Source organism: Myxococcus sp. AM011, from assembly GCF_013372595.1.
GTDB lineage: Bacteria > Myxococcota > Myxococcia > Myxococcales > Myxococcaceae > Myxococcus > Myxococcus eversor.
Genome location: NZ_JABXEM010000016.1, coordinates 1 through 57,671, shown reverse-complemented (window position 1 = coordinate 57,671; position 57,671 = coordinate 1). Strand labels below are relative to the sequence as shown.

Here is a 57,671-nt window from a genome sequence, read left to right as displayed (position 1 = left end):
CCGATGCTGGAGCCTTCCGTATCAATCACATACGTCCCCGTGGCGGGCGCCACCCAGAAGAACACCTTCTCGGGTGCGTCCGACGGGTAGTCACAGGTATCGACCTCGTGACGGATGCGGCTGGGGCCAGACGTGTTCGTCGCGGTCCAGATGGGGAGCGGATCCGTCAGGTCGACACCCTCGACGCCCTGGCAGTTGGCGCGCTCCGTCGTCCCCGAGGCGGATTGGCAGTCCGGGTCCAACGGATAGTCCTCAAGCCCATCCCCGTCGTTGTCAGCGCCATCGGAGCACACGGGCAACACCGGCGGGTCCTCCTCGGACTCCCCCTGGCGCGAGTCACACCCCGGCTCGTCGGGGTAGTCGACACGCCCGTCCCCGTCGTCATCCCGCCCGTTGCCGCACGCGAACGGCAGCTCCACCGTCAGCGTGAAGTCGACCGTGGCCCAGGCCTCGACGACGACCACCACTCGCTCGTTGGCCGCGAGGGTCGCGACGCCCATCGCGCCTCCCGGGTCGTTCCGGGACCTGCACGAGGTGAGGACTTCGCCTCTGCATGACTCCTCGCGCAGCGACAGGAACGGGCGGGCGTCATTGACGGCACTGTCCACCCGGAACCGATACGTCCCCGAGATGGGCGCCACGAAGTCATACGCCCGCGCCTGGGTATACCGGTCGTCATTCGTACACCCCGCCGACGCGGCGATATCCGTGACACGCGTCGTTCCCTGGATGACCACCGGCCCCAGCGGCAGCCCCTGCGTCGAGAGCAGCTCTCCGCAAACAACCTCGTCGTCATCCGCGGCGCTCAGACAGGACGGGTCGCCCGACGAGGCCGTGGAGAAGTCGATCAGTCCATCCCTCTGGCCCACGGGCTCGCTGTCCATCTGGTCGCCGCAAGCAGGCGCCGGGATGGGGTCCTCCTCGAAGTCGTCCAGTGGATCGGAACACCCGGGGTCGGTGGGGAAGCCATTCTTCCCATCGGCGTCCGAATCCATCCCGTCACCGCAGCGAGCGTCGCGGCATTGGAACTCGGTGGTGGACACCCCTCCGCCGGCCAGGTCTTTGGGACGACAGAGCTGGAGCTCAGAGCACTGGAACCAGGGCTGTAACGGATCACACGCCGCGTCGTCATCGAGGAGGCCATGCACATGGAGATGGGCCGTCCCTGTCCCTTCCGCGATGGCGTAGACGACCGCGGCCTCGTCCACGCGCGCGCTCGTGAAGACCTCCGACGACTCCGCAGGCTTCACGCCACACGTGATGGCCCGGTCATCGTCGGCGCACGAGTTTCTCAGGGACAGGCCGCTGAGCTGCGTCTCCGCCCCTACGATGATCAGTCCGGGCCCCGGCATGCGGATGCCGACCACCCGGTCCACGTGGTGCGCTGTCGAGCAGGTCAGACGATGGTCATCCGCCGCCCCACCGAAGTCGAGCGGGAGTACGGCCGTCTGGTCCAGGCCGACACTGGCTTCCTGTGTCAGGTCGATGGGTGCCGTGCAGCTCTCGCCATCTCCGTCCTCAGAGACTCCCGCGGCACTGCCACAGCCCGGGTCCTCGGGCCAGTCCACGAGCCCATCTCCGTCATTGTCCTGGTCGTCCGAGCACGTGGGCTCGGAGGAGGGGTCCATCTCGTCGTCGTCCTCGGGAGACTCGCAGCCCGGATCGCTCGGGTAGTCATGGACGATATCCCCATCGTCGTTGTTCTTCCCGTCACCACACTGGTTCCCCTGGCAACGGAACACCGGTGAGCCATCCAGCGACTGCTCGCCTTCCTCTTCGCTGCACACGCCGTGACCGCAGACGAAGTTCGAGTCGCCGGGCGTGCACTTCGCGCCAATTCCCAGGCGCGCCCGCTCCAGCAGGATTCCCTGGGTGCCACCCAGGGACGGGATGTACACCTTCGCGTTCTTCGACATCGGCCCGGTCGTCATGCTCTGGACCGAACCCGGCTGGCACATCGCCTGGCCTTCGATCGGCGTGCATCCGTCGGGTCCAGCCATGTCCTGGACGAAGATGAAGAACGGCAAGTTCCAGCTCCCCGTCGAGGTCAGCGTGAGACTTTCCACCGGGCCGTCGAACGGCAGGGAATGCCATGAGCCTTCCCAACTTGGGTTCGCCACGCCACACGGCCGTTCGACAGGTGTTGCTTGCGAACGGAGCACCGGTCGGAAGTTGACGCCCTGAGGAATGGGGACCGCGGCCGTACAGGCAGCGCCCGCGTTCGCCGCATGCACGGGCAGCGTCAGTGGCGCCGAGGTGGCCGACGCGTTGAGCATGTCGACCGCGGACGCAGTGAACACCGCCGGCTCCTCCGCTGCGGGCGTGAACGAAGCTGCTTTTTGGTAGCCGAGGTACACGCTCACCGACACGGGCCCCTCGCTCAGCAGGAGCGAGCTCCCAGCGAACACCTTCAGCGACTGGAGCTGGCGCTCGTCGAAGAAGGTCGCAACCACCGTGGTGGGGATCCCCACGACCGCATAGCTGTTGCGCGCGGAGAGCGAGAACCAGGGCGCGCGGTTCGCCACGACCGGCTCCTCATGAGTCTGAGTGACGCTCCTGCCACGAATGTCGGTGCCAACAGCGGATAGCCTGAGCGTGCCCTCCGTGAGCGTGAGAGGAGCCAGCGTGATACTGCAGATCCCCAACTCCGGGCAGTCTCTGGAGGCGGGAACGACGTCTCCATTCGGGAGCGTCGCGACCACCGACAACGTCGACATGCCCAAGTCATCCTCTGCGGAGATCTGGTAGCCGATCGAATGCCCGGCGGCCAACGGCAGGTTCGTCGGCCACGAGACTGTCCCGAAGGAGAACCAAGGGTCCGCGTTCTCGTCGATCCTCACCTCCGTATAGAGCCGCGCCTCGTGCCCCATCTGGTCGATGGCGAGCGCCATCACCACCACGGTGTTCTTTCCCTCCAGGCGTGGGTCCGTCAGGAGCGGCAGGAAGAAGGAGGTCTCCAGCGCGCCGTCCAGGCCGCCGCCGATGAACTCCGGGGTCCCTCCTCCCTCGATTTGCGTGGGGCTCACATACGTCGCGCCGTAGATGACCCAGGCACTCACCGTGTCCAGATCCCCATCGACGTCCGTCGCGTTGACCTGGACGTTGGCTTCGGTCCCCTCGACGCGAGCGTATTCCGCCGAGAAGTGATCGATGGTCGGGATGGCGACGGGCGCCAGCAGGACGTAGCTCCGCACTCCCGAATCGAGCCGCTGCCCCAGGGTGTCTTCGACGACGACCCGCAGCGTCACCACGTCACCCGTCTGCTTCCCGGAGAGGTCCAACGTGAAGTCGAGCGTATTGCGCGCCCCCTCATCCGAGGAGAAGTTGCTCGCGACGACTTCGCCATCGACATACAGCCGGAGGGTCGACGGCCCGTCATCCATCGCCGACAGCTGAAGCACGTTCTTCGCCGGGCTCGCGAACAAGCGACGGGGCATTCCCTGCAAATCCGAGGGAGGACTCGCCGAGCCAAGCACATGGATTGTCACCGACCCGCGCGCCGGCTGGCCCAACGCGTCGACCACGTCGACGTAGAGTTTCCGGTCGTCCACCAGATGGGTGGGGAGCCGGACCGAGCCGGAATAATACCCGTCCGTGCCCACCTTCGGCGTCAGCACCCCCAGGAACACGTCCTCCAGGCTCGCGGTCACCGTGTAGGGCGGAGTGCCGCCCGACACCTGCGCGGTGACCGGAATGGCCTGTCCCACGGCGAGCCGGGCGTACCAGTCCGGCGCGTACACTGACACCCACGGTTCTCCCTGAGCAGGCGGAGCCGCCACGCGGATGATTCGCTCTTCGGACAGGCCCTCCACGCCCTGGACCGCTCGGGCGCGAACCTGGAGCCGCAGCTCCGAGCCCGGCAGCGCGGTCTCCGGCACCCACCACTGTCCGGAGGCGGCGCCTGGCTCGAGGTGCGCGAAGGGCACCCCATCCACCAGCAGCAGCGCATCGTCCACGCGGGCCCCCGACACTCGCGCGTCGAACGGCACCAGCGTGCCCGGCGCCACCACGAGCGGCGCCGCGGAGAGCTGCAGCGTCGCGGTCGGAGCCGCGAGCGACGGAGGTGCCGTGAACACCGTCACGCCCGTGAAGCCTTGCGCGACGACAACGTGGTCTCCCGCCAGCACCGCATCCCTCGCGTCCGGAGCGGCCAACGTGGCCTTCAGCGCCGGAGTGGTGGTCGCGACATCCCAGAGCTGCACGCCCTGCTCCGTGGTGACCAGCGCCAGATGCCCCGCCAACCGGATGCGCCGCACGGGCCCCGGCGTCGACACCGTGCTCCGCGCCACCAGGTTCCCCACGCTGTCCAGCGCGTAGATCCGGAAGCCGGCGTCATTGCCCGCGAGCAACAGCTCCCCGCCCAGCGCCACGGCGTTCGTCGGCTCGCTCGCGATGCTGTCCCGCCGCAGGATGTCACCGGCGCGGTCCAGCTCCATCCACGTGAAGCCCGCGGGGCCTCGCGCGATGACGGCCCGGCGCTCATCTCCCGCGATGTCGAGCGTCGGCCCCTGCAGGTCCAACTTCTTGACGGACAGCACGTCCGGCAGGCTGGCCGTCGCTACGACCCCCGCGCTCACCGTCCACAGCCGTCCGGACGTCGCATGGAACCGCTCCACGCTCCCGACGCCAGAGGACAGCCTGGAGCCACGCGTGCTGTCCACGACGAAGGCCCCCGAGGTGTTCGCATCCGTCAACACGGACATCGCCGTTCCATTGAGCAGGAAGGTGTCCCCGCCCACACGCTCGATCTGACGCACGGCCTTCAGCGCGGAGACCGACTGCGACTGCGCGGGCCGCGACGGAATCGCGAGGTCCACCAGCGACGCCCCACCCAGCCCCGCCGCCACGACGACGCCGCGTCGCGCCGGAGACAGGCCCACCACCGCATCCGTCGTGGGCCAGGTGCCCATGACCGGGGGAGTCGTCCCATCGGACGTTCCTTCCGACAGCACCTTCAGCACCAGCCCCGACTCGGTCGCCGCCAGCAGCACGCCACCCGACACGCGCAACGCCCGCGCCGACAATGACTCCTGCGCGAGCACTCGCGGCGCGTACGGTTCACGCACGTCCACGGTGCGCAGCACCCCATCGTCGCCCGCGACGTAGGCCCGGCCGCGACTGACGGCCAGCGCCCGCGTCCCGGTTCCTAGCACCGCCTCGCCCTGTGCCACCAGGCTCGACGTGCCCACCGCCACCACCTGCACACCTCGCGTCATTCCCGCCACCAGCGTCGCGCCATCCACGTCAACCAACCGGACGTTGTCCAGGAGGTCCGTGAAGGTCTGTGAGGTAGGCACCGCCACCGGGCGCGCGTAGAGGCGCTTGAGCGACGCGTAGAACATCCGCTCACCCGTCACCGCCAGCAGCGGCGTCGTCACATACGGGACCGAGCGGCTCGCGTAGGAGTCCAACCGGGGCGCCGCGCGCTGGGTCAGGATGACTTCATCGATCCATGGCTGGCCCTGTTCCGCCACGAAGGCCCGGCTCGCCGCCTTGAGCGACATGACCGACGTGGTCTGCGTCGCTCCCACGAGGCGCGGCTGCTCCGGTCGCGAGACATCCACGACCTTCAAGCCGCCCTCCACCATCGCCACCAGGACATGACGTCCCTGGACGGCCAGCGACAGCGGAGTGCCCTCGAGCCGCACCATCCCCAACGGCGACACAGTCACCGTCGTCGCGTCACGCACCATCCGGCCCACGGCGACGCCCTTCGGAGTCGCCGCGAAGACCAGCTCACCGAGCAGCGCGACATCCACCGCTCCCGCGAAGTCCCCGGCGACGACGACCGAGCCGTCGGACATCGTGGGCGCCACCACCTCGCGCACCCTGAAGTCCGCGGAGCCACCGTCGCTGACGTTGCCCTGGAGGTCCTTCGCCCAGCCCTCCACGCGGAGCACCGTGCCCACCGGCGTGCCCACCGGCACCGTGTAGCTGAGCAGCGGTCCTCCCGTGGCCACCAGTGCGTCACCCAGCTTCACACGCAGCCCCTGCTCCACCACCGGCAGCGAGCCGTCCGTCGCCGTCAACTTCGCGGTCACCATCGAACCCGCCGCCACCACCGTGCCCGCGGGAGTCACGTCCAGCGCGGCAATCGACGGGAGCGTCTCGTCCGGAACCACCAGCACCTGGGTGTGCGCCACGGACTCGCGACCGTCGCCGTCGACCAGTCGCGCCGTCACCCACGCTTGGATGCTGCCCGCGCCCGCCGCCAGCAACGGCATCCTCGGAGTGGCCACCGTGGCCGGCGAGGCGAGGAGCAACTGCTCCGCCACCGTCCCCTGGCTCGGCCCCACGGCGAAGCTCACCGTGTAGCGCTCGGGCACGTCGCCCTGGAACGCCACCGTCATCGACACCGGCTGACCTTCCGAGGCCTGGGCGACAGCGGGCGTAATCGTGAACGGCGTGCCAGCCGGCTTATCATTCGTGAAGACGAGCACGGACCTGGGCGTGGAGATTGCCGTCTCGCTACCGTCCGTCGCGGTCGCCACCAACGTGACGCCATGTCCCGTTCCGGTGCCCACCAGGGGAACCGACAGCACCGCCGACAGGGCCGGCGACGTCACGGTGACGCTCCGGAGCACCGCCGCGCCGTCCATCAGCGACACCGTCACAGACGTCACCCGCGCCGGATCCACGAACCGGGGGACCACGGTCATGCGCGCGCCTTCCAGCACCTGCGCGGGCGCCTCCAGGCTCACGAACTCCGGGCCGGACGTCGCGGCCACCAGGGACACCACATCCTCCGCCTTCTCGGAGTTGCCAGCCTGGTCGTGCACCCACAGCTCCAGGTGCGCGCTCGTCCCCGTCAGCGGCAGGTCCACCGCGTCCGGCAAGCGGCCGTCGAGCACCTCCACCGTCCGGCCGTTCACCTTCAGCTCGGACACGTAGCCATTGAACGGGTCCACCTCGTCGCTCACCCCAGTGGTCAGCGCGAGCCGGCTTCCCGCCACACCCGTCCCGGGCGCGACCAGCGACACGACAGGCTCGCCAGGTCCACGGCCCAGCGGCAGCCGCGCCACGCTTCGCGCGTCCGCGGTCAGGATATCTCCGGCCGTGATGACCGCCGCTCCCGTCAGGGTGGGGTAGCGCCCCACTGCCACGGGATAGGCACCGCCCGACACGAGCTCCGAGCGGACGTCATGCACCCGAAGTCCCTGGGCGCTTCCCACGACGAGCCACGGCCCGAACACGGAGGCGGACTGTGCCGGGGCATCCAGCACGGCACCCTCCGGCGTTCCAATCCGCGTCAGGTCGCCCCCCGTCTCCTCGAAGCAACGCAGGGAGGTTCCGCCCAGCACGCAGGCCCTGTCCTCCCCCGCCGCCACGACCAGGTCCGCGTCCGCCATGGGCGCCGATGCCTTCACCTTGGGTGCATGCGGCGCGGACACGTCCACCGACGTCAGGCTCGACTCGCCCAACACCAGCGTGCGCGTCCCGCTCACGGAGATTCCCTTCACGGGCTCGCCGGGCAGACGTCCCGCGAGCTGACCCGAGGCCGTATACACCTCGACACCCTCATCCGTTCCCACCATCAGCAGCGCACCGCGCACCGCCGCCATCGCCGTGGGCACGCGCCGCACGTTGACCGTCGTCACCGTCAGGTCCGGCAACGACAGCAGCTCGACCACGCCTGCGCCTCCGCGACGCACCGCCACCGCGAGCCGGTCCTCCACGAAGGCCAGCCCCACCCCGCGCCCCTTCACCCGGCGCGTGCCGATGACGGCGAGCGTGGAGCGATCTCGCAGCTCCACCACGGCCTCTCCCACGGAGTCCTCGCGCAGCACCGCCCACGCGTCGCTCCTCGCGGCCACGGCCACCACCGGCAACGAGGGCTCTGGATTCACGCGCTCCTCCTCCCGCGCGAACACCGCCAGCGCACCCGTCTTCACGCTCGCCAACCGCTGCGAGCCCGTCTCCAGGGCCTCCACCCGGGCCACCACCGGCGCGCCTTCCGGACCGCGAGGCAGCTTGTAGCGCCCCTCCGTCCCGGAGAACGCAACGCCCTCCACCGTGAGCGAAGGCACGGGCGTCATCGCCCCGGCCTCGGCCTCCACCTGGAGCTGCGAGCCCCCCAGCCACATCGGCCCCACCGGCCGCGTCGCGACCTGGATGACCGGTGCGGGCTGCGAGTCATTCTGCACCAGGAAGCCCTGGACCAGAGGCTCGCTCTGGATTCCATCCACGTCCGTCGCCACCGCGCGCACCGCCACGCGATACGGCTTGTCGTTGACCAGCACGGGCACCCGGAAGCGATGGCTCCAGGGCTCGTGCGTCAGCGTCACGGACTGCAGGTCCAGCTCCAGCCGGACGGACGCGACACCCGCCGGCGCGCTCACGTCCACCACCACTTCGACCTCGTTGCCTTCCCGCAAGGTGCTGCCCACGCCCGGCGAGCGCAGACTCACCACCGGCTTCGTCGCGCTCGACGCGGCGCCCAGCACGGTGAGCGCCACCGTCGACTCCGCGTCGTTGCCTCGCGCATCCACGGCGTACAGCCGCAGCTTCACCTGCGTGTCCTCGGAGACGGACGGCGCCACCCAGCGCACCGGTCCGGGGACTCCCGCGAACGTGGCGATCTCCTTTGGCGCGGTCGTCCCCACCAACTGGTGGATCGTGGTGCGCGTGACGCGGTTGTCATCGGCCACGCTCGCGCGCAGCTCCAGGCTCGCGCCCGAGGGAATCTTGGCGCCCGGGGTCGGCAGCAGCCAGGCCACCGTCGGGTCCTGCACGTCACGCTCCACCATCACCTGCAGCAGCGCGGGTGCGGAGGTCTGTCCACGCGAGTCCGTCGCCACGGCGACCAGCTCGTGGACCTCGCTCACTTCTCCCGTCAGCACGAGCGGGAGCGTCTCTTCCAGCACGCTCGTCGTCCCCGCCAGGCCGGTGACACGGCGCAGCGGCTGTCCGTCCATGCTCAGCTCGATGGAGCTGAGCTGCTCGGGGTCTTCCGCGGAGACTCGGAGGGCGAGCGTCTCGCCTTCCTTGCGCTGCACCGCCGCGAGCGCGGGCTCCGTGAAGCTCACGGTGGGCAACCTGTCGTTGGTCAGGTTCACGATGGCCGTCACCGTGGCGTCGTTGCCACTGCCATCCACCGCGCGAGCCACCAGCGTGGACGTGCCTCCGGCCGGGATGCTCCGCCAGGTGTGGCGGTACTTCGGCTCGTACGGCGACACCCTCGCCAGCGCCTGGCCATCCACGGAGAGCTCCAGGTTCAACGGCCCCGGGCCCGTGTCCGTGCCGGACACCACGAAGGTGTACTCCGTGCCCACGCCCAGCGTGGAGTTGTGCACCGCCGTCGTGCGTCCGTCGAAGGCCAGCGCCACCGTGGGGTCGAGGACGTCCACGGCGTAGAACGTCTTCGACCGTGGCGCGGGCTGCACGTTGCCCACGACATCGTAGACGTTCGTCAAGGTCAGCATGTAGCCCTTGGTGGACTCGAGGTTGGCCGCCCCCGCCGGTCTCGTGAAGGTCACCGTCGATCCAGACACGCTCAAGGTGCCCGCCAGCGCCGTGCCGGTCGTGACGTTCGTCATCACTGCCGTGGTGAGCGCCTCGGGAGCCACGCCCAGCCGCACGGGCTCGTCGAACGTCGCGCTGAAGATCTTCTGCGCGAGCGGCACGAAGCCGGTGGGCAGGTACTCGGGCGTCTGGGTCGGCGCCTTCAGGTCTCCCCGGTGGAGCGACTGCTCCAGCACCAGGCTCGCGCCCGGCTGGGAGAGGTGGAGCGGCACCCAGCCCGTCCCTCCCGCGGGGATGCGGACATCCACGCGGTTCGTCGCGAAGTTCGCGAGCTGCGCGGGAGGACCGCTCTGCGTGAAGCGGACCTCCAAGCCCCGCGTGAAGCCCGTGCCCGTCAGGCGCACCCACTGCCCCGCGTGGTCGACGCGGTTCGGAGCGACCTCGGAGACGGAGAGCGGCGTGTTGTAGACGAAGCCACCGGGCACCTCCGCCACGTCGTTCCCGCTGACCACGCGCACCAGCACCGGCCCCGCGTGCTGCGTCGCCGGAGCGAGCACCCGCAACTGGGTGGCCAGGGCCTCGTGCGTCGGGTCATCCGCGGCCGGCTTCAAGCCGAAGAACACCCGCGAATCCGGGGTGAAGCCAGAACCGTCGATCGTCACGACGGTGCCACCCGTCAGGGGGCCATGGTCCGGGGAAACCTCGGAGACGGAGACACCGGAAGCCTCCGCGCCGCCACGGAACGAGTACGTCCAGTCCCCGAGCACGGTGCCGCCCTTGTAGGACGTAGGCCCCAGGGTGATGCGCGCGGAGTAGTCCCGACCGGGCACGAGCGCGCTGGTGGGCTGCGACCGCAGCGTGGATCCCGACCGTGTCACCGTCACGGGCAACACCGTGTTCCCCTCCAGCAGGAGGATGGACGACCCGGTCACCACCGACAGGGCCAGCTCACTCGCGACGGACACCGACACGGGCGCGTTCAGCGGCAGCGCGCCTCCGGGCCGGGGCGACAGGTGGCGCACCGTCGGGTACGGCAGCGTGTCGAAGAGCTGCGTGCGACCCGACAGCGTCGTCACCAGCACGAAGCCATCCCCCACCAGCGGACGGGGCTGGTAGCTGGCGGTGTGCGTGAAGAAGGTCCGCTCGACGAAGGTCGTCGACGGTGTGGTGTCGATCCACGACGCACGTCCCGTGCCCGCGGCAATCAGCCACGGCCCCGAGAGCGCCACGGCGTTCGGCACGCTCGCGGACTCGCCATTCGAGGTCCAGGAGCCCAGAGACCTGGGCGCCGTCGGGTCCATCGCCTCCAGGACGTACGCGGAGTTGCCCGCCGCCACGGCGATGCGGCTGCCCTCCACGGACAGGTCCATGGCCATCCCCGCCAGCCCGCCCACGGTGCCCAGCACCTTCAGCTCACCATCCTTCAGGCTGCGCAGCTCCACCCGCGAGACCTGGTTCTGCTCCAGCAGCACCGCCAGGGCATCTCCCACCACACCCAGCGCGGCGATCCGCGAAGGCGACAGTGAGTGCTGCGCCAGTACCACCAGTTGGTCTCTCGACTGGCCCGCCTCGCGCATCTCGCCGAGCAGCACCAGCTCGCCGCCACCCGCCACGGCGACCGTGCTGGCCCCAGGGCCCACGGCCACGGACGTCAGGAACGCGCCCGCCACCAGGGGAACGCGGTCCAGCTCCACCGGTGCACAGGGCACTCCCGGGCCACTGCCACACGCGCCCAGGTCATACCGAACCACCACGTTCGTCCCGAGCAGGACGGCCCGGCTTCCCGACACCGCCAGCGACATGGCACCGCCCACGCCGGGCACGCGGCCCAGCTCAAGCTTGTTGCCGGACGTCGACAGGTCGATGGCGACCAGGTCGCTGTCCCGCGCCTGCAGCAGCGTCGTCCCCACGAGCGCGCTCGCGGGCCCACCGGCCTGGAGTTCCTCGCGCTTCGCCAGGGTGAAGGTGAAGCCCCCCGCCAGCACACTGCCCACCGCGCTGCCTCCCGTGGGCGTCTCCACGCGCACGTCGACAGGCCCGACGATTCCATCCGGCACCTTCGCCGTCAGCACGCCCGACACGTCCACGGTCGTCGCGCTCGCCGGCACGCCGGAGAACGTCACCCGCGAGCCGGCATAGAAGCCCTCGCCGAAGAGGCGGACCTGCGCGCGGCTCATCGTCTCCGCGAAGGTCGGCTCCACCTTCGTCAGCTTCGGAACCGGCAGGTAGCGATAGGCACCCAGCCGCGACACGGACAGGCCATCTGGATTGCGGACCTCCACCGAAGCCGCGCCCGCGACGCCAGGAGGCGCGATGACCTGGATGACCTTTCCACCCTGCGACACGGCGCAGCTTCCCCCGGACGTCGCGCCCGCCGGCTTGCCGCCGACAAGCACGGTGCAGCCCGACATGAAGCCGGTGCCATGCAGCGTCACCGTCTCACCACCCGCCGTCAGGCCGTAGGCCGGGCTCACCTCGCCCAGGGTTGGACCGGAGACGGTGGCCTGCGTGGCCGTCTGGAACCGAATCTCCGTGTCCGTGCCCAGCTCACCGCCCTGCAGGTCGGCCAGGGCGCTGCCCACCTTGAGCACGTAGCGCGTTCCCACACTCAGCGCGGGCGACGGCGTGAAGGTGGCACGGGCACCGCCCTCGTCCGAGCGGGCCTCCACCGAGCCTGTCACCGCCTGGCCCGTCGACGTCTCCAGACGCACCTGGTCCAGCGTGCTCGTGCTCGGCAGCTCCGACAGGAGCACCGTCGGCTTCGTCCCCACGGGCACCGTCTCACCCTCGGACGGAATGGAGCCACGCACCTCCAGGTGGTCCAGCATCACCGAGGCGATGGTTCCCGCCAGCGCTCCATCCCCCGTGTCCGGCGACTGGATGGGCAGCTCCACCGCTCGCCCGTTCTTGTCGAGCACCAGCGTTCCCACCATCAGGTACTTGTCCATCATCGCCAGCGTGTTGGCGTCGCCCTGGACCAGCGCATGCTCCAGCGCGGTGGGGCTTCCCGCGTGCGGCACCCGGAAGCGCTGCACCTTGCCGCCACCCGCCGCCACGTACGCAATGCCCGCGGCCACCCGCGTCTGCTCCGCGGAGACCCGGCCATTGCCCATCACGTCCGCGAGCAGCAGCGCGCCCACCAGCGACGGCTGGTTCGGCGTCTGGAGCTCGATGACGGACACCTGCGCCTTGGCGCCGAGCGACACGTAGGCCCGCGAGCCCTCCGTCGTGATGTGGCGCGCGGAGGCGATGAGCGGAACCTCTCCCACCTGATCCAGATCTCCCCGGCGCGCATCCAGCACGAGCAGCCGGGTTCCCCCCGCCCCCTCCGCCGAGGCGAGCAGGTAGTGGCCATGCAGCGCCAGCGCCGTGACGCCGCCCTGGATGAGCCGCTGGTACGTCTGACGCGGCTGGGGATTCTCCGTGGTCCGGTATGCACGAATGCCCGCGGCATCCGCCGCGTAGACCATGTCTCCCCCGGCCGCCACGGCCACCGTCGCGCCCGTCCCCGGCAGCGAGTACGTCACCGACGAGGCGGAAGGCCGCGTCACGTCCACCACCTTCAAGCCACCCGTCCCCGCCGCGACGTAGAGGACGTTGCCCATCTTGGCCAACTGGTATGCCCCCGACGTCCCGCTGTCGCTGAACATCACCCGCGCCATCTGCCGGACCGCTGTCTGCTCGGACAGGTCGGCGATGAACAGGCCGCCCTGGGACTGCGAGCGCAGCCCTCCGCCCTCGACGGCCGCGCCGTTCGGGCCGGTGACGTCCACCTCGCCACCGATGGAGGCATAGAGGACGCCACGGTCCACCAGGACGTGCCGCAACGGAGGCGTCTCCAGCCGCGCCGTCGCTCCCGCGCCATAGAGGAATGAGCTGGCGCGCACGGCTTCGCGAGGCTGGGTGCCACCGTCATGCGTGGGAAGCACCAGGCGCGCCTTCACATCCACCAACCCCGCCGCATGGGGCGGAGCCACCGCCGTGGCCTGACCCGACGTGCGCACGTTCACCGTGAAGGAGTGCGCGTCGCCGAAGAAGACCTCCATGCCCGGAATGAAGCCAGTGCCCGTGAGGGCCACTTCCACGCCACCCTGCTGGCTCGCATGGTCCGGAACCGGCGCGCTCAAACGGAGTTCGTCTCGGTACGTGAAGGCGCCCAGCCGCGTCGCCTTCATGCCGTTCGCGTAGCCCACCTGCACCGCCGCGGGCCCAGCGACCGACGACGGGGGAATCCGCACGGTGAGAGCGCCCGTCTCGGCGTTCCACACCACGTTGCCCTCACCGGTGATGGGCGCACCACCCACGGACACCACAAGGCCCGCGCCACCCAGGTGCGTGCCGTCGATGCGCACTGTCGTCGTCTCGGTCCGTAGACCACTCGACGGAGTGATGGTGGTGATGGCGGGCATCAGGCGGCCGGCCAGGTCCACCTTGAACTTGAAGAAGACCGACGTCGCCAGCGGACGCGACAGCCCGTCCTCGGACAGCGTGGACTTCACGCCGCCCGCCGCCAGGGACACCTCCACCTGCTCACCGGGCTGGAAGACGTCCGCCATATCGGGCGTGAAGAACAGCGACGAGGTCCGCAGGGCGGTCGCCTCCACCCGGCTGACACCCGTCACCACTCGTCCAGCGGGGAACGCCGTCGAGAAGGCCTTCACGCTGAAGGCTCCCGGCACCAGCGAGTCGAGCGCCACGGGCAGCGAGAAGTCGATGCGGACCTCCGTGCCCACCGGGGCCAGCGACTCTGGCTCCGGGGACGAGCCCACCGCGAGCAACTCCGCGGGAGCAATCTCCACGACGGTGCGTCCCGCGCCGCGCGTGGCCACCCACAACGAACCGCCGAACCACGTCAGGCCGGAGCCCTCCGCGTCCAGCAAGGTGGACTGGAGCAGCACCGGCTGCCCCTCGTGCGCCGTCGACACGTCGAAGACGTACAGGCGCCGGCCCACCGTGACGTAGGCGCGACCCGAGCGCACGGAAATGCGCGCGCGCATCAATTGGTCCGTCGACACACCGGCATCGATGACGACCCCGCCCAGGCGCGCGCCCAGGCGGTCATGGATGGCCAGCCGCAGGCCGTTGCCACCCGAGGCGTTGATGTTCGACGTGAGGACGTAGAAGCGGTTCGCTCCCAGGTCCAGCGCCAGGCCGTCCTCCGGGTACAACGGGATGGAGCGCACGAACACAGGCTGCGGCCCCACCAGTTCGAAGACCTGGATCTGCCCGCTGGCCGCGCCCGGCTGGGTGACGCTGAGGTAGGCCTGCGTGCCCTCGATACGGACGCCCGTGGCGATGCCACCCGTGGTGGCGCGCCCCGCGATATAGGGCCGCTTGCTGTCGGCCACGTCCACCACCGTCACCCCCGCGCCCTCGGCCAGCAGCACCAGGTGACCGCTCACATCCAGGCCATTGACGGCGGCGTCCGTCCGCACGCCGCTCAGACGGATGGGCCGCTCCTCGAGCGTCACGTCGAAGATGTCCAGCCCCACTGAGTGGGCCGGCGCTCCCACGCCCACATACAGCGTGTTGCCCGACAGCCGCAGCTCGGACACTTCCTTCGGCGGATAGCCGGGCAGCCCCAGGTTCGTGCCGAACGGCAGGTCGTAGGCGTAGGTCGCCACGTCCCATTTCCGCGTCGTCTCCGGAGTGGCGCCAGGAAGCACCAGGCTCACGGTCTCCATCCCCGGCGTTTTCGCCTCGGGCACCGTGAACCGCACCGTGCGCAGATCGACGATGTCGACGTCATCCGCCATCGTCGCCGCGCCGAAGCGGACCTTCATCCCCGGCTGGAGCACGGACTGGTCGAACACCAGCGTCGCCCGCGTCCCACCGCCCACCGGGCCATGGTCTGGGGACAGCGTCGCGTGCGCCAGGGCCGGGTCATCGATGTAGAAGAGCGCGAAGGCCAGCTCCGACTTCGGCCCGCCCGGGTGGGTAATCGTCACATCCACGGGGCCCGCCTGCTGCGCCCCCGGCGCGGTCAACACCATCTCCGTGTCGCCATTCGAGCGAGGGCAGGTGCTGAGGGTGCACGTCACCACGTTGGCGCCGATGCGCACCTGCTCCGTGCCCATGAAGCCCGAGCCCTTGAGCGTGAGGCTTCCACCCGTGGCACGCGCCAGTGTGGTCGGCGACACCGACTTGAGCGACGGCACCCGGCTGCTTGCCTTGCCGGTGGTGAACGTAGCGCGGAACGCCTTCAAGAGGTCTCCGCCCCGCTCGTCCGTCACGTCAGTGGTGACGAGCAGCGTGTAGTCCGCCTCGGCCTTCAGCGTGCCCTGCACGGAGGCCTTCACCGTGTAGAGGCGCTTCATGTCGTCACGCTCCACGGAGAGCTGCACCACGGCGGGCTGCCCCTGGGCATCGAGCGCGGGCTGATCGTCCTCACCCAGGAGCTGAACGGACGCAGGCACGACGCTCGGCGCGAAGAGGGGGCGGTTAAAGCGCACCATCAGCACCGGGCTGTCGGGGGTGATGATGGCGCCGCGCTCCGGATTCACCCCGGTGACGAACGAGAACGGAACCTGCAGCTCCGTCAGGCGGTCTCCACCCGCCAGCAGCAGGCGATCTCCCGCGAGCGCCACGTCCATGGCCGACTCGGTGTTGCCTCCGCTCACCAGCTTTGGAGCACGCGGATTCGACACGTCGACCAGCACCACGCCACCCTCCTTGGCCGACACGAAGAGCATGTCCCCCAGCAGGCGCAGCCGCTGCGGCTGGCCCGGCGTGTTGGACAGGGTCTCGTCGAAGTCGATGCGCGGGCAGTCCAGCGCCTCCTCGGGGTTCGGGCAGTCCAGCTCCACCGCCTGCGCGGGGTTGCTGATGTCGATGAAGCGGAGCCCCAGCTCCGCCGCCGCGACGATGGCCGTGTCCCCCACCACCACGACGTCCGTGAGGTTGGCGGGGAAGGTCAGCCGCTTCAGCAGCGCCGCCCCGGGCCGAGCGGCGTCGTAGATCTCCAGGTGGCCCTCGGGCTTGTCTGTCTTCACGTGGTACGTCGTTCGCTGTCCACCTCCGGCACCACCTCCGAGCGAATACTCGGGCGGCGGGGGCAACGTCCCTTCCGGGTTGTTGCAGTAGTGAGCGCCCTCATGGTGTCCGGTGGCGACGAAGAGCCGGCCTCCGTGCACGGTCAACCCGTAGGGCTCGCCCCCCGGAGACAGCGTCCCCACCAGCAGCGGGTCCGCCGGGTAGCGCGTGTCCAGCAGGCGCAGGATGCCCCCCTGGCCCGCCGCGGGCTCGGAACCCACACAGGGTCCCGAGTCTGGCGGAGGATTCGGCGCCATCTTGTTGAAGGCCACCCAGCTCCCCATGGGCGTGGGCAGCAGGCGCGTGGCGAACTCGGGGGATCCCCAGTCTCCGAACTTCGCCCGGCCCAGCTCCGTCATCGCGCGGTCCGTCGCCGTCGTCACCGCGAGGCCGGCCGCGCCATTGGCGATGAGCACCTGGCCGGGCAGCGTCGCCACGTCGAGCGAGTCCGGCGTCAGGTCGAACTCCGGCCATGGCGTTTCGCCAGGCAGGTAGCCGAACAGGATGGCCTGGAGCAGGTCCACCTTCGCGACAAGGGGATTGACGGTCTGCCCCACGGAGGGGACCGGCTGGCCCGCGTTGCGGACATCGAACGTGCCCGCGGTGAAGGCGTCGAAGTAGCGACCTCCCTTGATGTACGTGGCGTTGAGGTCCCTCGGCACGCGGTTGCCGTTGATGGCCGCTCCCGCCGAGGAATACAGATACAGGGGCTCCTCGAGATCCGCGGCCAGGGCCTTCGTGCGGAACGCGGAGACGGTGGCCACGCCATCCGCAGTCGTCGGCGCACCCTGCGACTGCGGCGTGCGCCCGCGCTCCAGGCCGTAGCCCACCGCGGTCGCGAGGCGACTCTCTTCAGGCAGCTCCGAGCTTCCACCCGAGCCCTGGTTGTCCGGCAGCAAGGACGTCACGCGCACTTCCGCGAAGCCATCCACCCCGAAGGACCCTGGAGGCGCCGTCACCGCCAGCTCCTCCGTGGACAGGACCTGGACAGACGAAGCCAGCAGCGTGCCGACGTAGACCTTCGGCGCGCCCAGCGCCCCATAGGCCCAGGCCGGTAGGAAGCCGTCACCACGCACCCGCATCTGGCTGCCGCCGAACGGGTTGAGGAAGCGAGGCGTCGCACGGGTGATGATCAACGGTGACTTGTAGAGGAAGCCGCCCGCGCGGCGGTCCCACAGCCCCGAGCCCGACTCCAGGTCCCCGCCCTCGTCCAGTACACCGTTGATGACCACCACGTCCGCGAGGCCAGGCACGCCTGGGGGAACCTCGACCTCCAACAGCGTCGACGACGGGACCTCCGAGGGCCACACCGTGGCCCGCTCGCCGCCAATCAGGACGGTGGTCGCCGCCGCGAAGTTCCGTCCAAGAATCTGGACAATCGAGCCACCGCCCGTGGGCCCCACACGAGGCACCACCTGGGAGATCTCCGGACGCAAGCCCGGAGCGTGCGCTGCATCGAACTCCACCTCGAAGGGCGACAGGAGATTCTTGCCATCCGGCGTGAGCAGGTCCGCGGACACCGACAGCTTCAGCTTCGAACCCAAGGGCAGCGGGTTCTCCGGACGGAAACGGATGAGCACGGTGCTGACCGGCTCCGTCGCGCTGCCCGCCTCCAGGTCCGCGCCCGTCGCGCCCGTGCCCAACCACTCGATGTCGTCCACCGTCAACGACACGGCCTGACGCGTGCTCTCCGGCGTCACCGTCGTGGAGAACGTGAGCAGCAGCGACGACACGTCGATCGGCACCACGTCTCCGGCCTTCACGCTCGCGGAGACCAGCGTCAACTCCGCCGCCGGACCGAACTCCAGCGACCAGCCCGCGTTGCCACGGTTCCTGGCGCTGACGATGCGACCTCCCGCCACGGCGACGCGCTCGGCGGAGCCACCGCTCGCTCCCGCGACATGGTGCAGCAGTCGGGGATTCAGCAAATCGCGCAGGTCCACCACGGCCACGCCCGCCGCACCCACGGCCACGTAGGCCACATCGCCCACCAGGCGCACGTCCGAGGCGAAGCCCTTGAGCATGTCGGTGCCCAGCGAGGCACCGCGGACAGGGTGCGCGGGATTCGACACGTCCACGAGCACCAGGCCCTCGGTCCCCGCCGCCACGACGGCCACGTGGTCCCGACGCAGGCGCACCCGCTGGACATCCAGCGGCAGCGAGCCCTGCTGGGCCGGCATCCGGTCCACCCGCACCGTGTGCAGGTGGCCGCCGGTGAAGCGATGGCCCGGGGTCCACGTGCCGGTGCCCACCACCGCCAGCTCCTCCTCCACGGCCAGCGCGCTGACCTCGGGGAGCAAGGGGTTCCCCAGGGTGTTCAGCAGGAAGGCCCCGTTCGTGATGTCGAAGCTGCGCAGCCCCCCCTTGCCCGCGGCGGCCAGCAGCCGGTCGCCACGCAGGTCCAGGCCGAAGGCCGCGCCAGGGCCAGCAGCGGTGGAGCGAATCATCTTGGGCGTGGCAGGGTCGGAGATATCCAGTTCGAGGATGGTGCCCGCCGTGTAGCTGCTCCCGTCCTGAGTCGCGCCCGCGCCGATGAAGAGGCGATCATTCCACTCGGACGCATACGCGATGGAGAGCAGTTCTCCACCCAGGTAGTTCCACGTCCCGATGATCCGGTCGTCCTGACGGTCACTGTCCTCGTCGATGACCTCGTTGCGGCGCTCGGGCGGAATCGGCGTCCCCGCCAACCTGCCCTTCAGATAGAGCCCCGACAGGTCGACGATGCGAAGGCCCGCAGTGCCCACCATGTAGACGTGGTCGCCAATGGTCACCATGTCGTGAATCGCGCCCTGGAACGCCACCGCCGAGTCCGTCGGCTGGTCGAAGATGTAGGCGTCCTCGAGCGTGGCGCTCGTTCCATCCGACTGGGTCACCGTGACGTCTACCGCGCCGCGAAGGCCGTTGGGCGTGTACGCCTCGATGCGCTCCATGCCCAGCACGCGCACGCGAAGGGCGGGCGTGTCGCCGAATCTCACCTGGACGGTGCCGCTCGTCGTGAAGCCGGTGCCCCTCAGCAGCACCTTCGTTCCACCCGAGGCGGGGCCTCGGCCCGGAGTGACAGCGAGCAGCGACAGCGACTTCGTGTAGATGAACGCACCCGCGCGTGTCAGCGAGCTGCCGGACGGGTTGCGGATCTCGAGCGACGCGGCGCCATCCACGGTCGACGCGGGCGTGCGCACGACGAGCTGGTTCGCGGAGAACGACTCGAGCTCCGCGGGAGCACCGCCCAGGCGGACCTCCAGACCGGTCTCGAAGCCACTCCCCTTCAGCGTCACGAGCGTGCCGCCCGCCACAGGGCCCTCTCGGGGCGAAATCGAGTCGACGACGACCTGACGAGCCACCGTGTCCTGGGACGTCTCGAACTCCGTGACGAAGCGCCCGGGCATGAGCGAGCCATCCGCGCTCGCCGACTGGAGGCCGGAGATGACCAGCCGGTGGCGAGTCAGTGCCCTGAGCGTCGGGGTCGGGTCGATGACGAGCTGGCGGACCCCGGCCCCACTCACCTGCAGCGAGACCAGGACGGGGACTTCCTCGCCCTCGGCGGAGCCATCCATCCGATAGAGCCGGGCGTTGACCGACGACACCTCGCGCACCGCGAGGTTGAGATCGGCGACGAGCGTTTCCGTGGTGGGAACGCCCGTCGCATACGGCGCCGGACGCATGGCCATCACCATGGGGAACGGCACCGCGACGACGACGAACCCGTCATTGGGCGCGGGCTGCCCGGGCGGCGAGTAGACGGTGCTGATGGTGGCCGCCACCACGCCCTGGTCGATTCCCACATCCGAAAGCAACGTCGCGGGCCACAGGTCCACGGCATCCACGGCAACGGGCGCGGCCAGCTCCGAAACCGCCGAGAGCTGCACCACGCCGGCGCCCGCATTCACACCCAGGTGAGTGCCGAGCGCGGACAGCGAGAAGCGCGTGCCCACGAGGGCCGGGAGCTGTGCCACCTTGCGAGGCTGCGTGGGAGGCGCCAGGGAGACCGTGGAGGCCGCCAGCCCGGACGACGACAACCCGCGTCCCGAGTGGATGGCCAGGTCCCCCAGGTCCTGCGTCTCGCCCACCACCGGGAAGCCTGGGCGCGTCAAGTCCACGACCAGGGTGGACACGTCGTTCCCGGACCGTGCGAGCAGCAAGGCATGGCGGCCGATCATCCGCACCTTCTCGATGGAGGGCGTCCGCACCGAGCCCTTCATCAGGAAGGAGCGCACGGAGCCGAGCAGCGTGGGACGCAGCGGCTCCACGAGCGAGAACACCGCGAGGCCACTGTCGCCCGCGGCGACGAGCGCCAGGTCATCCACCAAGGCGATGTCGTGCGCCTTGCCCTCGTAGGGCAGCGCCATGACGAGCCGGGGCTCCGTGCCCACGCTGACGTCCACCACGAGCAGCGACGGGCCGCCCTCGCCCACCATGTCCACATGGGTCAGCTCCGCGGCCTCGGCCGCCACGTAGGCGATGCGCTCACGCACCGCGAGCGCCTTGGGCTGATAGGGCGGAGGGAAGGAGACGCCACCCATCACCTCGGAGTTTTCCGGCACGGAGATGTCGACGATGGACAGCGCACCCTGCGTGCTGCGCTTGAGCACCTCGATGACATCCTCGCCCTGTTGAATGGACGCATCCGAGAGCAGATAGGCGCGGCCCTTCTCGAGCACGAGCGAGCCGGGGCGACCCTGCGGCAGCCGGGACGAGGGCCGGCCTTCCGTCCCATCGATGGCCGGCTGGTACCGGCCGATCCGCTTCGTCGTCGAGAGGTGGGTGTAGAGGTAGGCGTTCTCCGCCATCGCGAGCTGTCCGTCCGGGTTGCTGACGAAGATGTCCGCTGGCCCGAAGCCGCCGCCAGGCGTCGTCACCCGCATGCGCCCCGGTGACAGGACGATGGCCGACGGAGCCTGACTGCCTCGCGCCGTCTGCGCGCCCTGGCCTCGGAAGTAGACCTCCGCGCCCTGCTGGAAGCCCGCTCCCGACAGCTCCACTTCCTGCCCGCCCGCCAGGGGACCGGAGGCCGGCGAGACGAAGCTCACCTGCAGGATGTCCATGTAGATGAAGCCACCCAGCAGGCTACCCTGCAGCCCCCCCGGGTTGACCACGGTGACCTTCACGGGCCCTTCCACCTGCTGCGGCGTGCGGGCGGTGAGGACTGTCTTCGACTCAGTGACGGAGACCTCCGTCGCCTCCGCGTTGGAGAAGTACACCCGGGCGCCGGGCTCGAAGTTCGCGCCGCGAATCGTCACGCGCGTGCCTCCGTCCACCGGGCCCGCGCGAGGCTCCACACGGTCCACGCGCGGCACAATCCCCTCCTCCGTGCGCGTACGGAAGCGCGAGAGGAAGCGCTTCCCCAGCGTCCGCTGGAAGGTGCTGCCCACCGCGGCCTCCACGGCGATGGAGTGCTCCTTGCCACGCGCGAGCTTCACCCCCGCGGGGAGCAGCAGCTCGATGCGGTAGCTGTCCGTCGGGCTCACTCGCGCCTCGGTGGCCAGCTCGCGGCCATTGAGCAGCCCTTCGCGCAGGATGACACGCGCCGAGCTCACCGTGGCCGGGTCCACCGGCTGAGAGAAGCCCACGGACAGCGCCAGCTCCGGCGCGCCGAGCGCCACCTGCTCCGCGCCATTTCCAGGCGTGGTGTCGGTGACGATGAAGCGGGGCAAGGTGAACTCGGCCACACCCTGGTGACCGAACAGCGTCATCAGGCCGGCGCCCGTCATCGACACGTCCAGCGCCGCGGGCACGTTGGCCCGCACGGACGTCGTCGCGAGGCCCTCGTCATCGATGATGGAGGCGGTGAGCAGGCCCTTCACGGGACGAGAGGCCTGGTCGATGAGCTGCACCGTGGACACCGACACGTTGCCCAGGCCCGACACCGAGCGCTGGCCCGTGGCCATCAAATCCGCGCGGCCCGGGGCATGCGACAGCAGGGACATCACGCGCGGCGTGCCACCACGCACGTCGACTACGGCGAGCGAGGCCGTGGCGCCCTGGCAACCCACGTGGACGCGCTCGCCCACCACTTCCAACGTCTCCGCGCCACCCGGCACCGCCGCGTGGCCCAGCTCACCCAGCTCCGGGTCCAGAAGGTCGAACACCCGCAGGCCTCCCGACCCCGCCGCCACCAGCAGCTTGTCGCCGAGCACCCCCACGTTCAGCGCGGGCCCGTTCGTGGGCAGCGTCGTCAACCGCTGCGGATAGTCCGCGTTCGACAGGTCCACCACCACGACGCCCTGGTGGCCATTGGCCACGAAGGCCAGTTGCCCCGCCGCCACCACTCCGCCCACGTCGTGGCCCGACAGCTCGATGGAGCCCCGACGCGTGATGTTGCCCTCGTTGCTCGTGTCGAACAGCACCAGCTCGCCGTTGCGAGCCGCCAGGTCATGGCTGACGCTGACGAGCACCAGGCGCCCATGGAAGGCCGAAGCCACCGGCACGCCTTCCAGCGGGTGCGCGACCAGGGCCTCCAGCGGAGCGTCCGTCACGCGGAAGAACTCCACGCCCCGGCGCACCGGAGCGCCCAGCGGCAGCCCCGTGGCACCCACCACGCCCAGGCCCGCGCCGTCCAGAGCCAGCGCGGACAGGCGGGTGCTCTCGCCCGAGCCACCAAACGGCTTGTACGGCGTCCGGGAGGGTCGCATTCCGGCCTCCACCTGGACGACCTGCGACGACGCGGTGTTTCCAGACAGGTCCTTCGCGCGGGCGTGGAGCGTCACGGACTTGCCCGCCAGCGGTGTCGGCACCAGCCACGAATAGCGGTACTGCGGCCGGTTCGCGGAGCTGGTCACCATCACCGCCGAAGCGCCAACCTCCCCCGACACCGTCTCGCCCGACTCCGACGTGTAGCTGGCGAGGAAGCCCACGTCATGGATGCCGGCGTTGTCCACGGCGAAGGCCGACAGGAGCAGCGGGTCGCCTTCGGTGACGACATCGAGATACGGCGGGTCGGCGAGCTCCACTGCCGGCGCCGTGGTGTCGGGGATGGTGCCCACCTTGCGGGCGGGCGTCTCCGCCTCCTGTCCCGCCTTGTCCACCGCCACGGCCTTGATGAAGAACTCGCGGCTTCCGCTGCCGATGGGCGCGACGAAGCTCGCCACGTAGGCGTTGGGTCGGCCGGGAATGCCCGCGGGAGCCAGCGCGGTAGCCACCTTGCGGCCGTCCACGAAGAACGACACCGACTCGATGCCACTGTCCACGTCGATGGCGTTGGCCTCCAGTCGCAGCCGCGCGCCGGCGAAGACGGTGCCGTCTGCCTCGGGCCGCGTCAGCTCCACGGTGGGCAACTGGTCCGCGACGACGTTGAACGCGATGGGCTCCGACTGCGTCGACTGTCCGGCGGTGTCCACGGCGCGCGCGGCGATCCACAGGCGCTTGCCCACGTCCGTCGGGTCCGCCACGTAGATATGCTCGAACGGCAACTGGAAGCGGCGCCCCACCTCGGCGAGCGAGTCCTTCGTCGGGCCCACCAGGAACGTCACATGGGCCACCGCGACGTCGTCGCCCGTTTGCGCATGGAAGCTGCTCGGCAGCTTCGCCACCACCTTGAACGGCGGGTTCTTCAAGGCCACCGTCGGCGGCTTGTCGTCAACGGCGTTCACCGTCACGATGTCCGTCGCGGACCTGTTGCTCAGGTCCACTGCCCTGGCGGTGAACTTCAGCGGGACGGACGCGCCGTTGTCCGGGACGAGGTCCTTCGGCACCAGGTACGAGAAGCGGTACGGCGGGGCGGGGACGTAGGCCACCTGCTTTTCTTCACCCGAGCCCACCTTCAGCAGGAACGACACGCCCGCCACGCCCACGTTGTCCTCGGCGCGAGCCTCCACATCCAGCCGGAGTCCCGTCACCATCGCGGACCCGTTCGCTGGAGACACCAGCTTCACCACCGGGTCCTGGGTGTCCGCCTTCGCCAGCACCGTCACGGCCTGCGCGTGGACTGTCTTGCCCGACGAGTCCCGCGCGTTAGCCCGGATGGTGAGGCTCTTCGACGCGGAGCCATGCGGCAACGGCACGCGGAAGGCATACGGGCGGGTGGCGCTGGCGAAGCGCAGCACGCCGTCCACGCCCCCCTCCACGGTGACCTCCACGCGCTGGACTTCGACGTCGTCCTGCGCGGCCACCAGCACGGAGCAGTCGCGGCCCTCCGTCACGGTGGCGCCGTGGGCCGGCTGGGCGATGACCACCGTGGGCGGCTGGTCCACGGCCACCGACAGCACCACCGTCTGCGAATTGACGATGTGCCCGAAACTGTCCACCGCGCGTCCCTGCAGCCGGAGGGTGTCGCCCGCCGTCGCCGGCACGGGGACCAGGAAGCGGAACGGGGGCTGATTGAGCGTGGCGACCGGCGTCTCGGCGCCGTCCAGGTAGAGCGACACGGAGGTGACGGCGACGTCGTCCTCCGCGGAGAGAATCACCGGCAGCAGGTTGCTCGCCACGGCCGTCGTCCCATCCGACGGGGACAGGATGGACAGGGCCGGCTCGCTATCCCTCACGACGTCGATCTGCTGGTACTCCAGCTCACCCAGGTTGCCGGAGATGTCTCGGGCCCGCGTGGCGATGAAGTACGGCACGGAGTCCAGGCCCCCCAGCTCGGACAGCTTCGGCACCGAGTGCTGAAACGTGACGACGGGCGAGTACACGTCGAAGGGCGAGCCCGGCAGCCCGTTCTCCGACGGGAAGCCTCCGGCGACGTGCACCAGCTTGAGGCCCTCGGCGCTCGGGCCCACGTAGATCTCCACCCGGTCCACGAACGCGTTGTCGTGCGCCTGGACCTGGATGAGCACTGGCGTGTTCTCGATGATGTCGCGGCCCAGGCTGGGGCGCAGCACGTTCGCCACCGGCAGGCCCGTGTCCTCCGCGATGCGAATCCGCCGCTCCACCGAGGAGCGGTTTCCTTCCAGGTCCGTCGCCTCGACGCGCAGAAGCACGAAGCTCTCGGTGCGCGTGGGGTCCAACCGGACGAAGCCCGGAGGCAGCGCCAGCAGCCCTCGGAAGATGCGGAAGCGGGAGATCTCCTCGGGGCCCACGCGAAGGGCCGTGAGGGTGTCGCGCACGGTGACGTCCGCGGCGACGGGGTTGCCGTCGGGGTCGAACAGCGTCGGCACGACAACACCATCCCGCTCCTCGAGCTGGAGGGCGGGCTTGCCGTTGACGAAGAACTCCACGCCGGTGACCTGGGTGTCGTCCGCGGCCAGCGCACCCAGACGGAGCTGGATGCTGCCCTCCACCAAGTACCCATCTTGAGCGGGCTCGAGAATCGCCAACTGGGGCGCTCGCGGCCTGCGGCTCTCGATGACCAGCCGTGCGCTCTTCTCCTGGTTCGCCGTGTCCTTGACGGTGATCGTCAGCACCGTGGGCAGACCCTCTGGGCCCACCGGTGGAGTGACACTCACGGAAAGCGCCTTGCTCCCCACTTGGGGCGGAGCGAAGGTCTGCGTCTGCGGTGCACCCGAGCCGAAGGTCGTCGTCACCGACTGCACGCCCACGTCGTCCTTGACGGTGAAGTGCAGCGTCGCGCTCTTGTTCTGAAGCAGGCTGACGAAGCCGCCTTCCAGCTCCGTGCGGTAGAGCGTCTCCCCCACCGCCACCAGCCGATCCATCTGAAGGGTCGGCGGCGCATCCGAGACAATCTGCACGTACGCGGGAAGAGAGACCGTCTCGTTTCCAGCGCGGTCCACGGCCTGGGCGTACAGCTCGGCGGCGCCCAGCGCCTCACGCTGGACGGAGACCTCCACTTCCTGCGACGTCCCCACGAGGAGCATGTCGCCCTGGGAGACGCCATCCATCAGCAAGCGGACGTGGGACAGGCTCGCGTTGTCGGCGACCTGCATCCGGACCTTCAGCGGCTGACCGCGAACCGCCGTCGGGCTCTCGCCCAGGCCGACGATGGACACTGTGGGGACCACCGTGTCGGGCACCACCCGCAGGCTCCGAGCGTCCTTGGTGACCACGCCGTGCGTGTCCACCGCGACGGTGGTGAGGCGCGCGTCGGGAGACGTCCACGACGCGGGGATGCGGAAGCCCACCTGACGCGAGGAGGGCTGTCCCGGGTTGAGCACCGTGGACAGCGGGTCCACCGTCAGCCGCTGCCCTCCCGCGGCGGCGCGGACCTGGTACGGCTGGCCGGACTGGTAGCGCAGCGCCAGCTCGGACACGAGCACCGGACGCGAGTCACCCCCACGGGCGCGAAGCTCCACGAGGATCTGCTCCACCTCCACGGCGTTCTTCGGGAACCCGAGGTCCGCCTCGTACTGATTGCCGGCGTCGAGCGTGAGCACGCGGGTCTTCGTGAGGTCACCGGACGGGAACAGGGCCTTGAAGCTGTTCAGCTCCGCCTGCGCGTCCGGGGAGAGCTGCGCACGCGGGCGCAGGTGATAGGTGACGCGAGCCTCGGCCCCTTGAGTATCCGAGGCGACCTTCAGGCGGAGGAAGCCGGGCGCGACGTCCGAGGCCAGGGCCACCTGCGGCGTGATGCGCACGGCGCCGTCCTCGCCCGTCACGCTGAACGTGAACGGAGCGCCTGGCGATCCACCACTGGCCGGCTGGCCGCCGAACGACAGCGTGGCGACCGGCACCGCGTAGTTCGAGAGCGCGAACGGAGTCTGCGGCGTGCCCACGAGGCCTGCCGCGTGAAGCGCGAAGTCGTTGGCCGTCGCCACCTTCACCTCCGACGTGGAGGCCACCAGCCACGCGGCCCGCAAGCCGACGTCGTCCTGCAGCTCCAGCGCGCCCTGGTAGCGCTGCTCCTCGATCAGGTCTCCGCTCGTCGGAGACACCCAGCGCACGACAGGCGCCGTGTCGGCGACCAACAGACAGGAGTAGGCGGCCACCGTGGTGTGCCCCTTGCTGTCCGTCGCCGTGGCCTCGAAGCTCACCGTGCGCGTCTCGCCGTTGAGCAACGGGGGCAGCGTGAAGGGGCCGCTTAGCGACACACTGGCCGCGGGCAGATTGCCCGGGAGCTGCTCCAGGTCGTCGATGTCCTCTCCTCCCTCGAAGCGCACGGAGAGAGACTCCACCTGGCTGTCATCCGACGCCTGGACGTGGAGCCCCACCTGCGAGCCGGCCACGCACGACTGCGCGTTGGGCACGCCCTTGAGCGAGACGCGCACCACGGGAGGCAGCTTGTCCTCGACCGAGACGATATCGAACTCGACCTTGGACGTGTCCGTGGGATTGCCGGCCGGGTCATAAGCGCGCGCCCAGATGACGTGCCGCTCGGGCGCGGTGTTCGCCGGGTCCTCGTTGGTGCGCTTGAGGGGAACCGTTCCGGAGAAGGTCCCCACGTAGCGTCGGCTGACGAGGATGTCGCCGGGCCCCTGCGGATTGGGGACGCGGACCTCCTCGAAGTCCTCCTGGCTCGCGCGCAGGTACGGCTGCTGGGGCGCGGTCGGCTGGATCTCCACGCCGTCGAGCACCACTGCGACACGGGAGACGCGGACATCATCCGAGACGTCCACGCGCAGACCGAGGCTGCTCCGGTTCGCGACCTGGAGCGGCTGGGTAGCGGTTCCTGGAATGGGCGACAGCAGGAGGGCCGTGGGGTGCTCCAGGTCGTCGATGACGTCGAGCAGCACGTCCTCGTGCCCGAACTGGGGCACCGGGCTCACGTCCTTGGCGATGATGCCCACCGACCGCTCGGACGCGGGCGTGGACGGCGTAACGATGGGGGCGCGCACGACCAGCTTCTGCTGGATGGCGGTGTTGACGGGGCCAATGAACGGCTCCAGCGTCACGCCTCCGGAGCGGGCCGCGAAGCTGGCGACACCTTCGTCATCGGACACCGTGAAGGTGACGGTGACATCCTGGCCCTCCTTCACCACGGAGCGAGGCGCGGGAAGCATCAACTGCACGACGGGAGCGGCATTCGTCACGGCCTGGAGCACCAGGCGACGCTCCGCGGTGCGGTCTCCGTCATCGGCGACGACGGCACGCAGGCGCAGCGGCTTGCCCGCGTGTGCGGCGGGCACGTCCAGGCTCCACTTGAAGACCTGGTACAGCCCCTCCTGCGTTCCGGTGATGGCGCCCGAGCCCACCTGCGTCTCCGGTGCGTCCGGGTTCGCGGGCTGGAGCGGGTCCTGGAGGAAGAGCCGCGCGTTCTTGACGTGGACGTTGTCCGTGGCGACGACGATGACGTCCACCTTGCGGCTGGGGCCGGCGTAGACGCGCGTGCCCTCGGCGGGGGCGCGGAAGGCCACCATGGGGGGCTCGTCGTCCGCCGTCACGTCGAGCGAGAGGGAGACGGTTCCCGTGTTCTTCTCACCCGCGCTGTCGACGGCCTCCGCCACGAGCTGGATGGTGCCGGGCGTCGACGGCAGCAACAGGTCGAAGCGATATGGCGGAACCATGGCGACGCCGATGGACTCGCGCGTGCCGCCGAGCACCTTGAAGAGCTCCACCCTGGAAACGGCGACATCGTCCTCCGCGTGGAGGACGATGGGAACCTGCGTGGCCGCCGTGCCGACGAAGCCGGGACTGGGACTGAGGAACTCGACGGTGGGGGGCCGGTCGCCCTTGAGCGTGACGGTGTGGCTCACGTCCTTGTGGTTGCCCGAGGAGTCGAACGCGTGCGCGGTGAGCTTGAGGGTCTCCTTGGGGAGCGGCCCCAGGAAGAACTTGTCGGTGGGGATGACGGTGTAGCTGATGAACGAACCGGAGACGCCCGCGTTGTCGCCGAGTGAGGCATCGACGAAGAACGGTGTCTCCTCCTCATCGAGATAGAGCTCGACGCGCTGGGGCGCGACATCGTCAAACCCAGCGATGGTGACGAGCAGGGCCTGGGAGTTCGGCACCTCCACCAGGTGTTGCGGCGTGAGGATGTTCACCGTCGGGGCCGTCAGGTCCTTGCGAATCCCCACCACGATGGCGCCGCTCGTCTGCTCGTGTCCCTGAGCATCGCGGGCGCTGGCCGTGACGACGAAGGTCCCATCCGCTTCGACGACAGGCGTGCGCCAGAGCACGCGATAGGGCGGCGTGGAGGACTGCCCCACCGGCAGCCCGTTCACCTTCCACGTCACCTGCGGCGGCTCACCGCTGTCATCCGACGCGGCGGCGGTGAGCATGACAGGGGTGCCGCCCACGTAGGAGTCCGTGGACGTGGGCGTCTGGATAGCCACCGAGGGTGGGCCGTCCAGCTTGACGACGGCCTCGAAGCCGATGCGGCGCTCAAGGCCACCATGGTCGATGGCCTGAATCTCGACGCGAGGGCGCCTGCCCGCGCTTCCCTGCGGAGGTGTCCAGACGAGCTTGAATGCCTGGCCTCCCTCGACCGTACCGCCCTGCCCTCCCTGGTCCAGGCGCGTGGTGGCCACCGCGTTGCCGTCCACGAGCAGCGCCACCTTGACGCCGAAGGCCAGGGCGTCATCCGCCACGGTGCCTTCGACGGCGAGCGGAACCTTCTCTGTCACCTCCACCGTGCTGCCCAGGGGCGCGCGGCGGGTGATGAGCGGAGGGGCGTTGCCGACGATGCGGACAAGGACGGTGGAGCCTTCCGCCGTGGCGCCGTGGCGGTCCACGGCGGTGGCCTTGATGGCGGCGGAGGTGCCCGCGCTGCCCGCCGGGGGGACGTAACTGATCTCCCACAGGGGCACGGCGACAATCACCTGAGGCGAGGTGTTGGGGACGAGGCGCAGTTCGACGCGGGCCGTCTGTGAGGAGCCGATGGGAGCGCCGTCCGCGGTGAAGCGAACGACCTGGAAGTCGGGGGGCGACAGGTTGCCGGACGTCCAGTCACCGCTCGTCACGCGAAGAATCTGGGGGAGACCCTCGATGAGGTTCGCGCCGGGCGTGGGCAGCTCGTAGACAACCTGGCGAGTGCTGGGGCCGGCGGGAGGCACGACCTTGATGTCGAGCGTGGCCTGCGACGACTCCTGGTCTCCGGAGTCCACCGCGATGGCGGCGACCTTGAAGGTCGCGCCCGCGAGCGGTGGGGCCTGGAGGCGCAGCGAGTACGGCGCGGAGTCGTCGATGACGGTGGGCACGCCGTTGACGAGGAAGCTGACGTGTTTGACGGAGCGGTCGTCCGAGGCCACGGCGCGAACCTCGAAGCTGGCGCCAGCGGCGATCGACGTGGGGCCGGACAGGCGCACCGTGGGGAGACCATCGCGAGCCTCGACGCGGATGACATCCGACCAGACAACCTCGTCGATGGTGGTGTGCCGGGCGGTGATGTTCACACTGCCAGGGCCGCGCGATTCCAACCTGCCCTCGGGGGTGACGAAGACGATGGCGGCGTCCTCCGAGGTCCAGGCGGTGCGGAGGGTCGACGGGGTCAGGTCGATGACCCGGCCTGACTCGGCGTCATCCAGTCGGCCCTCGAGCTTGAGCTGGAAGGTGTCGCGCACGCGCGCGAGCGTGACGGTGCTCGGGGTGATTCGGACGCCCGCGATGCGCGAGGGGTCGGTGACGATGACCGGCACTTCCTTCGTGCGCTCGGCGTAGGTGACCTTGAGGGTGGCCTCGCCTTGGGCGAGCGCGATGACCTCACCGGACTGGGTGACGGCGACGATGGAGGGGTTGCTCGACTCATAGAGCACGCCCCGGCGTCCACCGGAGATGTCCACATCGCCCGCAATGGCGAAGTTGCCGAAGACCGTGAGCTGCTCGCGGCGGCCCACCTGGTCCAGCAGGAGGGAGGTGGGCTGGGTGGAGATGGAGACGAGCGGGTCGAACGAGGTGGAGTTGGTGAACTCCACCGCGGAGGTGTGGACGGTGCGGCCGAAGGGGTCCTGGAGGGCGACGTCGGCGATGACGACACCGTCGGGAGGGACCTTGCCGTCGAGCGTGGGGATGAAGAACTGGATGCGACCGGGGGTGGAGGCGCGGGGACGGCCGACGAGGCGACGGGCGGTGACGAAGGCCTGGGCCTCGGCTTCGCTGAGGTCACCGAAGACGGTGCGCAGGGCGAGCGCGGAGGCACCCATCATCGACAGCTCGGCGGAGGAGACCTGCCCGGTGTAGCCGACCTCGAGGAGGATGCCGCCCGCGGTGGAGTCGGCGCGGACGGTGACAGGCGTGGGGGCAAAGCCTGGGGGGCTGGCCTTCGCGTCGAAGGTGGTGCTGAAGGAGGCGCCGGGTACAGAGTCCGGGCCGATGGGGGTGGCGGTGACCGTCAGGGCGCCGTCGTCCGGGAACGGGGCATTGAGCGGCACGAGCAGGTGGAACGGGACGGCGCCGGCGAAGTCACGCTCGACACGGAGGTTCGAGACGGAGGCGAACGTCCCCTGGGTGGCGGAGAGGCCCTGGATGGTGACGAGGACCTGGGACACCTGCTGCTCGATGTCGAAGCCGACCTCCACGCTCTGGACGCCAGGACGCAGCGGAGCGAGGGGATAGGCCGCCGTCACCACGGGCGGCGCCGCGTGGGCCACCAGGGCGAATCCCAGGCACACCACCGTGAGCACCGCGCGAACACCAACTGAGCTGAACCGACTCACTGCCCCTCCGACCTACGCCCTTGCGGGACGCACCGTTACCGCCTCAACGACCACCCAAACGACACCGCTCACCCGACACACTGGGAAACAGGTCTCGAAAGACCCGCTCCTCAAAGCGCCCCCATCCACTCCATACGGAGCGAGCCGAACATTTCGGCAGCCCGCCCGGCCATTCGCGTGCCGGCAGGGCTGGCCGGACCACGAATGGGTCCACCCTTTCGGGAGCGGCGCGGCCACTCTCCCCAAACGAAGGCTCACACGCACTGTGCGACACTACAGGCCGCGACGACGGCTCGAATCACGCCACGTGGGAGGTCTGGACGGCCGATATAGACGTCGTCCTCGTCACCCACCACCTCATTCGCCGCCTTGGCGAACACACAAACACGCTGCCGCATCTCGGGGGACGCGCCAGCCAGCACCGCCCCCACTTCATTCGAGAGACACAAGACAGCGACTTCACGCGTCGCCAGTTCCTTGCTCAGCAACCCGAGGTCGCATTCGAACTCGATGGCCCCGATCTGATCGGCAATCGAAACCACCTGCGAGTTCGGCCCAGTGCGCGAAGGAACGGAGGGATTGAGCTCCACCTCATGTCGCCCATCTCCCAACTTTCGTAGCTCCGCATATGTCACTCCGTGAAAGTCCTCACCGGGCCACACCTCGGCCTGCTCAAGCCACTCCCTGGAAAAAAGACTCATCACCAGGACACGACCTGCCTGCGACCGAACGAACAAGACCTTCATCCAAAACCTCCCAAGCGACACAACAGCACGAATTCAAAGCGTCTTAGCCGGCGGCCTCACCCTCAAATCAAGACAGTCACCACCTCCCAAGACAAATCCAAAACAACACTCCAACAACTCAACCAAAGAAGCCCACCCGACCCAGCCTCGGTCCAAAGCGCGCCAATCATCCACCAACACTCAACTCGAAACAGCCCCCTCACGCCTCAACACAAGAGACACATGCAGAGGCACATCAAGTGCAGCCCAAACCTCACCACAACTCACCCGGACGCCAGCAATCGAGTCCTCCACCAGATACCTACCGTCCTCCTCGCGCCTCACACTCAACTGACCGACGTTCCATGCAGCAGAAAAATCCATCCGAGTGCAGTCCGCGCACACCAAATGAACTCCCCTTCCTGCCATTTGCCCCTGAATGCGCAACTCCAGCGTGCAATGAGATGCCACGTAGAGCAAGACCACACACATCCCCCCCGCCTGCTCCCGAAGGCACCTGTTAACCTCACCGATCTCTTCAATGAATCTCATATCACTCAATCGGAGGCTCCTCCAACACATCGCTCAAGAGGCGCGGGAACTCCTCGGGCCGCGTCACCAATTCACCCTTCCTATAGAATTTCGTCTTCTCCAGCAATTGCGGTTCACGCAGGATTGCCGCCAACTCCGCCTCTGTTACCCTGAGCAATTCCTGCCTGTCCAACCACGCACGAGAAAGATTTGGCACTCCGGTGTCCATGAACTCAAGCCCATCGAGATTAAAATGAATACTCTCAGCAGCCTTCGTCACCACATCGAACCGCTCGCCAAACGGCTTAAACCTCCCCACCAACCCAACATCGTGCCATTGCTTATAATACAATGAACCCGTCTTCTCGGAGAAATCCTCGAGCGCATTGTACATCCGACCATGCCGCGTAAGCCCAAACGAGATTTTATGCCTCACAATCTCACCGGGACCACTTGCGCTCATTCGAAGAGGACGGCTCGCATCGCTCACTCCCCCAAACACCGTTGACACGGGGTTCGATCTACCGCCGCCCGAAAGGCCCAATGGAACAGCTTTATGTGGAACCCAATCGGGCGAAACCAGAGCGCGCTCCAGCCCGGCTCGCCCTCCATGCGTCCCCCCAAGGCTATCTGCGATAGTTGCGACTACCCCAGGCAATTTTTTACCACACGCCCTACTGAATTCCTCAGTAAGGACGCTTGCCTCCGCGTAATAGCAAAGCTGCGCGGCATCCCTGAGATCGTCGCCAGTAGAAACGATACTGTTCTTGAACATCGCTTCGGGACCGGCCGCCAAAACATCAAGCATTCCCAACTTAATCCACTCTTGCTCCACCCGACGCGACCGCGATTCGTCATAACTCCAATCATCGTCGAAGGCCCCCAGGACGACGCTGCTATCCGTAGCCAGCGTCGTGACATCCCGAACAAGAGGGCGGGCCAACCAGAGCGCGCCATTCACGGAGCTCACGGCGCCACTGTTGACGGATTCCCCGATGCCTACCCAGCAACTTCCCCTCCAGATGCACTCTCCAGATGGGTCCGTGTATCGCGTGGGGTTGCCTGCCACATACAGCCAGGGGTTCAGCTCGTTGGGCCTGGTCAGGTAGGCCTCCGCTCCCACCGGATCCTCGGACAGGAACCGCCCTGTGGTCGTGTCGAGCCACCGCTGCTGGGCATAGGTCAGGCCCACGTCAGCGTCATAGGAATACCCGGTGAACCCCACACTTGTCTGCGTCGAGAGGGGTGCCGAGTTATCGCGATAGCCACCCCAGGCGGCATACCGGTGCAAGACCAGGGAGTTGTCGCCTTTCACTCGAGCCACGGCACTGCCCAGGCCATCATGGAAGATTCGCTCTCCCCCTGTGGAGAGCGTCAGCCCACCAAGCTGCTCCTGATGCAGTCGGGCCCCTCCCACGAGCTGCTCTTCGACGAGCTCTTCGCTGGCCCACACGTAGCGTGTCGTACCGGCGGCCGAAGTTCGCGAGCGACGCAAGCCGTCAAAGCCATACCGATACTCGACCGTCGACGTCTCTTGCGCGCCACCCGTTCCCAGCTTCTGGATTCGAACCTGAGCCAAACGACCCGCCGCATCCCAATCATAGTGCGTCGAGTCACTCGCGGACCGCTGCTCTCGTCGCACTCGGCCCGAGCCATCCGTGAAGTAAGTTGCCTGACGCCTCGCCGCCCCTTCCTGAGCCAGGTCATCGACAGTCTTCAGACCTCCCGTGCCATCATACCCATACTCCAGCCGCCGCCCCGCGAGCGCGGCCAGAGCGTAACCGTCCTCCGACAATGACCCGGAATGACTCGTGGCGTGGCGTGCTCCGAGACGTGTTCCATCCGAGGCAAGCTTGTAGAGAGACGCTCCCCCTCCAGGATAGCGAACTCCCGTCAGACGATCTGCTTTGTCATAACCGTAGTCCGTGGACTCGGGGACCAGAGCGCCCTGGGCATTGGGCAACTGCGCATCCTCGCGCAGCCGATTGCCTCGCGCATCATAGGTGTAGCTGAATCCGACCGTGGGCGACCCAGCCGTCTGGGTGCAGTCCACATCCTCACCCACCGTCGAGGCCCGAATCGACTCCAACCGGCCGGGTCCATCGTAGCAACGTCGCTCCACGTACGCGTCATCCGCCACGAAAGAGAGCCTTGCACCGCCTGGCTCCCAGCCGACCGTCCTGGACAGGAGCGAACCGCCGCTCCGCGTACGCAAGGAGTTGATGCGGGCCCATTCATCATACCCGAACTCTTCCTCGAAGACCGGCCCATCGGCCAGCATGCCCGACGTACGCCGATGGAGCAGATCGCTCCCGGAGACATAGGTGTACTCGACCCAATCTTCCTTGTCTGAGTCGTCGTCCTTCCCTCGGTGGACCCGCGCGATCCGGCCTCGTGAATCGTAGTGGAAATCATTCACCACGATGCCGCTGGTCCGCTCCTCGACCGCCTGCCACAACGCATCCTGTGGGTCATAGGCAAATGACACTCGTCCCACATCTTGTTGTGGCGCAGACGAAGCCCCCGGACTGAAGGCGCTCCAAACCGGCCGCCCGCGCCCATCCAGCAGCGTGTCGACGACATCCCGGTCATTCCCGCCCGAAAGCTCGGCATGACTTGGGCTCGTGACTCGTCTGACACCATTGACCCAAGAGGTCACCCAGTCCGCGGTGCCGCGACTCCGTCGGAGGGTCCTGCCCTGGTAGTCATATTCGAACGTCTCCGACGGCGCGCCTCTCACGGGGCGGTTGACGGCCGTCAACCGACGGGAGGCGTCATAGTCATACGTGAACTCCTCCAGCCCTGGAGGGGTGACATGTGTCAACTCCCCCATGGGTCCATGCTTGTACCGCCACACATCCGAGGGACTCTCCGGGTCCTTCCAGACATGAGACACGAAGCCGCCAGCGTCATAGGCGTACCGCGTGTCCGTGGTCTCACCGCTCTTGCCAAACAGCACCCTCACCAAGAGACCGCGAGGGCCGTAGAAGTTCGACCGGACTCGCTGGGCATGGTCGGTCACGCTCTCGAGGCGCCCATCCAGCCGATAGGTCATCAGGATGTGCTCAGGGGCGGCCCCGGCCCCCAGGGCGATGTCGACGAGCAGTCCCTGGTCGTACGTGTAGTTCGTCGGGGGCTGGCCCGCCGGCAGTTTCCCAGCAAGCACTCCCGCCGCGTCATAGGTCCAGGCGTCCGTCAACCCGCCCTGGCTCCGCGACACCGTCTGGCCCAGGCTGTTGGTCTCCACTTCAAACTGCCGCGAGGGTAGCGCGACGGCTGGCGACGCACTGACCGTCCCTGTCTGAAGGACCGAGACCGAACGCCCGACCCAAGGCGCTTTGGTCACATACTCGTAGGCGTCCACTCCCCGCTGCCAGTGCTCACGAGTCTCGAGGGCTCGGCCCCGGTCGTCGAACTTCTTGTGCTCCAGCGTGCGCACCGACGGCGAGCCCGCGCCTCCCTCCGTCTTCTCTGTCAGCACCTGCTTCTGGAGCCACGGTCCCGCGTACGCATACGTCGTGGTGACGGTGTTCCCGTTCGTGCTCGTGCCTCCACCGGCCACCGTGCGCTTGTCCTCACGAACCTCCTTGAGGAGTTGGTAGCGCGCATTGAAATACCGGTACGTCTTGTACCCGAGCGGATCTGTCTCTTCGATGGCGGAGTTCGGCACCGTGCCATCCGCGCCTGGTTTGCCTGTCAGTCCATAGGCATACGTCCACCGGGCCCCCACGGTGTTCTCGCCCGTAGCGACCAACTCCTTGGTCTTGACCTGGCCGAAAGCGTCGTAGGTGTAGCGCCAGTCCGCGTCGGGGTGAGGCCCCTTCTGCCGCACGACGCGCCCTTCCCCGTCCACGAAGAGTTCCGTGATGGCCGCTGGGTTGGTCGCGTCGCCCGGCTCGTCCGTCCTGTACAGGTTGCCCGCGGAGTCATAGTGGTAGGTCGTGGTCTCCGTGCCATCGTCGTCCGTGGGGCGGATTTCGGAGATGACCTGTCCACGAGCGTTGTAGGTGTATTTCGTCGATGCGGGGACGCCGCCGACAAACCGAACCGCTTCCGACAACCGCCCGGCGCCATCGTAGTACTCCTCCCCTGTTTCGATGCGCGCGGCACCGCTCAGTCGCCCGATGGTGCGAGTGAGAGTGACCTTCTTGCCTCGCACCGTGTTGTGCGTCGCGTCCTGGTATTGACGCGTCACCTCGAGGTCCAACAGCCCCGAGCCTGAGTCGATCGTCCGTGTGTAACGCGTCAGACGACCGAGGACGTCGTGGTACTCGAAGTGTTCGTCCAGGGCCATGACCAGGTCCTGCTGCCTGGTCACCCGCCCGAAGCCGTCATATTCCGTGGAGGCCTGCAGGCTCGTAACGACACCACCCGCCAGATTCGTCTGCGTGGAAAGCACCCGCCCGAGCGCATCTGGCACCAGGTCCAACACATGGCTGGAAACGCTGTTACCGAAGGCTCGGGAGTACACATCCCCCTGGAAGTTCCGACGCCACTCTTCCGAGCTGCGCTCGCCACTCACCACCTCGGCTCCCGTGTAATCCCAGTACACGGGCCGTCCCAGGAAGTCGTAGCCAATCCGAGTCAGCAGACCGTTGTGGTCCACGACGGCGCGGGGCCTCCCGTTGGAATCAAAGTCCTGATAGCGCAGCTCGGTAACGTTGGACGGGCCCTGGGTCGTTCCGGCGTTGACGATGCGAACGGCCGTCATGCGCCCGGACGCGTCGTAGTCATAGGCGCGCTCGACCCCCACCGCATCCGTTGTCGTGACCGGCCGGCCATTCCGTAGATGGCGCTTGCGCACAGCCAGCGATTCCTGCCCCGGCGGCCCAAACGGCGTGCGCTCTTCCACGAACACACCGCGTTCGGCGTCATCCCCTTCCGCCACCTCCCATGTTTCGACGGTCCTCAGGGGTATCGAGTCGCTCAGACGCTCTTGCACCGTCATCCGACGATTCGCGGGAGTGTACGTGTACGTCCACTCCTGAGACGGAGTGCCCTTGATGAAGCGCCGGGTGATGCGCCCCAGGCTGTCGTACTGCCATGCCTCTTCGGAGCCCGTCTCGACTCCCTTGACTTCCACCACGCGCCCGAAGGCGTCGTACGCCACCGTTCGCGTCAGGGTCGTCAGTCCAGATCCGCCCGCTGTCGAGTTCGTCAGGACGATCCGCTGTGGGAGCCCCAACGCATTGGGCTCGCTGTAGGCAAGCACCTGCCCGAGTGTGTCGGTCTCCGAGGTGAGAATGCCCGTGCCGTCCGTCGCGAACGAGCGGCTTCCCGAGTTCATCGCCGTGGTGCCGTCATTATTGATGACGGAGACGCCCTCGACCTGGCCCTCCGCCGTCACCCGGGTGTTGATCGCCTGGGTTCCCGGCTGGGCCGGAGTGATTCGCTGGTCCGGAATACCGAACTGCTTGTTCACCGGCTGCGTGAAGGTCTGACGCAAGAGTTCGGGTTGAGAGCCCTGACCGAGCGAGCCTCGGAAGCCTTCACTCGCGGGAGGCGCCTGTTCCAACCGCAGGGCGAGCAATCGATGGGAAGCATCGATGTCGTAGCCGAGCTGCGCCTTGTTCGGGAGCGTCACGTGCTCCGGTGAGATCTGCCCGTCGCCGCGCCAGACGGTCTTCTGCTCGTTCAACGACCCCACCGTGATGCTCTCGGCGCTTCCGTAGCTCGTCAGGAGGTACGCCACACTCACGCTGTCCGGCCGCGTCACCTTGCGACGGCCCGAGCCCTCATAGACGTACCGATAAGGACCTGGTCCGGTTCCCGTGCTCCCCGCCGAGTCGATGACCTCTCCGGTCGGGACATGGTTGTAGGTTCGCGATGTGCCATTGCTTGTGTAGTTCGCGACCCATTGATCGAAGTACGCCAGCTCGCCGCCAGCAGGCGGAGTGGTGCCGGGCGTCACCTGATAGCGCGCGGTCCTCAGCTCGTTGACCAGCCGCCAGCGGGCGTATCCCGATGTGTTCGGCAAAGGTGCGTATTCGTAGACCCATGCCTGATAAGGAAGACCCGTCTGCCGTCCAGCGCGCAGCAGGTTGCCCAAGGCATCATGCTCAAATTCCACGCGGTGGATGGCGGCCCCAGCAACAGGCGGTTGCTGTGGGTCCGAAGGCAGGCTCGTGTTCATGTAGAGCCCCACTGCGGACAGTAATTTCAGCCCCTGGGTCCGGGCCAGGAGCCGCAATTTCTGCGCCGAGTCCGGCCCATCGACGTCCTTGTACTCAAACGCAAGCGAGACATGTCCTGGCGAGCGGGAGACACGCACCACCCGGTCCGAGTCAGGCGAATACGTCAGCGTCGTCCAGCCCTGCTTCGGGCTGTCTTTTCCTTGCCCATCCGAAAACTCGGTCAGCAACCAACGGCGCTGAGTCGGGATACCCGCATCAAGAACGGAAGGAGTCTTGAAGCGATAGACCATTCCCTGGGGCGTCTTGAACTCCGCGCCCTCAACGTCCACCGCCAGGCTGCCGCCGTGGGACTTATCCGATTTGCAGTCGCGGGCCGACCGGGTCGCCGGGCTCACCGTGTCGCACGAGGGGAAGTCGTACGACTGGCCACTCAGGACGACGATGTAGCGTCCAAGCTCTTCCTCGACGACGAAGCCCTCGTAGGCATGCGACCACCCCACCCCCAGCGGTGACACCTCATTGTTCTGGTTGTTGAACGTCCGGGAGAAGCTCACGGCCTCCGCGAGGTGTGGCACCGAGAAGTCCTCGTACGTGATGCTGAGGTGACCTCCGGCGAGGTTGACGCCCTCCACCACCGTCTGGCCTGCCGCTCGTGCGTTGACGAAGTTGTAGCGGCCTACGGGCTCGCCCAGCGCCATCTTCACGACAGCACTCGATCCGTCCTCACGGGCCTCCGGCACCATGACCAGGAACAGCTCCCGTCCACGGGTCGGCATGTCCTGCATGCGTCCCACGTCGTTCGTCAACGGCAGCGCGAAACGCCGAGCGCCATTCGCCCCCGGCTTCGGCAGCAGGATGAGCGGTTGTTTGACCCGTGCATCGCCTTCATCGAGGTACCGGACGACCTCGTAGCTGCCCCCCCCGGTCGTCTGGTTCGGGATGTACCGAAGCTCGGCGGCCTTGAGCAGTGTGGACGCGTTGCAGTCGGGCCCCTCGCAGATGCGGATGATGCCGTTCGTCAGCGTGTCGGGCTCGATGGCGAAGTGGGCCATCGCCTTGACGGAGATGGGACGAGCCACCGCGGGCGCGGCCAGGTTGTTCAGCGAAGGCGACGAGGGCGTCGACCTCGCCATGGAGCGCTCCAGCGTGTCCTCGCTGCCCGCCGTCACGAAGTCCGTGCGCGGGGAGATGCCGTGGAAGTTGAAGCGGTACAGGACGTTGTCAGCGTTCCCGCTCAGGTACAGCTCGAAGTAGAGGATGTCCGCCGCCGACAGCACCTCCGGCAGGAACTCGCCGTCGCACGTGCCGGTGAGCCGGCCGTCCTCGATGACGATGGGGCACTCGATACCGAAGTCGTCCGTGCCCAGCCGCAGCCGGTACTCGCCGCTCATCGTCCCCGCGCGACCCGGGAGGTCTGGCTCCTGGAGGCTGTCGATGAGGAACTGATACGCGACGTCATCGTCCGTGGCTTCCGGCCGAGGCAGCCCCGTCAGCACACGCCCGGCATCGGCGCTGCCTCCGTCGGCCCCTGCGTGGTCGCCCGTCTGCGCCGTGACGGTGACCTTGCCCAGCTCCAGCACGCGGAACTCGTGCTCCCTCGCACGGTCATATCGCTCCAACGCCGAGCCATCCGCCTCGCGATGCCGGTAGACGTTCTTCAGGCCCACCGCCCACTTGGGCAGCTTGTCCGGATGCTCCTCCGTGGACTCCGGCTCGCCATCGATCTCCTGACACTCCCCCGGCTCACAGAAGTTCGGCGGCGGAGCGTTGACCTCATCGGGCTGCAGGAAGCCGTCGTCGTTGCGATCCCGCTCGAACATCGGGTGTCCGACGACGTGCAGGTAGTAGTTCGCGCGAGCAAGGGAGCTGAGCGACACCGTCGCGCCCGACTCGTTCTGATACGTCAGCGACGCCTGGACGGAGGCCGTGTGGCGACCCGGACGCACCGGGAAGGCCACGACCACCGGCTGCTCCACCGCCGTCTGCGTCACCTGCACCAGGCGACCCGCCAGCGGCGGCACACCCGTGGGCACATCCACCACCCGAGGCGACCCCGTGTCACACCGCCCCAGCAGGCGCTGCGGTGACGTGGGGGGCAGCTCGGAGCAGAACAGCTCCAACTCGTGTCCTGGCGCGCCACGGTCTCTCAGGAACCCGGGCTCGCAGATGCCACCGTCCGGCAGGAAGCCGGCATCCGTGCACTCGACTGCCTCGGAGCCTCCATCGCTGGACACGGGACTCCCCGCGTCCGTCGGAGTGCCTCCATCCGACTTCGGCTCGGGAAGCTGGCGCACGCGCCAGTGCGTCGCCATCTGGAGGAAATCATCCCGCGTCGTCGCCGCGCCCCCGTGACGGATGAGGCTGGGCCGAGCGGGGACCTGGACACCCTCCGGAGTCATGCGCCGGGCCACGCGGACATCGATTTCGGGCGGGAAGAGCTTCAGGTCGGCGGGGATGCCCAGCTCGGACTGCGTGCAGCGGGACAACGTCATCGGCTCGCCGAGTTCCGTCACCTGGAGCGGCCCACCGGCGTCGTCGTCGGCCTGGCAGCTTCCCGTCTCCGTGCGGCTCACACGGTTGATGGCCGGCACGGTGACGGACGTCATGCCCGAGTAGCCCGTGGCGTGATTCACCGCGAAGACCACCAGCCGGTCTCCGGGGTTCAGCCGCAGCGTGTTGGTCCGGTTGTCGCGGCAGTTGCCGTCGTAATACCGCTGGTCCTCCGGACTCAGAGAGCCCGCGTCGGACGTACCGAGCTGTCGCTCCAACTGCCGGCACTGCTCCCGCGCGGCTTGCCGGATGCGAGCCGCCGGCCCCGTGCGGACACGCGAGTAATAGCCGTGCGGCGTTTCACCGGTCGGTGGTCCCTGCGTGCAGGCGACACCATTGGGCGTGCCCGCGGCGAAAGTCGCGATGGGGTGCTCGAGGTCGTCCGCACGGAAGAAGTGGACCTCCGTCGACTTCACGTCCTTGAGCGCGATGTCGGTGAACTCACCGGGCGTCGACGCCGCTTCGCTGTGCGCCTCCGGGTCGCAGTTGAGCGCCAGTGGCTCACCCTGCCGGTCCACGAAGGTCAGCGCGCCATACAGCATGCGCACGTCGACCAGGATGTCCGCGCGCGTGGTGGCGCCCGGGTACAACCAGAAGGTCTGCGAGCAGATGGGGAACTGATTGAGCGTGGGCGTGTAGTGCAGCACGCCGTCTTCACCCAGACGCTCCACCATCCGAGGGCCTGTGGGGACCTCCGTACAGGAGATGCCCATCTCCCCGCCCATGAGTCCAGGCACGGGGATTCCATAGCCACCCGAAGCGCCCGTCGTCCCGGCGGAGCCACTGCCAGGCCCGGTGAGCGTCACCCGCAGGTTCTTGAATCGCACGGGGCTGTGGACCGCCACGTCCCCGCCCTCGTTGAAGGTGTCCTCCAGCGTGCGCAGCCGCAGCGTCGCCGTCGACGGACCACCATCCGCGGGCTCCGCGATCAGCTCCGCCTCGAACTTCATCAATCGGTGAGTCGACTGCGACAGCGCGGACAGGGTCACCGTCGTCTTGCCGGTGGGGAGCGCGACGCGCGGCGTGAGCGCGGCCTCGCCTTCACCCTGGGACTGCCATGCACCCGCGGTGGGCTCGGGGAGCGAGCCCGAGGGTCCCTCCGCCGTCAGCTTGACGAGCACCGTCTCCGGGTTCGCCACGTCATAGGGGTCCGCCGACTCGAACCGGGAACGGAAGTCGAGCGCGAGCGTGTACGGCAGCGTGACGACCTGCTCCGAGGCCGGCTGGCCGAACGGCGGCACCACGGGTGCGCGGACCTCCAGCACCAACTGGCGCTCCAGCGGCGCGCGGACCGAGCCCATCACCGCGCCGGGGACCGCCATCCCGAGCATCGTGTCGAAGGCGTTGTACGCCGCCATGTCCAACCCGCCGCCCAGTTGGGCGTGGGCATCCGTCACCAGGAGGTTCGTCAGGAGCTTCTTCCAAAGGGGCTCCGACGACTGGGACGGACGAACCCGGTCCATCAACCCCTGGACTCCTTCGCCGTCCTCCTCCGAGCCCGCATCCGGGTTCATCCCCAGCGCCGTCGCGACGGCGACATGCTGGTCCTTGTTGAGCGGCACATAGCCGATGAACTCCAGCGACGTGAGCCCCAGGGGCGCCACCGGAGTCAGCGTGGCGCGGTCCGCATCCACCCGAGCGAAGCCCACGCGCTTGAGTACGTGTCTCCGCGGGTCATGTCCCAGCACCATGGCCAGGCGGCCTGCGGGCAGGTTGGTGCGGTTGGGGAACGTCACGGACACCGTCTTCTGGAGCCGAAGTCCGGCCGGGCCAATCTGCCAGACAGCCCCGAGTGCAGCGCGCCCGTCCATAGGCAACGGGAGGGCATACGGCTGAAGCTCCGTCGCGGTGACGAGCCCTCGCGTCATGCCGTCCTCGAAGAAGAGGCCGTCCTCGGGCACGTCCACCCGCAGGTCCGGGTGACGGTTCGCGAACCGCAGCAACATGGGATGCAGGGCGTCCACGACCTGCGCGGAGGCTGTGTCCACGGCGGTGAGCACCAGCGGCGCGTCCAGCGTGTCGGCTTCGTTGTTGACGAACAGGCGCCGCCGCAGCGTGGGGAACGAGGCGCCCTCGGACGTCAGGCCCCCTTCGTAACGCAGCACCACTTCCCCGCCCTTGGGGCTGAACAGGGTCCAGTTGCCATCCGGGCCCGTCACCGTGGCGAGGCTTGTCCCCTCCATCGCGACCTTCACCCCGGGCAAGGGGCGGTAGTCCGCGTCCACCACGTAGCCGCGCACACGCGTCAGCGGCCTGCGCACCGTGAAGTCGCTGGAGAAATCGCCGTTCATCGCCGGCAACGTCTCCGGTTCCAACTCCTTCTTCACCTCCACCGTCAGGCGGGCACCTTCTGGGAGCGGATCCCTCGCGATGAAGGACACGGTCTGCGAGCCCGGCACCACCGAGTAGCCACCCGGCAGCGTCGTGGACTGGCCCTGCACGCGAACCTTGAAACTCTCGGACAGCGCAGTGCCCAGGATGGGCTTGTTGAAGGACACGCTCACTAGCGCATCGGGCTCCACGCCCTCTTCGCCCGCGCGGGGGGACACACCCGTCACCTGGAGCGGCGCCTTGCTCGCCTCCAGGTAGCGCACGGTGACGGACGCCGAGCCCACCATGCCGCCCGTCTCTCCTTCGGGTACCTGGGTGTCCTCGGCGGTGACGTGGATGACGTTCTCACCATGGGCCAGCGGCACCTGGGCCGTGTACTCGTCCGTCGACGACGTCACCGTGTCGGTCCCGATGCGCACGGCGCGCAGCGGCGCGACGCTCTCGACGCGGACACGAACCGTCACCACCGGGTCCGGGGACTCGGAGCCATTCACGGGCGCGAGGACGGTGATGCGCGGGGCGCCACCTCGCAGGGTGAGCTCCACGGCCTCCTGGCTGCGGTTGCCCGCGACATCGAACGCGGTGACGACCACGGGCGTGGGCGTGTTGGCCACGAGCGGCACGTAGGCGCTGAAAGCGCCCGCGATGACCCGCGTCGGTGTGCCATTGACCCGCACCTCTGTCAGGTGCCGGTCTCCCGCCGTGCCCTGAAGGAGATACGGAGAACGGGAGAGGCGGCTCCACGCCTCGGGAGGCGCGGGCGGGGTGAGCACGAGGTGCGGCGGAGTGCGGTCCACCGCCACCGCTCGGGTCCGCGCATGGGTTCGCCCGCGCGCCTCCGTCACCTTGAACTGGAGCGAGTGGTCGCCATCCGCGAGCACCAGGGCGCCCGTGAAGTCATGGCCGTTCACCGCCATGCTCACGCCTTGCACGGTGACTCGCAGCGGGAGCGTCCCGCCCTCGACGTGACCGCTGACCACGAAGCGGGCACCGCCGTACACGCCGCCTTCGAGCGGCGCGTCCACCATGAGCACCGGGTCCGGCTCGATCCCAGGCCCGGCGTCTTGCGTGCTTCCAGTGCCACCATCGGCGCCGCCCACGCCCGCATCGCGCGCGGACCCGCCAGCGTCCGGACGCGAGCCTGCGTCCAACGTACCGCCATCCGCTTCCGTACGAGTGAGGGTGCGGACGATCTCCTCGGTCAATCCGTAGCCATCCCGCGCGACAATCGAGATGGACCGTGTCTCCCCAGGAGACAGCGACACGATGTGCGAGAAGTCACCCGAAGGAGAGACGGTGACGGCGGTCCCCGCGACCGTGACAGTCACGGTGTCCTGCGGGTCCGCCGCCTTCGCGTTTCCGCTCACCGTCACGTTGGCCGAGGTGATGACCTGGTCTTCCGAGGGCGAGGTGACGACGAGCGTGGGCTTCGCGTCGCTCACGTGGACGGTGCGCGTCACCGTCTCGACATGCCCGAACGCGTCCGTCGCCACCACGACCAGCGTGTTCGCACCCGGGGTCAGCGTCACCCGGTGGGAGAAGGTTCCGCCGGAGGCAACCGCCACCGTCTGGGCATTGACGGTGAGCGTCACCGACGACGAATCCAAGACCCTTCCCGTCACGTCGGTGAACAGTTGCCCGAAGCGAGCGTTCTGCTCCGGAGCCGTCACGGTCAGCGTCGGCTTCTCCGAATCACGGGTCGCCGTCACCGTGTGCGGCGTGACGTTGCCTGCCGCGTCGGTCGCGGTCAGCTCGAAGAGGTTGGTCCCCTCCTCCAGCGACAACACGGTCCGGTAGCGACCATCCTCGCCGCGCGACAGCTCCGTCGCCCCCAGCCGCACCATCACGTTCGAGTGGAGGTCGGTGACCTGGAGCACCAGCTCCAGGGTCGGCTCATCAATGACGGTTCCATCGACTGGACTCACCCGGACCACGGCAGGTGGGGTGCGATCCAAAGTGAAGACGAGGGTTCGTGTGAGCGAGTTACCCAAGTCATCCGAGACGGTGATGACCAGCGTGTGTGGTCCCTCGGCCGTCACTGCGCTTCCACTGGTGAAGCTCACGGTGTCGAGCCTCGCGGACAAGGTCACCGCGCCTTCGTCCGTGGCGTTGAAGACGGGCACCACCTGCGCCGCCTTGCTGACGAGTCCATCCGAGACGCCAGTGATGGTGAGCGTGGGGGGTTCCGCATCCACCCGGAACGAGCGCTGGACCTCCGTCCGATGCTGCGCGGTATCGAGTGCGACGGCGATGAAGACGTGAGGGCCGTGCGTCGTGATGGCCGTTCCACTCGTATAGGGCTGGCCATCCAACGTGCCCGTCAGCGAGGCAAGGTTCGCGTCCTCGGCGTCGAACACAATGGCCACCGGAGCGGCCCGGCGACTGGCGTCGTCCACGCCCGTCACAGTCAGCTCGGGTGCGGTCCGGTCGATGGTGAAAACGTGCTCCTCACGCGCGACGTTCCCGGCCGCGTCCGTGGCAACAACAACGAGCGTGTGGGCACGCTCCGCTGTGATGGGCGTTCCGCTCGTGAAGGACTGACCATTGAGTGTGGCCTCCACCGTCACGGAGGTCTGCTCGTCCATCGCACCGAAGGTCGGAACCACCTGCGCCACGTCCACGACCTGACCGCTCGGGACTCCCGACACCGTGAGAGTGGGTGGATCAAGGTCGATGGTGAAATGCACCACCTTCCGGGTGGGATTGAAGAGGTCGTCCTCCGCGAGGACCTCCAGCGTCTGGCTCCCTTTGAGCGTCGTCGCGCTGCCACTGGTGAACGGCTGTCCATTCAGTGTCGCACGCACCTGGACGGGTCCTCGCGAGTCATCTGTCGCGCTGAAGGTGATGACCACCGAGGGCTCGTTGGTCACGAAACCGTCGTGGACTCCCGTGACGATGATGACCGGTCCCAAGGCATCCACGGTGAACACGCGTGTCACCTGCGTCTGGTGGCCCAGCCGATCCACGGCCACGACATTGAACCGGTGCGCCCCATGGTCAAAGATGCGCGTCCCGCTCACATAGGGAGCGTCGTCGAGCGTCGCCGTGACGGAGTTCAGGGTGAGGTCGCTCGCACTGAACGTCACAGCGACATTGGGAAGCCTGGCGCCGTTCGTCACCCCTCCCACATTCAACACCGGCGCCGAGCGGTCGAGCGTGAAGTGCACTTCCTTCCGGGTCTCGTTCCCTGCAAGGTCCGTCGCGGTGACAATCAACGTGTGAATGCCCTCGGCGCTCACCGCCGTCCCGCTGGAGAAGGGCTGCCCGTTCAGGGTCGCCTCCACCACCACCGAGGGTGACGGGCTCAGATTGTCGGAGGCAGTGAAGGTGGGCACCACCTGCGCGACGTCCACCTCCTGATCATGCGTGACACCGGAGATGGTGACCACCGGTGGCGTCGTGTCGATGACGAAGACGGCCTGCTCTTGGTTCGTATTGCCGGCCTTGTCCGTGGCGGAGACGATCAGCGTGTACTCCCCCTCCAGATAGAGGTCCCACGGGGAGGTGATGGGCTGACCGTTCAACGTCGCCGTCGCAACCAGGGGCGAAAACGGCCCCTGGGGCACCGTGCCCTCCGCGTAGAACTCCAGGGTGAAGGGCACGTCCTTGAGGTGGTCACCGTCGGCGAAGCCCCAGAAGTCGACCGTTGGCACCGTCCTGTCGATGAAGAACAAGACGGTCTTCGACGCGGTGTTCCCCGCGACGTCCGTCGCTGTGACCACCAGGAAGTACCGTCCCTCGTTCCGTACAAGAGCTCGCAACGGGAAGAGGGCCCCGTTGAGGGTCGCGGAGAGTGACACCGCCGCCGAGTCCACTGCCGAGGCATTGGGGGAGACAGCGGCCCCGTTGTAGTGTTTGCCGTCCTCGACATCGGAGATGGTTATCATCGGCGCCGTCATGTCCACGCGGAAGGACCGCGTCGCCGACGTGGACAGCCCCATGGCGTCCGTCGCGCGGACGACAAGCACATGTGGCCCCTCGCTCGATACCATCACGCCGCTCGCCACCGGCTCGCCGTCCAGCCACGCCTCCACGAGCGTCGCGCTCTGGTCCGTGACGGTCCACGTGAGGGTGGGCGCGACTCGCACCGACGCGCCCTGCGCCACGCCGCTCACGGTGATGACGGGAGGCGTCACATCCCCGGACACCGCCTGACGCACCTGCCCCTCGCGCGGCGCACCGCTCGCGGAAGGGACTTCGGAACGAGACGACTCCTGGCTGCACCCCAGCCACAAGCCAAGGAGCGCCACCACCCACACTCCACGACCGTTCATGGACGCGATTCCTTGCTCGTCTGCTTCTTGGCCATGGACGCCTCGGCGTCCAGACGCTCCGGATGGAGCTTCACGGAGATGCGCTCACGAAGCTCCTTCATGAGCTGCGCTTGCGCCTCGCGGCGTGAATCCGACTCCAGCTTGCCGCGCGCTTCCTCGAAAGACGGCACCACCGTCTTCACGCCCTCCACGGCCTCCAGGAGGTGAAGGCCGTAGGGCGTCGCGAACGGGCGCGAGCGCTCCCCCTTGGCGAGGCGCGCGGCCTCGGTGAAGAACACGTCGTCCACCTGTCCCTCCCGCACCGGGCCCAGGTCTCCGCCCTGCGCCGCGCTCACCGTCTCCTCGGAGGCCTCGCGCGCGACCTTCTCGAAGGGCTCACCGCCCGCGAGCCTCGCGAACAAGCCATTCATGCGCGATTGCGCACCGGCCCGCGTCGCCTCGTCCGCGCCCGGCGCCACGCGCACCATGAGCTGGCGGACACGCACCTCGCGGCGGCCGAGTTGCTCCCGGGTCGCGGTGTAGCGCTCGCGCAGCTTCTCCTCGGTGGTCAGCTCGGACAGGCGATTGTCCAGCAGGGCCTGGGCGAGGACCTCACGCTCGGCGGTCTTCAGCCGCGCCTGGATCGCCGCGTCCTCGTGAAGACCCGCGCGTCGAGCCTCTTCGGCGAGCAGCGAGCGCTCCACCAGGACGTCGAGCGCCTCGGCGGGCTGAGGACGCTCGCGCGAGCTGCGCGCGGCGAGATAGGCGACCACCTCGGCCTTGGAGATTTCGCTCTTGCCGACCTCGGCGACGATACGCTCGTCCCGGCAGGCACTGAGCGTGAGAGTCAGGAGCGCCAGCACGGGAAGCCGCCACACGCGCCGAGGCGTTCGGAGCGCGGACAGCGGATGCTCTCCACCCTTGGGGCACACGACGCCATCCACGGCGAGAACGCCGCTCGAGCCAAAGTAATGCACAACCCCTCCCACCTGCGCCCTCAGGGCGTCTCAGGCACGTCGATGCCCACCGAGCCCGCTGCACGCAGCCGGGCCAGCAACCCTTCAAGAACCTTTCGCTTCCACTGCGGGAGCGCGCGCCCCTCCACCTCCGCCCTCACCTCCTCAAACGCGGGAACCCTCGATTCCTTGCGCTCCAACAACCGCACTACCGAAAAGCCCTTCGACCCGGCCACCACCGCGGTGGTGTCACCGACCTTCTTCAAGGCGAACGCCGCTGACTCCGTCTCGCGCTCCGGCAGGTCGCCACGCGCCACCCAGCCCAGTTCGCCACCGCGTCCACGCTCCGGGCCGTCACCCTCGGCGGCGACCTTCTCCAGGGACTCACCCGCCTTGAGGCGTTGTGCCAGTCGTTCCGCCTTCTGGTTCGCCTGAGCCCGCTGCTGGGCCGTCGCGCCCTGGGGCACCAGAACCTGCACCCGCGCCAGCCGCAGTCGCTCCGGCTGGGCCAGCTCGCTCCGGTGCTGCGCGTAGTAGTCACGCAGCGCCTGGTCGCTCGGCTTCCCCGCGGACTTCTCCTCGGCGGCGAGAAGCTCCTGTATGACCAATCGCTCCTCCAGGGCCTGGACCTGCTTATGGATGTCTGGCCTCTGATGGAGCCCTCGGGCCCGGGCCTCCTGAGCGAGCAGGCGCTTGTCGATCATGGAGCGCACGAACTCGCGCTGGCCAGCGGGGCGCTCGAACTGCTCACGCAAGGGGGAGGGCAACCGGGAGGATTCCTCAATGAGTTCCTCCTGGGTTACGACACCTCCGTCAAAGCGGCCGACCACCCTGCTTCCACCGGCGCTGGCTTCCCCTCCGGTCGCGCCCTCCGGAGCGGGCTTCGTGCAGGCGCAACAGAGCACCCACACAACCAACACGGCGCGACTCGTCCGTATCGTTCTCCGAGGGCATTTCTCCTGCTGCTGAGCTCGACTGGTCCGAGGAACCACGGGATTCGCACCTTGCACCATGTTGGATATACGATACAGGCCCACTTTTGGGTTGTCTCTTCACGTGATGGCTGCCGTCCCGGCTCGAAAGCGCGGCGCGTTCACACCCCATGTGAAGCTCCCGAGGTTGTTTCCATCCATGCACACGCCCTCCGTCCGAACCCGAGTCCTGTCCGCCGTCGTCGCCGCCCTCGCCCTCTCCGCCTGCAACGGTGGGAGTCCTCGTCCAGCGGAGGCTGGGCCTAAGGACTCGAGCCCCGTCGTCGCGGTCATCAATGACCGCAGCGTGACGACCCAGGAGGTGAAGGCGAAGTTGGACGAGCAGCCGCTGTTCGTGCGCAGCCGCTACGCCACGTTGGAGAAGAAGAAGGAGTTCCTCGACAACCTCATCCGCTTCGAGCTGCTGGTGCAGGAGGCTCGGAAGCAGGGGCTGGAGAAGGACCCCGAGATTCAGGCGACGCTGGAGAAGGTGATGGTGCAGAAGCTGCTGCGCAAGCAGCAGGAGGCCGCCGCCGGAACCCTCGCCGAGCCGGAGGTGCGCAAGTACTACGACGAGCACCTCTCCGAGTTCTTGAAGCCCGAGCGCGTCCGCGTGAGCCACATCTTCCTGGAGGCGCCAAAGGATGACGCCGCGAAGCGCACGCAGGCCCGGGCGACGGTGGTGAAGCTGCTGGCGGAGCTGAAGGCGAAGGAAGCGGGCCCCACGAAGAGCGCCTTCGAACTGGCGGCGGCGCAGCAGTCCCAGGACGTGGCCACCAAGCCCGCAGGTGGAGACCTGGGCTTCCGCAGCCGGGATGAGCTGACCGTGGCGTGGGGCGCGGCCTTGGCGGAGGCGGCGTTCGGTCTGAAGTCGTCGTCGGAGATTGGCCAGGTCGTGGAGACCGACAAGGGCTTCCACCTGGTGAAGCTGCAGGGCCGGCAGGTCGGGATGGACCAGACCTTCGAGCAGGCGAAGCCGCGCATCGAGGCGCGCCTGCTGGGTGAGCGCCGGTCCAAGGCGATGGAGGGATTCATCGACGGGCTGAAGGCGCAGGCGAAGATTGAAGTGAAGGAAGCGGCGCTGGAGCAGTTGAAGATTGAAGGCGCGGAGAACAAGCCCGCCGCTCCTGCTCCGACGGCGCAGCCTCACCCGTAGGCGACTGGTAGCGAGGCACTGAGCCGGCGTACCATTTCAGCGGTTCACGCCGGCTCGCGAGCCCTACCATGGCCACAATCACAGACATCGCGACACGGGTTCGTCACGCCACGCCGCGCCGCAACGGCATCGTCAGACAGCGCACGCTCCCGTTGCCGCTCTCGAGCGCGTCGATGTCGACGCCCACCACCTCCAGCCCGAGGCCCCGCGCCAGGTTGCGCAGGTGCGGCGCCGCCCCTTCCGAGGCGAGCAACAACCGCGGCTCCAGGCTGATGAAGTTCGACAGGAAGGGATGCGTGCTCCCCGGCTCGAACGCCAGCACGCGCCGGCCCCGCTGAACGAAGTACGCCTCGAACGACTCCCAGCGCGGCGGCTCCCCACGTGGGTACACGTGGAGCGGACAGTGGCGCAGGAACGCTCGCGCCACGACGGCCTCCGTCCCGAGCACGTTGAAGGCCAGGTCCAGGTGGATGATGCCCAGGCTGTCGGGGATGCGGACGACCGCCACCTCCTCGAACCCCGCGCCCCAGGCCAGGTCCACGAAGTCCCTCACGAACCGAGGGTCGCTTCGCAACCCCACGTTGACGAGCAACCGCCCCTGCCCCAGCAGGAAGACGTCCCCGAACTCGACGCGTGCCGCGGCCGCCCACTCCGCGTTCCCGTCGTGCCGCCCCATCAGCCGTGACAGCGCTCCGTGCGCCACGTCGAACTCGGCCACCCTCGGCGGAAACGCCGCCGCACCCCGGACCAGCCGCGCCCCCAGCACCACCGCCGTGTCCCGGACGAACACCCGGTTGACCGTGGTGTTGCTGACCACCCGGTCCGCCGGCGACAGGAACTCCTCCAGGTCGATGGCCTTGCAGCCAAATGACGCGAGCGTCTGGCGCAGCCGGCCAAAGGCATCCTCGGCGGCGGCCCGCGTCACGACGCGGGCAAACCCCACCGCGACCGCCTCCTCCTCTGACGCGACGTCCAGCTCGGCGGGCCGGAACACCACCACGCTGTCCAGCCGGCCATCCTCGGACCAGCACTCGACTTCGCCAAACGCCATCAAATCGCACCCGCCACGCATACGTGGCTAGATCTGAATTTACGGATTGATGTAATAAATCAACAATACGGTTCTTTTCAACTAATTCAGATCTTGACAACTTTCGCTCGCTCACCTTCGCCGCCGTCCTCCCACCCTCCTCGCACGTTCGAGCAGCTCGTCGCGTGGCTCGTCGCCGCCGTGGCCGAGGAGGCGGGTGTACCGCCCTCGGAGGTGAAGCGTGATGAACCCTTCGTCACATACGGCCTCACCTCCAAGGAGGCGGTGTTCCTCACGGGGGAGCTGGCGGACTGGCTCGGGCAGGACGTCTCCCCCACCGCCTTGTGGGAGCACCCGACCATCGATGCCCTGAGCCGGCATCTGGCCGGACTGCTCGCGCCGCCTCCCGTCCCCGAGGCGTCCGAGGCGGAGTCCTCCGTGGACCTGGACGACGCCATCGCCATCACCGCGGTGGCCTGCCGCTTCCCGGGTGCCTCTTCACCCGAGGCGTACTGGGCCCTGCTGCAACGAGGGGGTGACGCGATAACGGAGGTGCCCCCGAGCCGCTGGGACTCGCGGCGCTTCCACGGTGCCGGGCCGGGGGCACCCGGAACGATGAACACGCGCTGGGGCGGCTTCGTCGAGGGGATTGACGCGTTCGATCCGCTGTTCTTCGGCATCTCCCCTCGCGAGGCGCACCGGATGGACCCGCAGCAGCGGCTGCTGCTGGAGGTCGCCTGGGAGGCGCTGGAGCGCGGTGGCCACGCGCCCAAGGCCCTCCAGGGCAGCCGCACCGGCGTGTTCGTGGGCATCAGCACCCAGGACTACTCGCGGCAGCAGTTCAGTGACCCCGCCCTGCTGGATGCGTACGCGGGCACGGGCAACGCCCACAGCATCGCCGCCAACCGCCTCTCGTACCTGCTGGGCCTGCGGGGGCCGAGCATGGCGGTGGACACCGCGTGCTCCTCCTCGCTCGTCGCCGTGCACCTGGCCCGCCAGAGCCTCCGCTCCCAGGAGTGCGACCTGGCCCTGGTCGGCGGTGTGAATGCCATCCTGACTCCGGAGCTCACCATCGCCTTCTCCCAGGCGGGGATGATGGCGGGCGATGGCCGATGCAAGACCTTCGATGCTTCCGCGGATGGCTATGTCCGCTCCGAGGGCTGCGGCGTCGTCGTGCTCAAGCGACTGAAGGACGCGCTCGCCGCGGGCGACCCCATCCTCGCCGTCCTCCACGGCTCGGCGGTCAACCATGACGGCGCCAGCAATGGCCTCACCGCGCCCAGCGGCGCCGCGCAGCAGGACGTCATTCGTCAGGCCCTGCGACAGGCACGGCTGTCCCCCGCGAGCATCGGCTACGTCGAGGCCCACGGTACGGGGACGCCGCTGGGCGACCCCATGGAGGTCGACGCGCTCCAGGCGGTGCTGGCCCAGGGGCGTGACACGTCGCTCCCCTGCTACATCGGCTCGGCGAAGAGCAGCATCGGCCACCTGGAAGCAGCCGCTGGCATCGCCGGGCTCGTGAAGGCGGTCCTGACGCTGCGGCACGGGGAGATTCCCCCCCAGGCCCACTTCCGTCAGCTCAATCCGCATATCCACCTGCGGCAGCCCGCCTTCCAGATTCCGACGCGGCGCGAGCCCTGGCCCCAAGCATTGGGAGCGCGGTACGCGGGCGTGAGTGCCTTCGGTTTCGGGGGGACCAATGCCCACGTCATCCTCGGCGAATCTCCCGCGCGTGCTCATGCGGCCACGAGCCCTCCGGCGCGCACCCATCATCTGTTGACGCTGTCGGCCCGGACCGCGCCGGCCCTTCGCGTCCTCGTCGAACACTATCGGGAGCTGCTCGCCTCTTCGGACGCGCCCTCGCTGGAGGCGCTGTGCTTCACGGCCGCGACGGGGCGAGACCACTGGCCGCACCGGCTCGCCGTGGTGGCGGGCTCGTCCCAGGAGTTGTCGGAGCGGCTCGGCGCGTTTCTCCAGGGGAAGGACGTCCTTGGCCTGCACCAGGGCGAGGCGCGGCGCGAGGCCCCTCCGCACGTCACCTTCCTCTTCCCTGGCCAGGGCGCGCAGTACCCCGGCATGGCGCGCGCGCTCCATGAAAGCGCCCCCGTCTTCCGCGAGGCCATCGAGCGCTGCGACGCGCTGCTTCGTCCGCACCTCGACGTGTCGCTGAAGTCGCTCCTCTTCCCAGGGCCCGGTGACGACGAAGCTCGGATTCACCAGACGCGCTACACCCAGCCCGCCCTGTTCGCGGTGGCGTACGCCCTGACGGAGCTGTGGGGTTCGTGGGGCGTGAAGCCGAACGCCGTCCTCGGGCACAGCGTGGGTGAGTACGCCGCCGCGCATGCGGCCGGAGTCCTGGGGCTCGAGGACGCGCTGCGCTTGCTCGCGCTTCGTGGCCGCCTCATCCAGGCCCTGCCACCCGAGGGGACCATGGTCGCCCTCATGGCGGACGAGGCAACGGTCCGCGCAGCGCTGGCGTCCGAGCGCGCGGTGGAGGTGGCCGCCATCAACGGGCCCCGCCACGTCGTCATCTCCGGAGAGCGGACCTCGGTGGAGCGCGTGGTCCAGGCGCTGGAGGCACGAGGCGTGGAAGCCCGCCCCCTCCAGGTCTCGCATGCGTTTCACTCGCCACTGATGGAACCCATGCTCGACGCGTTCGAGCAGGCCGCTTCCGGCGTCGCGTTCCAGCCGCCGCGATTGACGCTCATCTCCAACCTCACCGGAGCGCCCCTCACCGCGGCGCCTACCGCGCGGGAGTGGCGCCGCCACGTGCGCGAGCCCGTCCAGTTCTTTCAAAGCATCCAACGCGCGGCCCTGGACGCAAAGGGCCCCTCGCTGTTCGTCGAACTGGGACCGCACGACACGCTGCTGGGCATGGCGAAGCGCTGCCTCCCCGAGGGCGGCGCCGAATGGCTCCCCAGCCTGAGAAAGCAGCGCGATGCCTGGGAGACGCTCCTGGGCACCCTGGGCGCCCTCTACGTCCGAGGCGTCCCGGTGGATCTTCGCTCGCTTCACGCGGGCCACGACGCTCCCCGGGTGCTGCTCCCGACCCATCCCTTCGAGCGCCAGCGCTACTGGCTGGACGCCACTCCCTCTCCTCAGTCCTCGCAGGCCACCATGACCGCTCCCTCCACCGTGCACCGCCAGGAGCGCTTCCTGATCGAGCTCCGCGCCCTGCTGGCCCGACTGCTCCAGATGCCTCCCGAGCGCATGGACGCGCACGCCTCCTTCCTGGAGCTTGGCGCGGACTCGGTCATCCTGATGGACGCGGCTCGGGCGGTGGAGAAACGGTTCGGCGTCACGCTGACCATGCGCCAGGTCTTCGAGGAGCTGACGACGCTGGACGCCCTGGCCCGCTACCTGGACCAGACCGTTCCCGCCGACGCCACGCCCGCGCTCGCGACGCTCCCGCCCACGCCCGCCTCGGAGCCTCTCGGCACGCCCACCGCCGCCACGCTCTCGCCCGGCGACGCGGGCCTGGAGCAGATCGTCAAGCTGCAGCTTCAGCTCATGAGCCAGCAGCTCGCCCTGCTGGGAGGAAAAGCCGGGGCCGTCGCCGCCATGCCCTCAGGCGCCGCGGACGTGGCCCCCACTGCCACGTCCGCGAGTCTCGCGGCGCCCGGTGTCACGCCCACTGCTCGCACGGCACCCGCCCCCTCGCTCCCGTCCGCGCCGCCGACCAAGGGTGCATCGCCCTTCGCCTCGGGCTCCCTGAAGGGCACGGCCGACAGGGTGTTGACGCCCACGCAGCGGAACCACGTGGACACGCTGGTGGATCGCCACACGCGGCGGACCCGAAGCTCGAAGCAGCACGCCAGCACACACCGCCCCCAGTGGAGCGACGTGCGCTGGCTGATGAACTTCCGCGCGGAGCTCAAGGAGGTCTGCTACCCCATCGTCAGCACCCGCTCGCGCGACGCGCGCTTCTGGGACGTGGACGGCAACGAGTTCATCGACCTCTCCATGGGCTTCGGCGTGCACCTGTTCGGGCACCAGCCGCCCTTCCTGGTGGACGCGCTGCGCGAGCGCCTGGAGCAGGGCATGGAGGTCGGACCGCAGTCGGACCTCGCGGGCCGCGCGGCGGAGCTGCTCTGCGAGCTCACCGGGATGAAGCGCGTCACCTTCTGCAACTCCGGCACGGAGGCGGTGATGACGGCGCTCCGGCTGGCCCGCGCGGCCACGGGGCGCGCGAAGGTCGTGATGTTCACCGGCTCCTACCACGGCCACTCCGACGGGACGCTGGTCGTCGGGCGGATGGTCGACGGGGTGCCTCAGTCGCTCCCCATGGCCGCGGGCGTCACGCAGCAGGTCGCGGACGACGTCATCGTGCTGCCGTATGGCGAGGAGCGCTCGCTCGACATCATCCGCGAGCGCATGGGCGAGCTCGCCGTGGTGGTGGTGGAGCCGCTGCAGAGCCGCCGCCCCAACCTCCAGCCCCGGGCATTCCTCCAGAGCCTGCGCGAGATGACCCGCGCGGCGGGGGTGCCCCTCATGTTCGATGAAATCATCACCGGCTTCCGCCTCCATCCCGGCGGCGCCCAGGCGTGGCTGGGCATCGAGGCCGACCTGGTGACGTACGGAAAAGTCGTGGGCGGAGGATTGCCCATCGGCCTCGTGGCGGACCGAGGCGGCTTCGTGGACCGCATCGACGGCGGGGACTGGAACTACGGCGATGACTCCTATCCGGCCGTCGAGACGACCTTCGCCGCCGGGACGTTCTGCAAGCACCCGCTGACCATGGCGACGATGGTCGCCACCCTCACGCATCTGAAGAACGAAGGCCCCTCCCTCCAAGAGAACCTCAACCAGCGCGCTGCCCGGCTGGCGGAGCGCATCAACGAGGTCTTCCAGCGCGCCCAGGCCCCCGTGGAGATGGTGCACGGAGGCTCGGTCATGCGCTTCAACGTGGCCGGCAACTCCAGCTACCTCTTCCAGCCGCTGGAGATGGACCTCTTCTTCTGCCACCTGCGCGACCGCGGCATCTACATCTGGGAGGGGCGCACCTGCATGCTCTCCACCGCGCATGGCGACGCGGAGCTCGATGCCATCGTCCACGCGGTGGCGGACAGCGTCGCGGAGATGCAAGCGGGTGGCTTCTGGCCCCAGCCCCAGCCGGGCCCCGGC

The 57,671-nt window shown here is 68.6% G+C and carries 8 protein-coding genes (1 of these 8 running past the window's edge); 2 read left to right on the top strand and 6 right to left on the bottom strand.

The window, feature by feature from the left end; all coding sequences use genetic code 11:
- From HUW62_RS05535 to HUW62_RS05515, 5 genes are all read right to left on the bottom strand, one after another.
- Positions 1-31,910, bottom strand: partial view of an IPT/TIG domain-containing protein gene (locus tag HUW62_RS05535; protein ID WP_176433793.1) — the 5' portion only. 190 nt of this gene lie to the left of the window's left edge; only the first 31,910 of its 32,100 coding nucleotides appear in the window; its start codon is at positions 31,908-31,910; its stop codon lies beyond the left edge, outside the window.
- Between the two features lie 254 nt (positions 31,911-32,164).
- Positions 32,165-32,656: a hypothetical protein gene (locus HUW62_RS05530; protein ID WP_176433792.1), complete on the bottom strand. Its 492-nt coding sequence runs from the start codon at positions 32,654-32,656 to the stop codon at positions 32,165-32,167.
- Between the two features lie 532 nt (positions 32,657-33,188).
- Complete coding sequence (locus HUW62_RS05525) at positions 33,189-48,455, bottom strand: RHS repeat-associated core domain-containing protein (RefSeq protein WP_176433791.1); 15,267 nt, start codon at positions 48,453-48,455, stop codon at positions 33,189-33,191.
- Positions 48,452-49,411, bottom strand: coding sequence for a peptidylprolyl isomerase (locus HUW62_RS49865; protein ID WP_176433790.1), 960 nt, complete (start codon positions 49,409-49,411; stop codon positions 48,452-48,454). The genes HUW62_RS05525 and HUW62_RS49865 overlap by 4 nt, the downstream gene beginning before the upstream one ends.
- A gap of 20 nt (positions 49,412-49,431) precedes the next feature.
- Positions 49,432-50,157: a peptidyl-prolyl cis-trans isomerase gene (locus tag HUW62_RS05515; protein ID WP_176433789.1), complete on the bottom strand. Its 726-nt coding sequence runs from the start codon at positions 50,155-50,157 to the stop codon at positions 49,432-49,434.
- Positions 50,158-50,521: 364 nt separating this feature from the next.
- Here HUW62_RS05515 and HUW62_RS05510 point away from each other — a divergent pair, with 364 nt between their 5' ends.
- Positions 50,522-51,517 (top strand): peptidyl-prolyl cis-trans isomerase, encoded by a 996-nt coding sequence (locus HUW62_RS05510; protein ID WP_176433788.1) that lies wholly within the window; start codon positions 50,522-50,524, stop codon positions 51,515-51,517.
- 103 nt (positions 51,518-51,620) lie between these two features.
- Here HUW62_RS05510 and HUW62_RS05505 read toward each other — a convergent pair whose 3' ends face one another.
- The gene (locus tag HUW62_RS05505; RefSeq protein WP_255203251.1) at positions 51,621-52,589 is read right to left on the bottom strand and encodes an arginine deiminase family protein; all 969 of its coding nucleotides are present in this window, start codon (positions 52,587-52,589) and stop codon (positions 51,621-51,623) included.
- A 72-nt stretch (positions 52,590-52,661) separates the two neighbouring features.
- Here HUW62_RS05505 and HUW62_RS05500 point away from each other — a divergent pair.
- Positions 52,662-57,671 (top strand): type I polyketide synthase (locus HUW62_RS05500; RefSeq protein WP_217911141.1); only part of this gene is annotated, 5,010 nt, incomplete at its 3' end.

Bases quoted from the DNA above. Each gene is read 5' to 3' on its own strand.
- HUW62_RS05510 (WP_176433788.1), top strand. From the start codon at position 50,522: ATGCACACGCCCTCCGTCCGAACCCGAGTCCTGTCCGCCGTCGTCGCC.
- HUW62_RS05525 (WP_176433791.1), bottom strand. From the start codon at position 48,455: ATGAACGGTCGTGGAGTGTGGGTGGTGGCGCTCCTTGGCTTGTGGCTG.
- HUW62_RS05505 (WP_255203251.1), bottom strand. From the start codon at position 52,589: ATGCGTGGCGGGTGCGATTTGATGGCGTTTGGCGAAGTCGAGTGCTGG.
- HUW62_RS05530 (WP_176433792.1), bottom strand. From the start codon at position 32,656: ATGAAGGTCTTGTTCGTTCGGTCGCAGGCAGGTCGTGTCCTGGTGATG.